The following is a 56163-nucleotide window of genomic DNA, read 5'->3' on the forward strand; positions in this document are numbered from 1 at the left end:
GATGATGCCAAACTATCCGAACGTGCTGACGCTCTTAAGCGTATCAAAGAAGAAATCAAATTCTATGAATTCAAGGCAACTGACTTTAAGGGATTGCTTAAGTCACGTGTGACACAGAAACAAGTTGACGAGTTCTTAGCCAAAAAAGCCACTGACGCAAAGAAAGCCGCCGCACCTAAGAAACCTGTGAAATAAGTTTTATCGAGTGTTTTATGAAAAAAGCTACTCGACTTTTTCTAAAGCAACGTCCTAATGCTGAGTATGTAATGGTGGAAGAAGTTAAGCTTGATGGAGCCTTACCCAACCACTGTTATCAAAACGCTGAAAAGCTTGCTAAAACAAATGAAGCAGACTTAATGATTGTTTCTGGTTGGATGGTAGGCGACTACTTCGGTGAACGTGGCACACCTATCATTCCACATTATTGGGTTTGTAATGAAAAGACGAATCGGTATTACGACTCAACACCTAAACCAGACAACAACACGCAAAACTTTGACTATGTTGAAGACTTTGATATCTTCAAATATGGAAGTAAAGATGCTTACTTACCACTTTCATTAAAGTTGCTTAGCAATGGAAAATGGCAAGCTAGAAACGAACTTGGCACAGGTTATATTGATTTAGATAAAGTTGACGTTGAACAACTTTACAAACTAAGATTTAATTCAAAAGATTAATCGCTTTACGTTTCATAGCGTCATTGACGTCTATATAGCATTGAGTTGTGGATAAGTTAGCGTGACGAGCAATGCTCTGTAGCACCCTAACGCTAACTCCTTTGTCAGCCAAATTGGTAATTCCTGTGCGTCTTGGACTGTGACTACTACCACCTGAAATGGCACAGTTACGGAATAAGTGGTGAAAGTGCTGGCATAAGGTATTGCTATTCCAACCCTCTTGTGGACGCTTTTGTGAATAGAAAAGCTTGTCCGTTATTTCTTTGTACGGCACAGCTCGAACGTAAGCCTGTAGTTCTTTGCGTAGCTTATCGCTGACAAAAACAGTACCGCCCTTACGCCCTTTTGTCTGTTCTGCTGTCAAGTAAATCTCAGTTTTAACCTTTCCCTCTGCGTCAAGTACGTCTGCGTAGCGTAGTGCCGCACATTCTTTTACACGTAGCATTGCGTACAGCATTGTCAAAAACATTGCCCTATTGCGTTCAGCGTGGGGACGTGTAGCAACGTAGTCCAGTACTCTTCGGATTTCTTGTTCTGTTAGCACTTTAGCCTGTTTAGACATTAGCGTTCTCCTTAATGTAAGCTTTTCAGTGCGTAAAGTGTATTTTCTTTGTTTCTCAATTCCTACCGTTTTTTTACCTAAGTGCGTCAATGTATTTTCTCCAATGATTTCAAAGACTTAAAGGTTCTTTGACTTAAAAACAAAGCTTTTAGTAATTAGCTTTGGTTTTGTATTTATTGGAATTTTTGGGTGATTGCGACTTTTTTAAGCAGACTTGCGTATAAGCCCTGTACGCTGTCGCAAGCTGTACCAGCTACCCAAGCTTAGCTCAGCTTCTTTTGTGCGTTTGTAGCTTGTTTAATTCAGTCTACATAGCTACTTTCTTTGTCTTGCTACTCTTAACTTCGCTTGTATTACACTGTCAGTCCTGCTTAGATGTAGACATTCTGAGTGTTTGACATTAAGCTGTAATGTTTGGGCAAAGCTTCGCCAATTAAAGCTAACAAGCTTTATTGGAAGTAGCAAGAGCCAAACGTGGGCAGTAATGCTATTAAGCTAAAGTCCAAAGCACGTTGTCCGTGTCTTTAGTACCTATCTCTTTTGTGATGTACTCAAACCATCCGCTGTCCGTAACATCAACCTTATGCTCAGCGTCTATGTGCTCAACATTAAGCTTGGCGTTCGTAACAAGCCTATCAAACTGATTAAACTTTACGTGACTTGGCAAACCGCCAATGGCAAAGTGAAGATGTAAATTCTTATTGCTACGCTCACCTTCAACCACTGGCAAATACTTAAGCGAGAGTCCAAACTTGTCAGCACCACGTTTACCAAAAACTTCTCTGTTAAGTTTCTGCGTAAAGCGTTTGGCAATACGTTCACAGTCAATACGTGTCAGCTTACGCTTGTATGTACCTCTGTCTGTAGTCTCAACAATAGTTTGCTTCAAAGTCAACGTCAAAGCTAACGGGAAATCCTTACTCATTCCGCTTAACCACGTGCGTGTCGCCGCCTTCTGCGTAGGCAAGGCAAGTGGGTTATAGGCTGTACGAATGCGAATATCTTGTAGTTTCATACCTTTATTTATGCGAAACCAAAGGAAAGAAAATATTTTCCCTTCGGTTGTCCTTAATAAAGTCTGAAGTTACATTAAAAGTTCACTTAACAAAAGGAGCTTTTATGTCTTTTATCGCCAAACTTAAGCTTGTAGCAAGCAAGCGTGAACGTAACCTTAGCCCAATTATGTTGCGTAGGCAGAAACTTGCTACGAAAATTGAAGAACAACTTGAACTTGCTCGTTGCCAAAAGAACGGTACTTTATACGCTCCTAAGCGTCTTAAGACTGTGACTAATGAAGCTGGAGAACGTGTTGTAGTTGAAACTACCAAACGTGTTAAAGAATGGTTTTGGACAACACCTACAAACAAAATCAACCTTAGTGTGCGTTACGGTAGCAAGACTTTGGAACTTGCTAAAGGTAAGAATGCTATTGAACTTGGCACACAAGACGAACTAATTGAAACCTTAGCCTTACTTCAGCAAGTTGTAATCGGAGGCGAATTGGACGAAGCAATCAACAACGCAAGCGATAAGCTACGAGCTGGCTTTGCCAAATGATTGATTAAGGACTGGCACACAAGTGTCAGTCCTTGTCTTCTATTCTCGCTAAATATAAGAATAGGAGACAGTTATGAGGATTAGTGAGATAACAGACGCACAAGGACAGTTGGAGCTACTACGCACAGTAATTGACAATACTTGGACAGCAATAGCACAGCAAGCAGAACAAGAGAAACGTGCGGAAGCTGAGCGTAAGGCACAGGTTAAGCTTAAACCACGTGGTAAGAAATCAAGTAAGGGTACAAGCATACGTATACCCACCCCTCCACCACCCCCTATCAAAAAGCCACAAGCCCCCTTAGCTAAACAGCCACCCTCTCCACTTAACAAGCCCAACCCTAACGCCTTAAACGCTGTAAAGCCTCTACCCCCTACCAACCCTCAGCTTAAACAACAGCCTACAAACACAGCAATCAACCCTAAGCTTGCTTCTACTCCACACCCTAATCCTATAGCCACTACCCCAATAAAACCGTCTAATGGCTTAAAAATGGGGTATTTTGGCAAGAATATAGGTGCTACAGAAAAAGAAGATGATGGGGATGACAGGCATAGCAAAAATGGTATTGCCACCCTTAAAAAAACAGCTTAACTCAACCTTCTTCGTTACCAGTCTTGTTGATACTGTTGAACAAGTTTGCTTGTGGGTAGCGTGGCAAATCTTTCTTCTTTTGTTCTCTTACGTTCTTAATGTATGCCATTGGCGTTTGATGCTTATGGATTTGAAAGAGTGAAATCAACTCTTTATGGGACAAGCCACTTTGCTTAGAAAGCTGTTCCCATCCAATACTACTGTCACAATTTTCCGCTATCCAAACGCATAACGCCTCTACCCTTTCAGTGTTAGAGGCTGTTAAGATTGTGCTGATTTTGGTAACACGACTCATTGTGTTGTGGTTTTCAACAATTAGAACCGCACTATTTTGGGGCATTGGCACTGATTCGTAATCAGTAAAAACCCTTGTTTCGCTTAAGAAATTCCATAAGTTACCCTTAAAAAATAGTTACGCAATTTCTTTGGGGTACTGAGAACCTAACCACTGGTGATTTAATCTAACCTAAAATTGGTTCTGTAGCTCTTAAAAAAATGGGCTACGAAAAATTGTAGTCAAGTACTTACACTTTTGGGGTGGTGATTTTTTACCTATACCCCCACCCTACCCTTACTTAGGAATCAGCATTCCATCCTTAACGTAGTAGCCAGCAAGTGCGTTACTCACCATCTTCTCTTCCGTTGTATGGTAATACGTCTTCTCAATCTGTGTAATGCTTGTGCCACACATCTCCGCAACAATAGCTGGCGGAAGATTACTGTTGACACGTTGCGTAATGAAGTAGTGACGCAGACTATACGGAACTAATCCACGCTTATCTTTGTTTGGAATCTTTGCTAAAACAATCAAATTATCAAAGTGAACTCCAATAGCTCTTGCCGTAACAGCAGTCTCGCCATTAGTGCTAAACATTAGTTCGTCTTGTACCAAAGCCATTAAGTCAGGCTCTAATATCTTGCCTGTGTGCCTTTGTCTTGTAAGTTCAATTAAGCCTTTCAAGTACACAGAATCCTTAACAACAAACTGACGTGTCTTCCTAACTTTGCTTGTCTCACCACGTACAGTAATCTTAAGCAAGTCAAATGGGTTTTTCCTTGCTACCTCGTGCTCCATATCCTCAACGTCACTCCACTTAAGCTGTAGCTGTTCGCCACGTCTTAAGCCTGTTATTAAACTGAACCCCAAGTAATAACCGCACACAGCTTTGACTAAGTTATTTGGCTCAGTCAAATCCTTTTCAGCTTCCTTAATGTACTTACTTAACTCAACAGTCCAACGTGCCACTTCGTCATCCGTGAAAGTATTACGTCTGTTTTCTTCAGCACCTTTGTCCACAGCTTTAAGCTTCTTAAAGTCAAAGCCGTCAATGTAAGTTTCTTTCTTTTTGTAAAGCCAAGCCATCATTGCGTTGACTGAACTTTGCTCATTTTCTACAGTTGTTTGACTTATTTTTATCGTTTCTTTTTTCTTAGTCTTAGTACGGCTGGCATAGTAATTTTCACAATCAGTACGTTCAAGCTCCTTAAGCTTTACGTCTTTACCAATAAACTTTAACCAATGGTTAAGATGTGTTGCGATTGTGTTGTATCTACCGCTGACGATATATCCGTTAGTAACATCTTTTTTACGATGTTCTAAATACATCTCAACACCCATACGTGTTGTGATTGAAAAGTACGTTTTTCCTTGTAGCTGTCCCGCCATAAGCTCGTGATAGTGGAGCTTGGCTTTATCTATAGCTGTGCTTCTGTTGCGTGTCTTTAAGCTAAATCGTGCGTACTTGTGTTCCTTAGCAAGCCACATACGCATTTGCCAATATTCGCCACGTTTGTAGACTAACGCTTCCTCAAATATGGGAACTTCGTCGTCATTAAATTCAGCTTTTTTGAGTGCCATTGGACTTTAGAGTAACTACGTTTTTGAGTAGTAGCAACGCTGTGCTACTTAACGTGTAACTGTAAAGTCTTTTCTCAATAAAATCAACAGACTTTTTGAGTTTGTGAAACAAGTGTGTAAGTTGAAAACCTATATAAATCAACAACTTAGCTAACAAAAGTCACTCCCACTCAATCGTCGCCGGTGGTTTTGAACTCACGTCGTAAGTCACCCGGTTGATGCCGCGCACCTCGTTGATGATGCGGCCCGACACTTTCTTGAGCAGCGAATAGGGCAGCTCGGCCCAGTCGGCGGTCATGAAGTCGCTGGTTTGCACCGCGCGCAGGGCCACCACATAGTCATACGTGCGGCCGTCGCCCATCACGCCCACGCTTTTCACGGGCAGGAACACGGCAAAGGCTTGGCTGGTCAGGTCGTACCAGGTCTTGCCGGTTTCATCGGTGAAGTTGCGCAGCTCTTCGATGAAGATAGCATCGGCCCGGCGCAGCAGGTCAGCGTATTCCTTTTTGACTTCGCCCAAGATGCGCACGCCAAGGCCTGGGCCTGGGAAGGGGTGGCGGTAGACCATTTCGCGCGGCAAGCCCAGGGCCACGCCGAGTTCGCGCACTTCGTCTTTGAACAGCTCGCGCAGTGGCTCCAGCAGTTTCAGGCCCAACTGCTCGGGTAAGCCGCCCACGTTGTGGTGGCTCTTGATGGTGACGGCTTTTTTGCTCTTGGCGCCGCCGCTTTCAATCACGTCGGGGTAGATGGTGCCTTGGGCCAGGAAGCTTGCACCTTTGTGGCCACCGTCGCCCGCCTTGAGCTTGGCCGCTTGTTGCTTGAACACATCGACGAACAGGCCGCCGATGATCTTGCGCTTGGCTTCTGGTTCGCTCACGCCCGCCAGCTTGCCCAGGAACAAATCGCTGGCATCGACACGGATGACTTTCGCGTGCAGCTTGCCAACGAACATCTCCATGACCATGTCGCCCTCGTTCAGGCGCAGCAGGCCGTGGTCCACAAACACACAGGTCAACTTGTCGCCGATGGCACGGTGGATCAAGGCTGCAGCCACCGATGAATCGACGCCACCCGACAAGCCAAGAATGACTTCTTCGTTACCCACTTGCTCGCGGATTTTGGCCACGGCTTCTTCGATGTAGTCGCCCATGATCCAGTCGGGGCGGGCCTGGCAAATGTCGAGCACAAAGCGGTTCAGCAGCGCCTGGCCCTGCACGGTGTGCGTGACTTCGGGGTGGAACTGCACCGCGTAAAAGCGGCGGGCCTCGTCGGCCATGCCCGCTATCGGGCAAGCCGAGGTCGAGGCCATGAGCTGGAAGCCGGCAGGCATGGCCGTGACCTTGTCGCCGTGGCTCATCCAGACCTTGAGCATGCCGTGGCCCTCGGGCGTGGCGAAGTCTTCAATGCCCTTCAGCAGTTCGGTGTGGCCGTGGGCGCGGACTTCGGCGTAGCCAAACTCGCGTGTGGTGCCCGCTTCTACCTTGCCGCCGAGTTGCTGAGCCATGGTCTGCATGCCGTAGCAAATGCCCAAGACCGGCACGCCCAGCTCAAACACCGCATCGGGCGCTTTGTCGTCCACCTCGTAAACGCTGGCGTGGCTGCCCGACAGAATCACACCCTTCAGGTTGCCGTCTTTGGCGTATTCACGCACCCAGTCGCTGCTCACATCACAAGGATGCACTTCGCAAAAAACATGCGCTTCGCGCACACGGCGGGCGATGAGCTGGGTGACTTGCGAGCCGAAGTCGAGGATCAGGATCTTGGAGTGCTGCATGGCAAGCGTCGTTCTTTGAAAAGTGAAAAGGCGTCTGGGGTGCAGACGCCTTGATGGTCAATTACAGATTTTATTCGGACCGGTAATTCGGCGCTTCTTTGGTGATCTGCACGTCGTGCACATGGCTTTCGCGGATGCCCGCAGCGGTGATCTCCACAAACTGCGAGTCGTTGTGCATGGCCTCAATGGTGGCGCAGCCGCAGTAACCCATGCTGGCGCGCAGGCCGCCGGCCATTTGGTAAATGATGGACACGACCGAGCCTTTGTAGGGCACGCGGCCTTCGATGCCTTCGGGCACCAGTTTGTCAGCGTTGGGGTTGCCGGTGCTGGACTCTTGAAAGTAGCGGTCAGCGCTGCCTTGCTGCATGGCGCCAATCGAGCCCATGCCGCGGTAGCTCTTGTAGCTGCGGCCTTGGAACAACACAATTTCGCCGGGCGCTTCTTCGGTGCCCGCGAACATGCCGCCCATCATCACCGTGCCTGCACCTGCGGCAATGGCCTTGGCGATGTCGCCGCTGTAACGGATTCCGCCGTCAGCGATCAGGGGAACGCCTGTGCCTTTTAGGGCTGTGGCCACGCTGTCCACCGCCATGATTTGCGGCACGCCAACACCCGCCACGATGCGGGTGGTGCAAATTGATCCGGGGCCAATGCCCACCTTGACTGCATCGGCACCGGCTTCGACCAAGGCCAAAGCGGCAGCGCCGGTGGCAATGTTCCCGCCAATCACTTCGATGTGCGGGTAGTTTTGTTTGACCCAGCGCACGCGATCGATCACACCTTTGCTGTGGCCGTGGGCAGTGTCGACCACGATCGCGTCCACACCGGCACGGGCCAACGCTTCCACGCGCTCCTCGGTGCCCTCGCCCACGCCCACGGCCGCGCCCACGCGCAACTTGCCAGCGCCGTCGCGTGCGGCATTGGGAAAGTTCAGCTGTTTGGTGATGTCTTTGACAGTGATCAGGCCCTTGAGTTCAAAGTCGTCGTTGATGACCAGCAGGCGCTCCAATTTGTGTTTGTTGAGCAGGTGCTTGGCTTGCTCGGGTGTGGTGCCTTCGGGCACGGTGATCAGGCGCTCACGCGGCGTCATGATCTCACTGACTTTTTGGTCGTAGCGGGTTTCAAAGCGCAGATCACGGCCCGTGACGATACCGACCACTTGGCGGCCGTCGCAAACCGGAAAGCCCGACACGCCCAGCTCGTCAGACAGGGCCATGACCTGGCGAACGGTGGTGTCAGGGGTGATGACCACCGGGTCGCGCAACACGCCCGATTCATAGCGCTTGACCTTGGCCACTTGCGCGGCTTGCTCTTGCGCGGTGAGGTTTTTGTGCACGATGCCGATGCCGCCTTCTTGGGCGATGGCAATGGCCAGGCGCGATTCGGTCACGGTGTCCATGGCAGCGGACACCAGGGGAAGGTTTAGGCGGATGTTGCGGGTGAATTGCGTCGCGAGAGAGGTGTCCTTGGGCAGGACTTGCGAGTAAGCAGGGACGAGGAGAACGTCGTCAAAAGTCAGGGCTTTACCGAGTAAGCGCATAAGCGAGGGCTCCAAAAAATGGATTGTACCCGTGCAGATCAAGGGATTTCATGCGCTCGATTGCGTGCTGATGACAGGGTCAACGGCGTGAAATGGTTCGAATCAGTTCCGCAACCAACGCCAGTCTCTTAGGAATTCGGTCAATCAACACAAATTCCTCATCGGATGAGTGGTAATTGCCTCCGGGCAGACCCAAAGATTCAATGACCGGCTTGCCGGACAGAGATGCCCATGCCGCATCGGTACCGCCGTATGTCCGAGGCAACAAACTCAAGCGCCCACCCAGATCAGCATAGATCGTCCGTGCCAACTCAGCCAGTTGTCGACCCTCGGCGGATGCGTTGTAAGCGGGAAAACCAAGCCCAGACTGAATGTTGACATGGGCTGTTGTGAATTTTTTGGCATTCAACAGATCACGTACACGTAACGCCAGCCTCTCATAAGCCTGTGCGTCAGGCACCCGCATGTCCGCAGAAGCAAAAACAGTGGGCGGGCTGTCCGAACTTTGAAAAGGCCCTTCTTTGAAGTCCACTTGAACTTTTGCACCGGCAAGCCAAGTTTTTTCAGCCGCACTGGCAATGGTTTTTAGAATCTCTGCCCGATCAGCCTGAGAGCCAATAGACAACTCCAAAACCAAATTTGACTCATTCGGAATGATGTTGGTCACAATGCCACCCTGCCAAGAACGCCAATGCCATGCCAAACCAGGCATTTGGGAAATCTTTGCCCCCACACGTTGAATGAGGTCAGCTGCTTCAGTCAATGCATTGATACCCAAATGTGGATTGACGCCCGCATGAGAAGCTTTACCCTGAACACGAAAAGTCGCCGTCATATGGGGCGAGGGCATGCGGTCAAGGCGCCGCGCATCTTCGGCTTTGGTAAGTGTCCAATTCATCCGCGTCTCTGGAACCTGCGCGGACACCTCGCGGGTGCGAAGCATCATGTCGGCCAGTTCTTCGATGGGGCGAGAGTCCTGACTCACACCCAATCCAGAGGATGCCATCCGTACCGAGAGCCCGGCCACGCCAGAAGTGCCCAAAACAATCATTTCTTCCACACCAGTGGGCTCGCCACTGAGCACGACATCATGCTCTTGCGCGCGTCGACGGATCAGATCGCGCGAGCCCAATGATCCACGCTCCTCGTCGCTGGTAAACAGCAACGTGATTTGTCCGAAATCCTTGAAATCACGCTGTTTGAGAAGTTTCATCGCATGCAGAAAAACGGCAATTCCCCCCTTGTCGTCCGCTATGCCTGGGGCAATGGCACGTGAACCTTCAATACGGAACGGCTTGGCCGAAGCCGTGCCGGGTGGATAAACTGTGTCCATGTGCGCGATCAACAGGAAATTTCGCTTGCCTTGACCTTTGAAAACCAAGGCCACGTTAGGCCCGACCACGTTGGCGAAAGGTGTGATTCGTTCTGTTTGAGCCCCTAATTGCTGTCCGAATTGCTCAATCCATTCCACCACTTTGAGCATGCCTTGTGCTTGTCCTGTCCCAGAGTCGTGGCTCGTCAGCTCTTTCAGACTGGCCAGGACGTGTGGCGATTCAAGTTCTGCCAGTCTCTGGAGCTCCGTGTCTTTGGGCACCTGATTTTGGCTCCAAACAGGAAAGCTCAAACCTATAAACAGGCAGCACGACCAAGGTAAAAGGGAGCGCAAAACAGATGAGAGTGAGGTCATGGGAGTCCCGAAAAAAACGTGACCGTGGTGAACTGTTCTGAGATTTTGTACGAACTTTGAAGACGTGTGAATAGAAAAATTATTCAAGCTTTTTGATAATGCAGCACCTTGAGCGACTTTTCCGGATCGATATCGGCAAATGCCGCGGGGTTGGCCAAACGCTCGACAAACTTCAGGTTGGGCGCAGCCTCGGCCACTTGGGTGTGCACAAACTGCGTGTCCAGCTCAGGCGCGTTCAGGCACAGCAGCACATGGCCTTGCGGCTCCAGCAAATCCGGCAAGCGGCGGATCAGTTTGATGTAGTCCTTGGTGGCGATGAAGCTGCCTTTTTGGTAACTGGGCGGATCGATCACGATCACGCCATAAGGACCCATCTTGCTGATCTTGCCCCAAGTCTTGAAAATGTCATGGCCAAGAAAGCGCGCTTTAGCAGGCAAGTCGTTCAGGCGGTGGTTTTGCTGCCCCACGGCCAGGGCGGCTTGGCTCATGTCCAGGTTCACGACTTGCGCGGCCCCGCCTTGCAAGGCCACCACCGAGAACGCGCAGGTGTAGGCAAACAGGTTGAGAATATTTTCGTGCAGAGCATGATTTTTCAGCCACTCGCGCCCGACAGCCATGTCGAGAAACAAGCCGTGGTTTTGACCGCGCATCAGATGCACGATGTAACGAGCGCCCTGCTCGGTCACCACATGCCGCTCGGGCACGCTGCCCGCCATCAGGCGCGTTTCGGCTTCACCCGAAACCCGGTTCTGGAACACCCAATTGAGCGGCATGCCCGGAGCCAAGGCTTTCCAGCGGGCTTCGAGAGCAATTTGGAATTGGGCCAGTTCTGCATCGTTCACCGGTTTGAAGCTGGTCAAGACCCAGACGGGTGCGAACCAGTCCAGCGACCATTGTTCACAGCCGGGGTACAGGCCGCCTCGTCCATGAAAAACACGCTGGACGTCTTCGCTCAGAGTGATCTGAGAGATCACGTTCAAAAGGGCTAGCATGGCGACTTTCAGTACCCAGCTGCTGAGCCGCTTTTGCGCTTGGCAAAAAGGCCCGTGCGGCCTTTGCCTTGGCGCTTGAAGCGCTGGCGGCGGGCGACTTTGGGGTCGACTTTGAGCGAGCGGTAAAGCTCGATGCGGTCACCCGCTTGAACGCCATGCGTCCACGCCACCTTGTGGCCCCAAATGCCAGGCTGTTGAAATTTGAGTGATGACAAGGACGCATCTGCGTCAGCGCCCTGACTTTGCAGCCACTGGGCCAGTCCCTGATCCAGCACCGCTTGAACGGTACTGCCCTCAGCCACTTGCAGACTTTGCTCTTGGACATGCCGAGGCCCCAGGCTCCAGCACAGCGTGACTTCAAACATTGGCTCAGCCATACACCGCTTCGGCGCGTTTGACAAAGGCATCGACCAAGCTGGCGGCGATCTTGTCAAACACCGGCCCCACCAAGGCGGCCAATGTTTTGCTGGAAAAGCCGTACTGCAAATCCAACTCGACCTTGCATGCGCGTTGCGAGCCATCGCCAACAGGGGTGAAGCGCCACATGCCGCTGAGCTTGGAAAACGGACCTTGAACCAAAGTCATGCCGACCGAGCGGCCTTCCTCGTGGTCATTGCGGGTGGTGAAGGTTTGCTGGATGCCGCCCAGGCTGATGCCCACTTCGGCCACCATGCCATGGGCGTCTTTTTCGAGCACGCGGGCTTTGTCGCACCAGGGCAAAAACTCAGGGTAATGGTCCACGTCGGTGACCAAGCGAAACATTTCCTCTGGCGAGTACCAGATGAGAACGGACTTGTGGATATTCTTCATACAATGGGCGATTGTAGTTTTCCATCATGGCACATTGCTTTTCAGCCGCTTGAATTTCCTTGATAACGGCCAGACCGTCTCTATCTGTCCCCCATGGCCACCACCCCAAAAAAAACCGCCGTACCCACCTTTGCCAAGATAGCCGAGAACAAAAAAGCGTCGTTTGACTATTTTATTGAAGAGCGCTACGAAGCAGGCATGGTGCTGGAAGGCTGGGAGGTCAAGGCCATTCGCGAAGGCAAGGTGCAGCTCACCGATGGTTATGTGGTCATTCGCAACGGCGAATTGTTCATCATCGGCTGCCTCATCAACCCGCTCAAAACGGCTTCGACCCACATCAATCCTGAAGCGGCGCGCACGCGCAAACTGCTGCTGAACAAAGAGGAGATCAAGCGGTTGATCGGCAAGATTGAACAAAAGGGCTACACCCTGGTGCCGATCAACCTGCACTGGAAATCAGGCAAGGTCAAATGCGACATTGCGCTGGCCAAGGGCAAGGCCGAGCACGACAAACGCGACACCATCAAGGACCGCGAAGGCAAGCGCGAAGTCGATCGGGCCATGAAGAGTCGTCATCGCGACCGCTGAGTCACTGATTCCAGAGGGCAGTTTGTAGGTCGGTGGCTTTAGCCCCGACACGGGGGCCGCTTACAACAGTCGGGGCTAAAGCCACCGACCTATAAGATCAGGCCAGATCGCGCAGCGGGTGATGGTCTGAAGGCCAGGGGCTCGCAAAGAACCGTGCAGCTTCCGATAAATCCACGTCTTCCACCCGTGCAGGCTTCCAGTTCGGCGTGTGGTCTTTGTCCACAGCCAAGGCGCGAATGCCTTCTACGGATTCGCTGTCGGCCACAGAGCGCAGGTGAAAGCAGTGGTGCACCATGTCGCGTTCCATGCGCAGATCATCAGCCAGGCTCAGTTGACGGGCGCGACGTATTTGTTCCAGCACCACATGCAGCATCAAGGGTGAACGGTGGCGCAAAACATGTGCGGTTTTCTGACTCCACTCATCGGTAGCCGCTTCCAGCTTGAGCAACATGTCAGACAAGGTGGGGAGACCAAAAACCTCATCGATTTGGGATTGTGGTGTCAGCTTTTCGGGCGTCATCGCACCCGCCTGGGCCAGAACCCATCGCTCCACCGATTCGGCGTTCTCAAAGGGGCTGCTGATCAAGGTCTGCCAGATGGGCTCCAGCATCCCGCTGGCCAGCGAGATGTCGGCCAGTTTGGCCGCGACCGCTTGGGGGCCGTTGAGCATCTGACCTGTTAAGCCAAGGTATTCGCCCAGACGACCTGGGCAGCGGCTCAGAAAATAGCCCCCACCCACATCCGGAAACAATCCAATGTGGGTTTCTGGCATGGCCATCTTGGTGCGCTCGGTCACCACACGCACGCTCGCGCCTTGGCTGATGCCCATGCCGCCACCCATGACGATGCCGTCCATGAAGGCGATGTAAGGTTTGGGGTAAGTGTGGATCAGGTGGTTCAGGCGGTACTCTTCGGTGAAAAAATCCCCCAATGACGCGTCGTCCGCTGTGGCCGCTTGGTGAAAAAAACGGATATCACCCCCAGCACAGAAGGCGCCAAATGGCCCTTCTTTGCCCGTGCCACGCACCACCACCGCCAGCACTTGGGGGTTGACTTGCCAATCGAGCAAGGCGCGAGACAAAGCACGCACCATGCCCAGCGACAGGGCGTTTAGAGCCTTGGGGCGGTTGAGGGTGATGCAGCCGATGCGGCCTTCGATCTGTGCGATGACTTCAGTCATTGTTGCCTCTCCAGCCTAACCATTGGTTCATGAGCAAAGCCCCCAGGACCAGGGAACCGCCTAACAATACGCTCATTTGCGGGGCTTCGTTGGCACCCCACCAAGCCAAGGCGATGCCAAACACGATTTCCAGCAGACACAACAATGACGCCTCAGGGGCTTTGAGCACCCGCACGCAAATCACCGACAACACACAGGGAATGGCCAATTGGAACAAACCCAAAATAGCGAGCAAGCCCACGTCGTGGGCCGATGCCTGAAAAGGCATGGCCAAGGGCAAGGTGAGCAACGTAGAGAAAACAGCCCCCAACATAACCGAGGGCACCAAGTCCAGACTGTGGCCATCGCTTTGGCTTTTTTGCGCCAAGGTCCACTGAACAGCGCCCGCAATGGGCACACACAAGGCCACCAGGGAGCCCACCAGAAAATTTGGGTCGCCCAAGCTCAACTGGGTGCCATACATCCAACCAATCCCGACCCCGGCCACCACAATGGCGACCCAAGTGCGCAAAGGCAATTGGTGCCGCAAAAACACGCGGGTGAACAAGGCGGTGAACAAGGGCCCCACGGCCATGGTGATCAACACATTGGCCACCGCGGTCAGCGTCAGCGCCACCATGAAGGCGGTGAACATGACGCTCCAGCAGACGCCAGACAGCCAGAAGTACCGGTTGCGCCACGGCATGCGAGACCACACCCCCCTGCCCTGCCACAAAGGCAGAATGACCAAGAGAGACACGACGGTGAAAAAGCTGCGCCAGAAGGTGACTTCAAAGCTGCGGGCTTCCTCCAAGTGTCGCGTTACCACCCCAGCAATAGACCACAGGGCGGTGCAGCCCACCATGGTCCAAACCGCCAAACCGTGTGTCATGCGCATGGCCTGGGTCCGATCACTTGTTGCGCTTGCGGTCGCTTTCTTTCAAGAAACGCTTGCGCAGACGCACGCTCTTGGGCGTGATTTCGACCAATTCGTCGTCCTCGATGAACTCGACACCGTATTCCAGGGTCAGGTCAATCGGGGGCGTGATCTTGATCGCGTCTTCTTTGCCGGACACGCGGAAGTTGGTCAGCTGCTTGGTGCGGGTGGCGTTGACCACCAGATCGTTGTCGCGGCTGTGGATGCCCACGATCATGCCTTCGTACACCGGATCGTTTGCCTTGACGAACATGCGGCCACGGTCGTCCAGCTTGCCCAGGGCGTAGGTGAAAATTTCACCGTCGTCCATGGAAATCAGCACACCGTTCTTGCGTCCACCAATGTCGCCCTTGTGGGCTTCGTAACTGTCAAAGATGTTGGAGATCAGGCCAGAACCACGTGTCAGGTTCAGAAATTCGTTGGTGAAACCGATCAGACCACGCGCTGGAATGCGGTATTCCAAACGGACACGGCCGCGGCCATCGGGGTCCATGTTCACCAGCTCGCCTTTGCGCTCACCCAAGGCTTGCATCACGCCACCTTGGTGGGTTTCTTCGATGTCGGCGGTGACCAGTTCGATGGGCTCATGGCGTTCGCCATTGACATCGCGGAATAAAACGCGGGGCTTGGACACGGCCAATTCGTAGCCTTCACGGCGCATGTTTTCCAGCAAGATGGTCAGGTGCAATTCACCGCGTCCCATGACTTCAAAGATGCCTTCTTCGTCGGTTTCTCTAACGCGCAGGGCCACGTTGTGTTGCAGCTCCTTTTGCAGGCGATCCCAGATCTGGCGGCTGGTCACGTACTTGCCTTCACGGCCGGCCAATGGCGAGGTGTTCACGCAGAAGTTCATGGTCAACGTGGGCTCGTCCACTTTCAGCATGGGCAAGGGTGCGGGATTGATCGGGTCGGTCACTGTGACGCCGATGTTCAGGTCGGCAATGCCATTGATCAGCACGATGTCGCCAGGACCGGCTGCGGTCACTTGCACGCGGTCCAGGCCATTGAAGGTCAGCACCTGGTTGACACGGCCTTTGATGGTCGAGCCGCCTTCGCCCTCCATGACCACCACGTCCATGTTGGGCTTGATGGTGCCTTGGCTGATGCGACCCACACCGATACGGCCCACGAAGGACGAAAAGTCGAGCGCGGAAATTTGCAATTGCAGAGGGGCTGCCGGATCGCCCTTATTGGGTTTGACGTGGTTGAGGACGGTGTTGAACAAGGCCGACATGTCTGGTCCCCACTGCTCACCGGGTGCGCCCTCCACCATCGATGTCCAACCGTTGATGCCGGAGGCATAGACCACCGGAAAGTCAAGCTGTTCGTCGTTGGCACCGAGCTTGTCGAACAAGTCAAAGGCGGCGTTCACCACTTTGTCAGGGTTGGCGCCGGGCTTGTCGACTTTGTTCACCACGACAATGGGTTTCAGGCCCAAAGCCAAAGCTTTCTTGGTCACAAAACGGGTTTGTGGCATGGGGCCCTCTTGCGCGTCAATCAACAGCACCACGCCGTCGACCATGGACAAGGCGCGTTCGACTTCGCCGCCGAAGTCCGCGTGTCCGGGGGTGTCCACGATGTTGATGTGCGTGCCTTCCCAACTCACGGCGCAGTTTTTGGCCAAAATCGTGATGCCGCGCTCACGTTCGATGGCGTTGTTGTCCATCACGGTGTCGACGATTTTTTCGTGGTCAGCGAAGGTGCCAGACTGACGCAGCAGTTGGTCCACCATGGTGGTTTTACCGTGGTCAACGTGGGCGATGATGGCGATATTGCGAATTTGCTTGGTCATGCTTTCTCTTCCTTTAAACCTGCTCGGCCAGCAACGGCTCAAATGCAGGTGAACTTTCTAAAATCTGTTGAATTTCCATCGGGCTCAACAATCGACCCGGAACCAATTCGCCGCCACTTACCATTGCTGTTCCCAGCAAGGCACGAGGATGTTCTCCATACACCGCGACTTGATCACAATCAACCCAAGGGCCGTGTCTGCGCACCCCACTCAAAAAACGGCCTGTGCTGTCGCTGTCCAGGCTCACCTCGGTGTAACCCGGCAACAAAACAGCCACGGGCAGCAAAGCGCCCAGGCGCTTGGCTTCATCCATCGCTTCCAGATCTTGCAGCGTCACGCACTGTGACGCGTCAAAAGGTCCCGTGATCACCCGGCGCAATGCGCTCAAGTGCCCACCACAACCCAGCGCCTCGGCGATGTCTTCGCCCAGCGTCCGGATGTAGGTGCCTTTGCTGCAACGCACACGCAACCGCAAAAAAGGCGCATCGCCTTGCAGCTGCATGTCCAGCAGATCCAGGTCATAAATCACCACATTGCGCGCTTCGCGTTCAACGGTTTCGCCCTGTCGGGCATATTCGTACAAGGCCTTGCCGTCCTTTTTCAAGGCACTGTGCATGGGGGGCACTTGGCTGATCGGGCCGATGAACCGGTCCAAAACTTCGACCACCATACCAGCCGTACATGACACTTCTCGCACCGCGATCACATCGCCTTCGGCATCCGCCGTGCTCGTCTTCAGCCCCAAGCGCACGGTGGTCTCGTAGGTCTTGTCCGCGTCCAAATGCTGTTGACTGAACTTGGTCGCGGCGCCAAAGCACAAGGGCAAGACACCTGTCGCCAAGGGGTCCAGGGTGCCGGTATGTCCCGCTTTTTCAGCCCGCAACAACCATTTGGCTTTTTGTAAAGCCTGGTTGCTGGAAAGACCCAGCGGTTTGTCGAGCAGCAACACCCCGTGCACAGGGCGCCGCTGCACCCTGGTGCGTGGCGCGTTCATGCTCAGTCCTCTTGGGCGCGTGATGACACGGCCTTGGCGATCAAGGCATTCATGTCGGAGGCACGTTCGGTGGTGCGGTCAAACAAAAAGTGCAATGTCGGCACGGTATGGATGTGCAGCCGCTTGAACAAGCCGTTGCGCAAAAAACCTGCTGCAGCATTCAATCCTTCGCTGGCTTCTTCGGGGTTACCGGTCAAAACACTGAAAAAGACTTTGGCATGCGCGTAATCGGGCGTGACCTCAATCGCATTGATCGTGACCATGCCCACACGCGGATCTTTCAGCTCGCGTGCAATCAACTCGGCCAGATCCCGCTGGATCTGGTCAGCCACGCGGAAACCGCGATTGGGAACGGACGATGGCTTTCTGCGCACCATTTACAGCGTTCTCGCAATTTCCTTGACGTCGAAGAATTCAAGGTAATCGCCTTCTTTGATGTCGTTGTAGTTCTTGAGCTTGATACCGCACTCGAAGCCTTCTTTGACTTCGCGCACGTCGTCCTTGAGGCGCTTGAGCGAATCGAGTTCACCCGTGTAGATGACCACGTTGTCGCGCAGCAAACGGAACTTGGCACTGCGGGTGACTTGGCCCGAAGTGACCATACAACCTGCAACCGTACCGATCTTGGAAGCCACGAACACGGTCCTAATTTCGGCCATGCCCATGATCTCTTCGCGCTGCTCGGGTGCCAACATGCCCGACATCGCGGCTTTGAGCTCATCCACAGCGTCATAAATGATGTTGTAGTAATGCAGGTCAACGCCGTTGCCTTCGGCCAACTTGCGCGCGCCAGCATCGGCACGCACGTTGAAACCGATCACGATGGCCTTGGAGGCGATCGCCAGGTTGATGTCCGACTCGCTGATACCGCCCACGCCGGCGTAAACCAGCTGGACTTTGACTTCTTCGTTGGACAATTTGAGCAAGGACGCGCCCAAGGCTTCTTGCGAGCCCTGCACGTCGGCCTTGATGATGATGGGCAGCATTTTGATTTCGCCAGCCGACATGTCGGTGAACATGTTTTCGAGCTTGGCGGCTTGCATTTTGGCCAGCTTGGTATTGCGGAATTTACCAGCGCGGTAAGTGGCAATTTCACGGGCACGTCGCTCGTCGCCCATGACCATGAACTCGTCACCGGCTTGCGGGACTTCGGTCAAGCCTTGAATCTCGACCGGAATCGATGGACCTGCGGACTTGATGGCTACACCATTTTCGTCAAGCATGGCGCGCACGCGGCCAAAGGTCTGACCCGCCAACACCACGTCGCCCGTATTCAAAGTGCCAGATTGCACCAAGATGGTCGCCACAGGACCTCGTCCCTTGTCCAGGCGAGCTTCGATCACCAAGCCCTTGGCAGCGGCTTTCACAGGGGCCTTGAGCTCCAAAATTTCAGCTTGAAGCAGGACTTGTTCCAACAGAGCGTCGATGCCCATGCCGGTCTTGGCCGAGACGGAGACGAACGGCGATTCGCCACCGAACTCTTCGGGAACGACTTCCTCTGAAATCAGTTCTGCACGCACACGTTCGATGTTCGAGTCGGGCTTGTCCATCTTGTTGATGGCCACCACGATGGGCACACCTGCTGCCTTGGCATGCTTGATCGCCTCTTTGGTCTGGGGCATCACACCGTCGTCACCCGCCACCACCAAAATGACGATGTCGGTGGCTTGCGCACCACGGGCTCGCATGGCCGTGAAGGCCTCGTGACCGGGCGTGTCCAGAAAAGAGATCATGCCGCGAGGCGTTTCGACGTGGTAAGCGCCAATGTGCTGAGTGATGCCGCCGGCTTCACCCGAAGCCACCTTGGCGCGGCGGATGAAGTCAAGCAACGACGTTTTGCCGTGGTCAACGTGGCCCATCACCGTCACCACAGGGGCGCGCGACAACAATTCGGATTGCTGATCCAACACTTCATCGTCGGTAAAGGCTTCTGGATCGTCCAGCGCAGCGACGACAGCTTTGTGTCCCATTTCTTCCACCACAATCATGGCGGTGTCTTGGTCCAACGGCTGGTTCATGGTGGCCATCTGGCCCAGTTTCATCAAGTGCTTAATGACCTCAGAGGCCTTGATGGCCATCTTGTGGGCCAACTCTGACACGGTGATGGTCTCCGGGACGTGCACTTCCAGCACGCGCACCTCGGCTGTTGCCTGTTGGCTGTGACCGTCATCACGGTCGCGTTCGTTGCCACGCCGGCCTCGTGGGCCGGTACGCCAGTTATTGCGGCCCACACCGCCACTGGTGTCGCCACGCGTGGGAATGGCTTTCTTCTTGGCCGGATCGCCCGCCCAGCTGGAAGACAGCTTCGCCGACTTGACTTCCTTGTTGGCGACAGGAACTGCAGGCGCCGCAGTTTGCGCAGCCGCTGCGCGCGCACCAGGCGCAGGAGTTCCTGCTGGCTTGTGCAAAGTCCCCTTGACCGCCGCTTTAGGCTCGACCTTGGGCTCTTCTTTTTTGGCGACCAGCACTTTCTTGGGGGCATTCATCATGGTCCGAATGGCTTCGGCTTCGGCCAGGGCCTTGCGTCGGCGTGAATCCAGATCCATTGCACGCGCAGTGTCTTCATCGGCCTTGGCCTTGGACTCTGCAGCGGCTTTTTGTGCCATAGCTTCACGCGCTGCCTTCGCGGCGTCGGCTTTGGCGGTCGCCAGTTGAGCGGCTTGTTCGGCTGCAGCAGCCTTGACATCGGCAGCAGATTGGACGGGCTCAGATGCTGCGGGCGCAGCAGGCTTGGCCTGAGAAGCCGCATTGATGCTGGCCGCTTCGGCCCGCGCCAATTGCTCGCGCGCTTCGCGACTCAGAAGTGGCTTGACCGCAGCAGGCTCTTCAGCAGGGGCCACGGCAGCAGATTGAGACTGGGCCAGAGCTTGTTCTTCCTGAGCCGCCAACTCGGCGCGCTGCGCAGCTTCCTGTGCCTCGCGCTGACGGCGCTTTTCCGCCAACTCCTCTTCCTGTTGAAGGATCAGCTCGGCCTGACGCCGCGCTTGTTCTTCAAGGCGGGCCAAATCGGCATGGTCCAGTTGGGGCTCCACGATCTCTTCTGCGGAGGCCACAGGCTCGTCATCGCGTTTGATCAGAGTGCGTTTTTTACGCACTTCGACTTGGATGGTACGGGCCTTGCCCGAGGCATCGGCTTGCTTGATCTCACTGGTGGATTTTTTAACCAGCGTGATCTTCTTGCGGTCGACGGACACGGTTCCGTGGCTCGCTTGCAGGTAGCTGAGCAATTTTTGCTTGTCGGCATCGGTCAAAGCATCGCCTTCAGAGGCTTTGGTCACCCCGGCAGATCGCAATTGATCGAGCAAGACATCGGCAGATTTTTTGAGTTCATTGGCGAACTCGGCAACAGTGGTACTGGACATAATTTTGTTCAAGCCTCCATCAGACTTCAGGCCTGGCCTGCGAACCAATGTTCGCGGGCTTTCATGATCAGGGCGGTGGCCTCTTCAACGTTTTGACCGGTGATGTCGGTCAACTCGTCAGTGGCCAGATCAGCCAGGTCGTCACGGGTTTGGACACCCGCCTCAACCAGCTTGGAAATCAGCTCAGGGGTCAAGCCTGGCAGGTCGCGCAGGTCTTGAGAAACGTCTTCAACGCTCTCCTCACGCGCAATTTCAAGGGTCAGCAAAGCGTCTTTGGCACGGGTGCGCAGCTCGTTGATGGTGTCTTCGTCGAAGCTTTCGATTTCCAGCATTTCCTGGATGGGCACATAAGCCACTTCTTCGAGGCTGGTGAAACCTTCGCCGATCAGGATGTCGGCGATCTCCTGGTCCACATCGAGCTTTTCCATGAACAACTGGCGGATGCCGGTGGTTTCTTCGGCTTGCTTTTGGGCCGACTCGGCTGCGTCCATGATGTTGATCTTCCAACCGGTCAGGTCAGAAGCCAAACGCACGTTTTGTCCGCCACGGCCAATGGCAATCGCCAGGTTTTCTTCGTCCACCACCACGTCCATGGCGTGCTTTTCTTCATCCACTACGATGGATTGCACATTGGCCGGCGCCAAAGCACCGATCACGAACTGGGCAGGATCTTCGCTCCACAACACGATGTCCACACGCTCGCCAGCCAACTCATTGGTGACGGCGTTGACACGCGTGCCGCGCACACCCACGCAGGTGCCAATCGGGTCAACACGTTTGTCATGCGAGAGCACGGCAATCTTGGCGCGCGAGCCGGGGTCACGGGCGCAAGTTTTGATCTCGAGCAGGCCTTGCTCGATTTCTGGGACTTCCTGGCGGAACAACTCGATCATGAACTCGGGGGCAGAACGCGACAACAAAATCGGGGCACCGCGCAAAGTCAGGTCAACTTCCATGATCATGGCGCGAACGCGGTCACCGCTGCGCAGGTTTTCTTTAGGGATCATCTCGCTGCGCCTCAAGCGGCCCTCGATGCGGCCGGATTCGCAGATGATGTCGCCCTTGTCCATGCGTTTGACGGTACCGACAAAGATTTTTTCGCCCCGCGACATGAAGTCGTTGAGCAGCATTTCGCGCTCGGCATCGCGGATCTTTTGCAAAATGACCTGCTTGGCGGCCATGGCGCCAATGCGTCCGATCGGCACCGACTCAATCGACTCTTCGATGTACTCGTCGACTTCGATGTCCGAGATTTGCTCTTTGGCTTCAAACAGCAGAATTTCTTGCTCGGGGAATTGCAAACCGGCCTCATCGGGCACCACGTGCCAGCGGCGAAAACTCTCGTAGTTGCCGTTGTCGCGGTCTACCGCTACACGGATGTCCACTTCGCCTTGGTAAAGCTTCTTGGTGGCTTGCGCCAAAGCGGCCTCCACGGCACCAAATACCACGTCGCGCTCAACGTTCTTTTCACGAGAGATGGCTTCGACCAACATCAACATTTCGCGATTCATGACTTGACTCTCCTGTTCCACAGGGCCCATGTGCAGGGCCCGAAAGTTTGCTCAAAAAATGGGGCGCCCGTCAGGCTTCCTGCTTGGGCTTTCGCCCTTTGAAGTCCACCACGGGTGCGAGGCGCGCATCGCGCAATTCATCCAGCGTGAACCCCAGTGCATGCACAGGCAAAGGAATCCGCTTTTTACTGACCTTTTGTCCGGGCTTGACCGCAGGCGCATCGCTCCAGACGATTTGCCAGCCTTGACCGGTGGCGTCACGCTCGAGCGTGCCGCGAAATTTTTTGCGGGTCGGGTTAACCAAGCCCGCAGCGCTCCCGCCCATCGGCGCTTTGAGCGTGATGTCAATCAATTCACCTAAAAACCGCACAAAGTCCTGTTCACGGCTCAATGGACGGTCAATGCCGGGAGAGGACACCTCCAGCCGGTTGTAGGTCACACCGTCGACTTCCAGGGCAAACTGAAGTTGCCGGTTGACTTTTTCGCAATCTTCCACGTTGATGAACAGCTCAGAACCTGGCTGCCAGGGCCAGTCGATGGTGATGCGCAACAAACCACCCGCTGTGCGGTCAATCTCAACCAGGTCGTAGCCCAGGCCGGTTACGGTTTCTTGAACAATTTGCTTCAATGCCACAGAGCTTCTGAATGTCAACGTTTAAAAAGAAACAACCAAAAAAAACGGGCGGTGAAAACCCGCCCGTTTGGTCGTGAAGCCAATATTCTAGCCGAAAAAACGCGCTAAGTGTGTGATTTTCAAGGAAAACGATGCGTCCGAAATCGACTTGCCGTTCACGCCGTCTGAGGAAACGCTTGCAACAAGCTGCGGGTGTAGGGGTGGTGCGGATCGCTCAGCACCTGCTCGGCCAAACCCTGCTCGACCACTTGCCCTGACTTGAGCACCATGACCTGGTGGGCCATGGCCCGAAGCACATCCACATCGTGGGTAATTAACAAGTAAGCCATGCCTCGTTTTTTTTGCAGCGTTTTAAGCAATTCGAGGATCTGTTTTTGAACCGTCACGTCGAGCGCGCTGGTCGGTTCGTCCAGCACCAACAGCGCGGGCTCGACAACCAAGGCTCTGGCCAGGGCGATGCGTTGGCGCTGACCACCCGAGAAAGCATGCGGGTAGCGGTTGAGCACATCGGCAAATCCTTCGCCCTCCAAACCCACCTCGGCCAATGCTGCGCGAACGCGTTGCTCCGTTTGTTCTGATGTCCAGTGCGGGTGGTGTAAGCGCAGGCCCTCGGCGACAATTTCACCCACCGTCATGCGGGGCGACAAACTACCATAAGGGTCCTGGAAAACCACCTGCACCCGCCTGCGCAAGGCCTTGTCCCGAGCGGGGCTGTCCTGCCAAGTTTGCCCTGCAAACGACAATTCGCCCGAAAAAGGGATCAAACCCAAAACCGCCTGCGCGAGGCTCGATTTGCCCGAACCCGACTCGCCCATCACGCCCAAGGTGCTGCCGGGCAAAAGCGAAAAATCCGCGCCGTGCAGTGCGGTGAAGTGGTGTTTTTGAAACCAGGCTTTGAAGCCGGGCACCGCCTTCGGATAGCGCACCTGCAGTTGCTGTGCTTGCAAAATGAGTGGCGTCTCCAAGGAGGGCATGTCCGCAAGGCCCCCACGGCTGGGGCGGCTGGAGAGCAATCTTTGGGTGTAGGGGTGCTGAGGCTGCTCAAAGACCTCATGCAAAGTCCCCTGCTCCACCAAGAGTCCTTTTTCCATCACCGCCACCCGGTGGGCAAAGTGGCGCACCAAAGTCAGATCGTGCGTGATCAACAAAATGGCCATGCCGGTTTTTTGCTGCAAATCGGCCAGCAGCTCCAGCATTTGCAATCGCAAACTGGCGTCCAGCGCGGTGGTAGGTTCGTCGGCCAGCAGCAGCCTGGGCTCGGACGCGAGGGCCATGGCCATCATGGCGCGTTGGCGTTGGCCGCCCGACAACTGGTGCGGGTATGCCCCAAACCGACGCTCAGGGTCATCGATCCCGGTTTCGGACAACAAATGCACGGACCGCGCATCGGCGTCGCGCCGGGACAAGAGCTTTTTGATCTGCAGCACTTCCGAGATCTGCGCGCCTACCGTCATCAAGGGGTTGAGTGCCGTCATGGGTTCCTGAAAAATCATGGCGATCTCATCGCCACGGATGCGTTGCATCTCAGCAGGCGTTTGCTTCAGCAAGTCCTGGCCATGCCACAGTACCTGGCCAGAGAGCTGCGCCGATTCCAGCAAACGCAGCACAGACAGCGCCGTCACCGACTTGCCCGAGCCCGACTCACCCACCAAGGCCACGCGCTCACCCGCCTGGATGCTCAGGTTCACGCCATGCACCACGTTCTGGCCACCAAAGGCAATGCGAAGGTCTTTGAGTTCCAGCAAAGCTTGGGGCGTGCTCATGCGTCTACCTTTCGCGGATCGAGCGCATCGCGCAAGGCATCGCCCATGAAGGTCAAGAGCAGCAAAGTCACCACCAGCACCACAAAGGTGGACATCGATATCCACCAGGCGTCGATGTTGTTTTTGCCTTGGGCCAGCAACTCACCCAAAGACGGCGTGCCCGGTGGCACGCCCAGGCCCAGAAAATCGAGCGAGGTCAAAGCCAAAATGGCTCCGCTCATGCGAAACGGCAAGAAGGTCACCACCGGGGTCATGCTGTTGGGCAGCACATGCCGCCACATGATTTGCCAATGCCCCAGCCCCAGCGCCCGGGCCGATTTGACGTAATCGAGTTGCCGGTTGCGCAAAAACTCGGCCCGCACGTAATCGGACAAACCCATCCAGCCAAACAGGCTGAGCAGCACCAGCAAAAGACCCACACTGGGCTCGAACACGGCCGAGAAAATGATCAGCAAATAGAGCTCAGGCATGGCGCTCCAGATTTCGATGAAGCGCTGAAAGACCAAATCGGTCTTGCCCACAAAAAACCCCTGCACCGCGCCAGTCAACACGCCCAGCAGCACGCCGAACAGCGTCAGTGCCAAAGCAAAGAGTACCGAGACCCGAAAGCCGTACAGCAAACGCGCCAGCACATCACGCCCCCGGTCATCGGTGCCCAGCCAGTTGCGGGCTGTTGGCGGCGCGGGGTTGGGCAAGGGGGCAAAGTAGTCGAGCGTGCTGTGGTGGTAAGGGTTGGGCGCTTGCAGGGCCCAGTTGCTGCCCTTGTGCAGTTGTTGCTGGATGAAGGGATCCAGATAATCCGCCGGCGTCTCGAAATCACCCCCAAACACTTGTTCAGGCAAGGTCTGGACCACCGGGAAATACCACTGACCCTCAAACCGCACGACCAAGGGTTTGTCGTTGGATAAAAATTCGGCTCCCAAGCTCAGAATGAACAGGGTCATAAAAATGATCAGGCTGCCAAAGCCGAGGCGGTTGCGCCTGAAACGCTGCCACGCCCGCGCCGAGGGCGACGTCTGATGCGGGAAGGCCGTGGTGGTGGTGGCTGAGGTCATTTGTCAAACTTCACACGCGGGTCCACCCACAGGTAACACAGGTCACTGATCAGCTTGGTCACCAGTCCGATCAGGGTGAACAAATACAAGGTGCCCAACACCACCGGGTAGTCCCGCCGGATTACCGCCTCGTAACTCAACAGGCCCAGCCCATCGAGAGAGAACAAGGTTTCGATCAACAAAGACCCGGTGAAAAACGCGCCGATGAAAGCCGCCGGGAACCCCGTGACCAGCGGAATCAAGGCGTTGCGCATGACATGGCGGTACAGCACCCGGTTTTCGCTGAGGCCCTTGGCGCGGGCGGTCAGCACATACTGTTTGCGGATTTCTTCCAGAAATGCGTTCTTGGTCAGCATGGTGATGACCGCAAAAGACCCCAACACGCTGGCCGTGACCGGCAAGGCGATGTGCCACAAATAATCAACCACCTTGGCACCCCAGCTCAGCTGTTCCCAGTTCGACGAGGTCAAGCCTCGCAGCGGAAACCATTGCAACTGACCGCCAAAGATCACCAACAGGGCCACACCCAGCACAAAACCTGGGATGGCATAGCCCACCAGCACCAGCATACTGCTGAGTGTGTCAAAGCGTGTGCCCGCCCGCACCGCCTTGGCGATGCCCAATGGCACCGACACCAAATAACTCAGAAAAAACGTCCACAAACCCAGGCTGATCGACACGGGCAGCTTTTCCTTGATCAGGCTCCAGACGTCTTTGGGGTAGAAAAAGCTTTTGCCCAGATCGAACTGTGCAAACTGCTTGAGCATCATCCAGAACCGCTCGGCAGGTGGCTTGTCAAAACCGTAGAGCGTTTTGATTTCTGCAATGCGTGCGGCATCGACGCCCTGCCTGCCCCGGTAACCGCTGCCTTGGGCTGCTGCGCCCTCCCCACCCGTGTCACGGCCTTGCAGCTGGGCCACCATTTGCTCAACCGGGCCGCCGGGCACAAACTGGACCACCACAAAAGTCATCAACAACACCCCGAACAAGGTCGGGACCATCAGCAGCAAGCGTTTGAAAATGTAGGCCAGCATGGGTCAAGGTGCCTTGGGGGCGGTTTGGGCCGCAGGTGCGGTCGAGGCATTGGGCGACCACCACACGGTGGTGACCAGCTTTTCAGGCTGGTAAAAACGGGGCAAATCGGCTGGGCGCGCAAACGCCTTGGCCCGCCAGGACACCCGGTGCACGGCACCATACCAGTGCGGCACCACATAGTGACCATGGCGCAGCACTCGGTCCAGCGCACGCAGGCTGGTCACCAGTTCCGGCCGTGACGTGGCACTCACCACCTTGTCCAGCAGCGCGTCCACAGCCGGGTCTTTCAGGCCGATCACATTGCCCGAGCCTTCCACTTCCGCCGATCGGCTGCCGTAGCGCTCGAGCAACTCGGTGCCGGGCGCTTCGCTGCCCACGGTGCGGTTGCTGATGATGTCAAAGTCGAACACGTCCATGCGTTTTTGCAAGAGCGCAAAGTCGATCACCTTGTACTGAACCTGAATGCCCAGTTTTTCAAGGTTCTTGGCAAAGGGTGTGACCACGCGGCCCATCGAGCCTGAATTGTCTAAAAATTCGATGCTCAGGGCTTGCCCCTTGGCGTTGCGCAATGCGCCGTCGCGGTAGGTCCATCCGGCGTCTTTGAGCAAATCACGGGCCTGGCGCATATGGTCGCGCAAGGTATGGCCCGACGCCGGGTCCAGTGCAGTTTGAGGTGGTTGGGGCACATCTTGATCGAATACAGCGGCGGGCAGCTTGGCCCGCAGGGGCGCAAGCAAAACCAACTCGTCGGGGCCCGGACGGCCCTTGGCTTCGAAGTCGCTGGCCACAAAATAGCCACGCACCCGGCTGTAGGCGTTGTAGAACAGTTGGCGATTCAGCCACTCAAAGTCCATGGCCAGCGCAATGGCCTGACGCACCCGCACGTCCTGGAACTTGTCGCGGCGCGTGTTGAACAAAAAGCCTTGAAAGTCACCTGCATTGCCATGCGGCAATTCGGCCTTGATCAGCTCACCACGCTCAAACGCCCGCCCGGTGAAAGCTCTGGCCCACTCCCGCGCAATGAAAGATTGCATGTAATCGAACTCGCCCGCTTTGAAAGCTTCGAGTTGCGCGGTGCTGTCTTTGTAAATCTTATAGGTAATGCGGTCGAAATTGAACTGCCCCTTGCGCACGTTCAGGTCTTTGGCCCAATAGTGCGGGTCACGCACATAGGTGACGTCCTTGCCAAACTGCACCGGCCCGACGCGGTAGGGCCCCGACGCTATCGGCATGTCCATGACCATCTGGTCCAGCGGTTTGTGAGTTGCCTCAGGCCCCTCACCTTGTAAACCCCACTTGGCACTGAACACGGGCAAGCTGCCCACGATCAAAGGCAACTCGCTGTTGGGGCGCACAAAATCGAATCGGATGCTCCGCTCGGCCAAGACGGTCGCGCCCTTGACCTCGCCGAAATAAGTACGGTATTGGGGCGCTGCCTGCTTGCTGGTCAGTCGCTCAAAGGAGTGGCGAACATCGGCCGCCAGCACGGGGTCACCATTGTGGAATCGGGCTTGCGGGTGGATCTGGAAAGTGACCGACATCCGGTCTTTGGCCACCGAGACAGCCGAGGCCAACAAGCCATAGGCCGTGGTCGGCTCGTCCATGTTGCCCACCAACAGGGTGTCGAACATCATGCTCAACATGGAGGGTGGTGCGCTGCCCTTCAAGGTGAAGGGGTTGTACTTGTCGAAGTTGGACTGGCGGGTCGGCGGCACCAGCACGATCTCGCCCCCTTTGGGTGCGGTTGGGTTGGCGTACGAGAAATGGGCAAAACTTGCAGGGTAGCGGATGTCGCCAAATTGCGCGTAAGCGTGTGCAGCCCAAGCGTTGCCCGCTGTTGCAAGCCCGAGGGCCAAGCAGCAGGGTGTCCAGAAACGGGCCATGGGTCTTCGCATGCGACAATTCTGCACACATTTTCCAGGAGTTGAAGAGATGACGATAAAAACAGGTTTTTTGACAGGCAAAAAGCTCTTGATCACCGGTGTGCTGTCGAACCGTTCGATTGCTTACGGCATCGCCAAGGCCTGCCACGCACAAGGCGCTGAACTGGCATTCAGTTACGTGGGTGAGCGCTTCAAGGACCGCATCACCGACTTCGCAGCCGATTTCGACTCCAAGCTGATTTTTGATTGCGACGTGGGCAGCGACGAGCAGATTGAAAAACTCTTCTCTGACCTGTCGGCCACTTGGCCCAAGTTTGACGGTTTTGTGCACGCCATCGGCTACGCCCCGCGTGAAGCCATTGCTGGCGACTTTCTGGACGGTTTGTCGCGCGAAGGCTTCAAGATCGCGCACGACATCAGCGCCTACAGCTTCCCGGCCATGGCCAAGGCGGCCCTGCCCTATTTGAATGACAAATCGGCTGTGCTGACCCTGACTTACCTGGGCGCGATCCGCACCGTGCCCAACTACAACACCATGGGCTTGGCCAAAGCCAGTCTGGAAGCGTCGGTGCGCTACCTTGCCGAATCGCTGGGCAGCCAAAACCGTGGCCTGCGCGCCAACGGCATTTCGGCCGGCCCCATCAAGACGCTGGCGGCCAGCGGCATCAAGGGCTTTGGCAAGATTTTGTCGGTGGTGGCCGAAACCTCGCCCATTCGCCGCAACGTGACCATTGAGGATGTGGGCCATGTGGCGGCGTTCATGTTGAGCGACTTGGCAGCTGGCGTGACGGCTGAGATCACGTATGTCGACGGTGGTTTCAGCCAGGTGGTCGGTGGCATTGCGGAGCCAGCGGCTGTGGCTTGATGGGTTGTTTGTCGGCGCACCGCTGCGGGTGATCAACATCGGTTTTTAACTGGCTCATGCTCCGAATTTGAAAAAGCGGCGAAAGCCGCTTTTTCAATTCCCCCCGAAGAGGGCCTCAACTCACCCGCCACACACGGTTCTCAAGTCTTTACACAATCCGCAAAATACCGTTTTTTGCCATCGTCGTCTTTGATCTCGACCAGACCATGGATGTCGGTCTCGAAACCCGGGCACTTCTCGTTGAACTCGCGGGCGAACTTGAGGTAATCCACGATCTTCTTGTTGAAGACCTCGCCAGGGATCAAGAGGGGAATGCCCGGTGGGTAAGGCGTGACCAGACCGACAGTGACACGGCCTTCCAAGTGGTCAACTTCCACCCGTTCTGTCTTGCGCTGAGCAATGTGGGCATAGGCATCTGAAGGGCGCATGGCCGGGGCCAGGTCCGACAAATACATATCGGTCGTCAAGATGGCGATGTCGTACTTGGCGTACATCTCGTGTACGTGCTGACACAAATCACGCAAGCCCATGCGCTCATAGCGCGGGTGCTTTTGGCAGAACTCCGGCATGATTTTCCACATCGGTTGGTTCTTGGCGTATTCGTCTTTGAACTGCTGCAAAGCCGTGAGCAGCGAATTCCAGCGGCCCTTGGTGATGCCGATGGTGAACATGATGAAGAAGCTGTACAGGCCCGTCTTCTCCACCACCACGCCATGCTCGGTCAAGAATTTGCTGACGATGGACGCTGGAATGCCAGTCTTGTCAAATTTGCCGTCCAAATCCAAACCCGGTGTCACGATGGTCGACTTGATCGGGTCCAACATGTTGAAGCCGTCGGCCAGTTGCTTACCAAAGCCGTGCCACTTGCTCGATTTCTTGCGTGGATCGTTGTGCAAGATCCAGTCGTCGGCACGGCCAATGCCTTCGTCGGCATATTTTTCTGGGCCCCAGACCTTGAACCACCAGTCTTTGCCGTACTCGGCGTCGATCTTGCGCATGGCGCGGCGGAAATCCAGCGCTTCGGCAATGCTTTCTTCCACCAACGCGGTGCCGCCGGGTGGCTCCATCATGGCGGCGGCCACATCGCAGCTGGCAATGATGCTGTACTGCGGACTGGTCGAGGTGTGCATCAGGTACGCCTCGTTGAACAAGGGCCTGTCCAGCTTGGTGTTTTGCGCATCCTGCACCAGCACGTGGCTGGCCTGGCTGATGCCGGCCAGCAATTTGTGGATGGACTGCGTGGCGTACACCATCGACTCTTTCGGGCGTGCGCGCTTTTTGCCCATGGCGTGATACGGGCCGTAAAAGGGGTGGAAAGCCGCGTGCGGCAACCAAGCCTCGTCGAAATGCAGGTTCTCCACATAACCGTCCAGCATGTCTTTGATGGTCTCGGTGTTGTAGAGCACGCCGTCATAAGTGGACTGCGTGAGGGTCATCACGCGGGGCTTGACCTTTTTGGGGTCCACGCCCTTGAGCAAAGGGTTGGCCTTGATTTTGGCCATGATGGCCGCTGGCTCGAACTCGCTTTTGGGAATGGGGCCGATGATGCCGTAATGGTTGCGCGTGGGCTTCATGAACACCGGAATGGCCCCGGTCATGATGATCGCGTGCAGGATGGACTTGTGGCAATTGCGGTCCACCACCACCACATCACCGGGGGCCACCGTGTGGTGCCAAACGATTTTGTTGGAGGTGCTGGTGCCGTTGGTCACAAAGAAGCAATGGTCGGCGTTGAAAATGCGCGCAGCGTTGCGCTCGCTCTCGCCAATGGCGCCGTTGTGGTCCAGTAATTGACCCAGTTCTTCGACCGCATTGCACACGTCGGCACGCAACATGTTCTCGCCATAAAACTGGTGGTACATCTGGCCTACGGGGCTCTTGAGGAAAGCCACGCCACCCGAGTGCCCTGGGCAGTGCCATGAATACGAGCCGTCTTCGGCGTAGTCGAGCAGTGCCTTGAAGAACGGCGGCTGCACACCTTCCAGGTAGCTCTTGGCTTCGCGAATGATGTGACGCGCCACGAACTCAGGCGTGTCTTCAAACATGTGAATGAAGCCGTGCAGCTCACGCAGGATGTCATTGGGAAGATGGCGAGAGGTCTTGGTCTCGCCATAAATGTAGATGGGCACATCGGCATTCTTGCGTCGCACCTCGTCAATGAAGGCGCGCAAGTTGATCACGGCCGGGTCCAAGTCGGGGCCGGGCGTGAACTCTTCGTCGTCGATGGACAGGATGAAAGCACTGGCGCGGCTTTGCTGCTGGGCAAACTGCGACAAGTCACCGTAGCTCGTCACGCCCAAGACCTCCAAGCCCTCGCTCACGATGGCGTCTGCCAAAGCACGAATGCCCAAACCCGATGTGTTTTCGGAGCGGTAATCTTCGTCAATGATGACGATGGGGAAACGAAATTTCATGGGTTGATGGGGCTGTGCGCCAAAGAAAGGCCAAAGGGATTTGAAACTGTGGCGAAGTTTAAGGACAAAAAGACCCTGCTGAACGACACAGATCAGAAATTGGCAAAAAACTCACCGCGACGGCATGCCTTGGCCCCCTGCACAAGAATTGCTGGGGGCCTGCGAAAAGCAGTTTTTCCACTGGTACAATCGCCCACTTCGGAGCGGTGGATGAGTGGTTTAAGTCGCACGCCTGGAAAGCGTGTGTGGGTTAATAGCCCACCGCGGGTTCGAATCCCGCCTGCTCCGCCAGAAACCAAGTAAAAACGCGCCTTCGGGCGCGTTTTGTTTTTTCTAGCCCACCATTCACCCGACATGGCTGATCTTTAGACGATCAAGGTGGGTGCTGGCGCCCATGGCCTGCAGCCACATCCAGCGGTTAGTGGTTAAGCCCAACTGCACCAGACAAAGAGGCCGCGGCCAGCCATTTGATGGGTGAAGATTTTTAAGAATTGGAGTCATCCATGGCATTCGCGGCACGTTCGGTCCTGTTGGTATTTGCATTTCTTGTGGGTTGCCAAACCATTCCTTTTGACGTGGGGTTTTTCCAGCCGCCAATCACTGTTTCGCACGCACCTGCGAGGCCAATCACCCAATACAGCCTGTACAACAACACCACTTTGGTCAAGTTGGGTGAGATGAAGGCACAGGTTCCATCGTTTGATGGCAAGGGGCTGCTCTTGGCAAGTTGGACGCCTCATCCCAAAGGTGCCACAGGCCGCCCCACATTTGTGGTGGTGCATGGCGGTCATGGACTGGTGCCCACCAACTTCGCCAGTGCACTTTGGTTGCGCGACACATTCCATGCGAATGTTCTGGTGCTCGACAGTTACTGGAGCCGAGGTCAAAATGAAAATTGGGCCACCAGAACGCGTTTTGGCGCCAACATGCGGGCCCTTGACGTCATTGCAGCAGGCCAGTGGCTGCGCGACGTGAACAAAGTGGACACGGGGCAAATGTTTGTCATGGGCGACAGCCAAGGGGGCTGGACTGTTCTCAGGGCCTTCACAGATGACCCGTTCCTCAGTGGCCACATGAAGGGCTTGTACCGCGGGGGCATCGCGGCTTATCCAGGCTGCTTTTCGCATGGCACACCCACAGCCCCTGCTCTGTCCCCCTACACAGCCCCTGTGATCATTTTCACGGGGGGCAAGGACACGGCGACACCGATCTCAGAGTGTCCGAAGCGGGTGCTGGCGTCAGCCGCCCAATGGCATCATTATCCCGACCAGACGCATGGCTGGGACGCGGCGAACAGAGGGGCGGCCGGTACCCCCGTCGATGGCGAGTGTGGCAAAGCCATGAATGTGTACAACCCATTTGCGGTTTGTCGCAGCCATGCGACCACCGATGACATGCGACGCCACATCCAATCGTTCGTTGAAAATTTGATCGCAAAGCCCAGCAGGTGAATTCGGCCGCGGTCACCAGGCCCGCCCACCCGGACCAAGTCGCGCACGGTCGAAACACCCGAAGCGCCAGCACAGCCAGCCCCACACACCGTTGACCCGCCATTTTGAACAGGGGCTGCACTCTGCTCAGGCCCCGGCATGTGCGCCGTCTGAACAAAAAAAGCCTGCACATGTGCAGGCTTTTTTTCGTCTGTGGTTTGAAAGGGGTCTTCAGTCCAACACTTTAAAACAGGCCCCCAAAAATGGAGGTCAACACATCAGCGAACCACAGCGATCTGTGAACGCTCGCCACCTTTGTAGGTGTACAAGGTCAAAGCGCCGTTTTTGATGTCGCCCTTTTCGTCAAAGGCGATGTCACCGGTCACGCCTTTGTAAGTGATGCTCTTCAAAGCAGGCAAGTACTTGGCGGGGTCGGCAGAACCTGCGTTGACCATGGCCGTGGCCATGACCTTGACGGCGTCATAGACGTAAGGGGCATAGACCTGCACGTCGGCGTTGTACTTGGCTTTGAAGTCTGCACGGAACTTGTCCATGCCGACTTTTTGCTCACCTTCGACACCACCGGCTTCAGCGCAGATCACGCCTTCGTCTTTCATGGCGTCACCGGCCAACTTGGCCAATTCGGCTGTGCAGATGCCGTCACCGCCCATGAACTTGGCATTGATGCCCAAGGACTTCATCTGGCGCAGCATCGGGCCAGCCACAGCGTCCATACCGCCAAAGAACACGATATCGGGCTTTTTGGCCTTCAGGGTGGTCAAGATGGCGTTGAAGTCAGAGGCTTTGTCGGTGGTGAACTCGTGGCCCACTACCGAGCCTCCAGCCGCAGCCACAGCTTTCTTGAACTCTTCAGCCACGCCCTGGCCGTAGGCAGTGCGGTCGTCGATGACGGCGATGCTCTTGCCCTTGAGGGTCTCCACAGCGTATTTGCCAAGCGTGCCGCCCAAGTGCACGTCGTCAGCCACCACGCGGAAAGCGCCCGCGTAACCTTGACGGGTGTACTTGGGGTTGGTGGCCGAAGGCGAGATTTGGGGAATGCCAGCGCCGTTGTACAGCTGCGAAGCGGGAATGGTGGTGCCCGAGTTCAGGTGGCCGATCACGCCGTTGACTTTGGCGTCGACCAATTTCTGGGCTGCTGCAGTGCCTTGTTTGGGATCGGCTGCGTCGTCTTCAGCCAGCAACTCGAATTTGGCAGTTTTGTCACCAATCTTCAGACCCGCAGCGTTCAGCTCTTCGATGGCCATGCGGGCACCGTTTTCATTGTCCTTGCCCAGGTGGGCAATGGCGCCGCTGACAGGACCCACGTGACCGATTTTGACGACCATCTCGGTGGATACGACTTCTTTTTTGCCGCATGCGGCCAACACCATTGCCGCAACGGCAACCGACACCACGCTCAAAGCACGTGAACCAGTAAATTTCATAGAAACTCCGAAAATAAATTTGCTTCAATCAAGCAAGCCTTAAAGATACTTCAAAAACGCCCTTTTGTGACTCCGGGAAAACCAAAACCTGCGTAACAGAAACATCATGGCTCAACATCCTGGAAGGTGCGCGCGCGCTGGTCCCAAACACTTTGCAAGGTTCTTTGCACCCAATCCGCCGTCAAACGCTCAATTTCTGGACGAAGATTTTCAAGCAAATCCGATGACAAGGCCATCAACGCCTCTTTTTCGGCGGACCGCGCATCCAGCGCCACAAGCACTGCCTGCGGCACTTGGGCCAACGCCATGTCTTGAGTCAAAGTCGGTATCTCATCCGGAAAGACAGGCGGGCTCGAAGAAGGTGTTTCAGTGGGTGTCATGTGCCGGCCACCTTGGACAAATCGTGTTGTAAAAGTTCGTAACCGCGGCTTTTGTAATGCTTCCAACGCAACCGGGCTTGGTCGCGACCGTGCTCGTCGTTGGCAACAATCTCAATCAGGCGGGCAAAGCGCTCGAAGCCCAAAGGCACCTCATCGCCCAGGTTCATCAGCACCTCATCGAAGCCCCAGGCGTGTGGGTCCGGTCCAAGTGCCACTGGCGAAGCCCGCTGCACATCAAGGGCATCTTGGGCGGTGCAATGCGCCAGAAATGACACATCCTGAAAGCGCCACAGCTCGGCGTCGAGTTGCTTGAGCGTTTCGGTGGCACCCACCACCGCGATGCGCAAATGATGTACTCGCGCCTTGCGCACCAAGCGGCAAGCGTGCAGCAGCCGTTCGCCGGTATTGAAGTGAAACTCAATGCGGGTCATGGGAACCAGGGGCTGGGTGCCAGCTCGAAGCTCAAGCCTTGCCCGCAGTGCGCGACTTGGCTTTGCCCTTCACGCCCGACTTGACCGCGGCTTTGGATTTGCCATGGGATTTCACCGCTGGTGTCTCTTGAGCAAGGGTCAACAGGTACTGCAAAAGCAAGCCCACAGGGCGTCCTGTGGCGCCCTTGGCCGCGCCGCTGCGCCAAGCGGTGCCCGCGATGTCCAGGTGCGCCCAGGCAAAGCTCTTGGTAAAGCGCTGCAAAAACTTGGCCGCCGTGACCGAACCCGCGGCCCGACCGGCCACATTGGCCACATCGGCAAAGCGCGACTTCAGGCCTTCGGCGTAGTCGTCATCCAAAGGCATGCGCCAGCAGGTGTCGCCCGAGGCCTCGCCCGCGTGCTGAAGTTGCAGGGCTAACACGTCGTCGCTTGAAAACAGGCCCGTACGCACCGCGCCCAGCGCGATCACGCAGGCGCCCGTCAGGGTGGCGATGTCAATCACGGCTTGTGGTTTGAAGCGCTCGGCATAGGTCAGCGCATCACACAGCACCAGACGCCCTTCGGCATCCGTGTTCAAAATTTCTATGGTCTGCCCGCTCATGCTGGTCACCACATCGCCCGGCTTCACGGCCAGACCATCGGGCATGTTTTCGGTGGCCGGAATCAGACCGACCACATTGACGCGGGGCTTGAGCTCGCCCAGCGCCTTGAACACACCCAGCACACTGGCCGCGCCGCCCATGTCGTACTTCATTTCGTCCATCTCGGCCGCAGGCTTCATGGAAATACCACCCGAGTCAAAGGTGATGCCCTTGCCCACCAGCACCACCGGGGCCTGCGTGGCCGCCGCGCCGTTGTAGCGCAGGACGATGAAGCGCAAAGGCTCGGCCGCGCCCTGGGCTACGGCCATGAACGCGCCCATGCCCAGCTTGGCCACTTCTTTGGGGCCCAGCACCTCGCATTTGAAAGCGCGGCCCGAGGCAATGCTTTTGGCCGTTTCGGCCAAATGTGTGGGCGTGGCATGGTTGGCCGGGCGATTGGCCCATTCCTTGGCCAATTCGACCCCGGCCACCAGGGCCTGGGCCTGCACCACCGCCTGGCGCAGTTCAACCCTGTCGTGCGTGGCACTGACCTGCACCTGTTTGAGCGTGCGGGCCTTGGGCTTGCTCAAGGTCGTGGTATAGCTGTAACTGGCATCGGCCAGACTGCTGAGCGCCATTTGCAGGCCTTGAACAGACGCCTCACCCACCACGTGCAAGCCCAAACGTTTGATCTTGCCCGCCTTGAGCACCCCCCAAGCCGCCTGCATGGCGCTGCGAATTTGCCCGGGCTGGTGGTCTGCGCTGCAGGCCACCACCACGTGCCGGGCGGCCAGGCCGGGCTGGCTGTACAAACTCAGTACGGCACCGGCCTTGAGTTCAAAATCACCGTAGGCAATGGCCTGGGCTACCAAGCGGGAGACTGGCTCTACCGCCTGGGTATCGGGCTGCACCTGGCTAGGCCAAAGCACCACCAGCGCGTCCACCGAAGCGGTCATGGCATGAGACAGAGAGAGCTTTTGAAATTCGAAGTTCATAATTCGGGTTTTCCTGTTTTGCCAATGTTATTCCATTCCTCATTACGCAAAGACCTTGCCCGCAATTTTGGTGCCACGCTGGTCATTTTGGTGACCATCGTGATGACCATCATCCTGATTCGCACCCTGGGTCAGGCCAGCCGGGGCAGCGTGAACCCCTCCGAGGTGATGCTGGTCATGGGGTTCAGCGTGCTGGGTCACATGACCACCATCATCACCTTGAGCCTGTTTATTGCATGCGTGGCCTCTTTGTCGCGCATGTATGGCGACAGTGAAATGGTCATCTGGTTTTCCAGCGGGCAGGGCTTGGGCCAGTTTGTCCAGCCCCTGTTCCGCTTCGCTTGGCCCACCTTGCTGGTGATTGCCCTGCTGGCCTTGTTTGTTTGGCCTTGGAGTCACCAACAGATCCAGGACCTGCGCCAACGCTTTGAAAAACGCAACGACGTCGAGCGCATCGCGCCTGGCCAGTTTCAGGAGTCCGCAGGCGGCAACCGGGTCTTTTTCATCGACAAGGACAGCCCGGGTGAACGGACGGGCAACAACGTGTTTGTTTCCAGCCGTGACGACCAGTTCGAAAGCGTGACCACGGCCTCACGCGGGCGGGTCGAATTTGTCGGCAACGACCGGTTTTTGTTTCTTGAAAACGGCCAGCAATGGCTCACCGTCCTCGCCACGGGTGAAACTCGGCTAACCCAGTTTGAGCGTTACCAACTGCTGATTGATGCCAACTCCGTGCCCCTCAATTCGGTGCGCAACAGCCGCCAAAGCACCACTTGGCAACTGATGGAACAAACCACGCCCGCCAACCGTGCCGAATTGGCCTGGCGCTTTGGTCTGCTGTTCACAGCCATCAATTTGATCCTGCTGGCACTGGCGCTGTCTGCGGTCAACCCCCGGGTTGGCCGCAGCTACCACCTGGGTTTGGCGCTGTTTGTGTTTGTGGCGTACTACAACCTGCTCACCGTGGGACAAAACTGGATCGGCGTGGGGCGCATCGGTGCTTTGCCCTTCATGCTGATGCTGCACGGTGGCGTCTTGGCACTGGCCTTGGTGTGGCTGAGTCTGCGCCACATGAACTGGAGCTGGCGGCACCTCCTGCCATCCGTGAACCGCCCCCTGGAGGCCTCTGCATGAAAACTGTGCGCCATCTGCTGTACGGCGAAATCATCCGCGCTGTGGTCTTTGTGGCCTTGGGCTTTTTGGCCCTGTTTTTGTTTTTTGACCTGGTCGACGAGCTGCAGGCCATCGCTCGGCATGCAGCACAGGGCTACCAGTTGCAGCACGCCCTGCTGTTCATCGCTCTCAAGACGCCTGACCACATTTACGAATTGCTGCCGATCTCGGTGCTGATTGGCAGCATCTTTGTCATGGCGCGGCTGGCCCAAAGTTCCGAATTCACCATTTTGCGCACAGGGGGTCTGGAGCCCTGGATGGCGCTGTCCTCGCTGCTCAAGCTGGGGCTGGTGTTTGTGGCCCTCACCTTCTTTTTTGGTGACTACGCCGCGCCCTGGGCCGAGCGACGGGCACAGCAATTCAAGGCCCCATTTCTGGGCCAACTGACGACAGGTCAAACCGGGGCCTGGTTGCGCGAGAAGCAGGCAGGCCAGCAATACGCGGTCAATGTGCGCCGATTTGACGGCATAAGCCAGATGCAAGACGTGCGCATCCATGCCTTCAATGAAAAAGGCCAGCTTTTGAGCATCACCACAGCCCTTCAAGCTCAAATTCAACCAGGCCAGTGGCAGTTGAGCGAAGTGGAAGAAAAATCGATCCTCATGCCCAACACCGCCAACCCTACGCCATTCAGTGTCACCAAGCTGGCCAGCAAAGTCTGGCCTACCGACATCAGCAGCGACATGGTGGCGGCCGCTTTGCTCAGCCCAGACCGCATGAGCACCTGGGAGTTGTTCAGTTACATGCGCCACCTGTCGGCCAACAACCAAAACGCCCAGCGCTACGAAATCGAGTTTTGGCGCAAAGTGTTTTACCCCTTGAGTTGCCTGGTCATGCTGGCGCTGGCGCTGCCCTTTGCCTATTTGCATTTCCGCTCGGGGCAAATCGCCGGACATGTTTTTGCAGGCGTGCTCGCAGGCATCAGCTTTTCGCTGCTCAACAGCGTTTTCAGCCACGTCGGCAACCTGAACAACTGGCAGCCCCTGTTGACTTCGGCCGCACCCGCGCTCATTTACAGCGCCGTCTCACTGGCGGCATTTTGGTGGATGGTTTTAAGACGATGACATGCCCCATGACACCGCCCGGCGGCGTGATTTTGTTCGCCCATGGCTCGCGTGACCCGCTTTGGCGCCTGCCCATTGACGCTGTGGCCGAGCGTATGCGGGTCCAACAGCCTGGCTTGCCTGTGGCCGTCGCCTTTTTGGAGCTGACTGAGCCGGACTTGCCTCAGACCGTGGAAGTGCTGATGAAACAAGGCGTGGCCCGTGTGCGCATCGTGCCCATGTTTTTGGGCGTGGGCCGACACGCCCGCGAAGACCTGCCCGAGCTGGTGCAAGACCTGACCGAAGCCTACCCTCAAATGTCGTTTGAACTCTTGCCCGCCATCGGTCAACACCCTGCCATGACGGCACTCATGGCCGAGATCGCGGCCGGATCGGTTTAATCAGACATTTAAAGCATAATGCAGGCCAGCCATATAACCATAATCATATGAACCTGCACCAATTTCGCTTCGTCCAGGAAGCCGCCCGCCGAAACCTCAACCTGACTGAAACGGCCAAAGCCCTGCACACCTCGCAGCCTGGGGTGTCCAAGGCCATCATCGAGTTGGAAGAAGAGCTCGGCATCGACATCTTTGCCCGTCATGGCAAACGGCTCAAACGCATCACCGAACCCGGCCTGCACGTGCTGCAAAGCATCGAGCTGATCCTGCGCGAAGTGGGCAACTTGCGCAAAATCGGCGAACAATACAACGCCCAGGACAGCGGTACTTTGTCGATAGCCACCACCCACACGCAAGCCCGCTATGTGCTGCCCGTGCCTGTGGCCAAACTGCGCGACAAATACCCCAAGGTCAACATCAGCCTGCATCAGGGCGCACCCGACCAAGTGGCCAAAATGCTGCTGGACGACACGGCCGAGATCGGCATCGCCACGGAATCCTTGTCGGCCTACGATGACCTGGTGACCCTGCCCTGCTACGAGTGGCAACACGTGCTGGTGCTGCCGTTAGGCCATCCCCTGGCCAGCAAAAGCCACCTCTCGCTCGAAGACATCGCCAGCCAACCCCTCATCACTTACCACCCTTCATTCACCGGGCGAAGCCGCATTGACCAAGCCTTTGCGGCCAAAAAAATCACGCCCCGCATCGCCCTCGAAGCCATCGACTCCGACGTCATCAAAACCTATGTGCGGCTGGGGTTGGGCATCGGCATCGTGGCCGAAATGGCCGTGCAGGACGACCCGGTCAAAGACCTGGCCGTGCGCCCCCTGGGCCAGTTGCTGGGCATGAACGTGGCCCGCGTGGCCTTCAAGCGCGGGGCCTACTTGCGTCAGTTTGTGTACCAATTTGCCGAACTGCTGAGTGACCGCCTCACCGCACCGCTGATTGCCAAAGCCATGACGGGCCACGTCAACGATTACGAACTCTGAACGCTAATGCCATTCTCATACTCATGACCGCCAACAGCCCCGCCCTCATCTCCAAGGCGCCCCAGATGGGCACCACCATCTTCACCGTCATGTCCGCCTTGGCGGCCGAGAAAAAAGCCGTCAACCTCGGCCAGGGTTTTCCGGACTTTCCGTGCGACCCCCGACTCACCGACATGGTGGGAGACGCCATGCGTGAAGGCCATAACCAATACCCACCCATGCCCGGCGTGGCCCCACTGCGCGAGGCCGTGGCCGCCAAAATCGAAGCCCTGTATGGCCGCCGCTACAACCCCACCAGCGAGATCACCGTCACCGCCGGTGCCACCCAAGCCATCCTCGCCATCATCTTGGCCATCGTGCACCCTGGCGACGAAGTCATCGTGCTCGAACCCTGCTATGACAGCTACGTGCCCAACATCGCGCTGGCAGGTGGTCGCGTGGTGCGCGTGCCCCTGACCCCCGGCAGCTTTCGGCCCGACTTCGACCGCATCCGCGCGGCCATCGGACCACGCACCCGCGCCATCCTGATCAACACCCCGCACAACCCCAGCGGCATGGTCTGGACCCGCGAAGAAATGCTGATCCTGCAAGACATTCTGGCCCCCACCCACGTGGTGCTGATCAGCGATGAGGTCTATGAACACATGGTCTACGCCCCCTTGCAGCATTGGAGCGCAGCGCACTTCGACGGCCTGGCCGCACGCGCCTTCATCGTCTCCAGTTTCGGCAAAACTTACCATGTGACGGGTTGGAAAGTCGGCACTGTGGCCGCCCCGGCCGACTACACCGCCGAGCTGCGCAAAGTGCACCAGTTCATGGTGTTCACCGTCAACACCCCCATGCAACACGCCCTGGCCCGCTACATGGCAGACCCAGCACCCTACCTGGAATTGCCCGCTTTTTACCAACGCAAGCGCGACTTGTTTCGCCAAGGCCTGGCGCAAACCCACTTCAAGCTCTTGCCCGGTGAAGGCACCTACTTCCAGTGCGCCGACATCTCGGATCTGCAAGTACCTGAAAAAAACCTGAGTGAAGCCGAATTTTGCCAATGGCTCACTGCTGAGATCGGCGTGGCCGCGATCCCCCTGTCGGCCTTTTATGGCAATGGTTTCGACCAAAAAGTCATCCGCTTTTGCTTTGCCAAAACCGACGAAACCTTGCACGCAGCGCTGCACAAACTCAAAGGGCTTTGAGTGTCAGAGCACAAACCCAAGCTGCAGCCCTTCCAACTTCTCCGGCGCAGCCTCGCCACCGCTGGCCTCGCGCTTGCGGCCGCCTGCTCGGTCTCCGCACCACAAGCCCTCGCGCCCGTACAACCCGACAAAATTGTGCTCAGCCAACCCGTCCCATCCAGCCCGACCCGCTTTGACTTGCCCACAGGCCAAAGCCTGGCCGGTAGGTTCTGGGTCAGCCCTCAGTCCAAACACATCGTGCTGGCGGTGCATGGCTTCAACGATTACAGCAAAGCCTTTGAGCCACTCGCCCAGCACCTGGTGGCCGAACTGCAGGTCACGGTCTACGCCTACGACCAACGCGGCTTTGGTGCCAACCCCCAGCCAGGCATCTGGCCCGGAGCAGACACGCTACTGGCCGACCTGCGCCACATTGCCACCCAACTGCGTGAGCGCCACCCCGGCCTGCCGCTCACGGTGGTGGGTGAGAGCATGGGCGGCGCGTTGGTGCTGGTGGCCGCCAGCGAAGCGCCCGGCCTTGCGGCTGACCAACTCATTCTCAAAGCCCCCGCTGTTTGGGGTGCGAACAGCATGCCATGGTACCAACGCCTGAGCCTGTACACCATGAATCTGGTCGCACCCGAGATGAGTTTCACCGGCCGGGGCTTGCCCTCGCTGGGCATCCGCCCCACCGACGACCCCGAAGTCTCACGCGACTTGAGCCGCGACCCGCTGTTTATCAAAGCCACCCGCGTGGGCAGCCTGGCCGGGGTGACCGAACTCATGGGCCGCGCCCAAACCCAAACCACCCTGCCACCCCAACGCAGCCTGGTGCTGTATGGCCTGCGCGACCGCATCATCCCGCCGCAACCTGTGTGCGATTGGCTCACGCACCTGAACACCGCAGTGCCACAGACGGACAAGACGGATGTCGTCGTTTACCCCGAAGGCTGGCACCTGCTGACGCGCCAATTGCGCACGCGCGAACCGCTGCAAGACATGGCCCGCTGGATTCAAAACACCCCCTTGACCCATCGGCAAAGCACGGCCCAAGCCCAGCAAGTGGTTTGCAAGGGACTTTGAACACCCCAGCTCAGCGCAAAGTGCACCAAGCTGAAGGCTGCGGCATGCCTGCCCAGTCGTTCAGGTGGCCAAAAACCGGATCAGTTCTTGGGCCACTTGTTCAGGGTCTTCACGTTGCGGGAAATGCCCACAAGCGGGCAGCACCTTGCGCTCATAACGGTTCAGAAATAGCGGTGCTTGCCCTTCAGAGGTTGACGCGGGGTTCACACCATCCACGCCGCCATGCAACATCAAAGTCGGCACATCCAGTGGCAAGACCCGTCTCAATGCTTCTTCTTCGGCGGCATAACGCGGATCGCCCGGGGCATGCCCCCAGCGGTGCTGGTAGGAGTGAAGCGTCACCTCTGGCCAGTCTTTGTTGGCAAACACCTCGGCCGTAGCCTCGAATTCCTGATCTTCATACCAACCGGTGGGCGACCAGGTGTCCCACATGATTTTGGCAAAAGCCGGCCCCCTTTCGCGCACCTCACTTTGGCCTCTGGGCGTGGCCATGAACCAGTGGTACCAATAGTTGCGCACCTGCATCAGGGACAGATTTTGCGAGGGCAAATTGGTGCCATAGGCCACTGACATCATGACCAGGTGACTGGCCACACCCGGCTGCAAAGCGCAAGCGCTGGCGGCCGCACGGGCCCCCCAGTCATGGCCCACCAAAGCCGGTTGCGCCAGGTCCAGCCGCTCGATCAAATCGAGCACATCACGACCCAAGGCGGAAATCTGCCCACTGCGCGGCGTCTCAGCATGCAAAAACCGTGTGGGCGAAAACCCCCGTAAGGCCGGCACCACCACACGCCATCCTTGCACTGCCAGCACAGGCGCCACACCCGACCAAGTGCGCACACTGTCGGGCCAACCGTGCAACAAAATCACCGTGCGCTGCCCGCTCGGGTTCCACTCTTGGTAGCCAATGCGCAAAACATCGGTGTCCACAAACTTCACAGCAGAGGGCATCTGTCACTCCTTATCTCTCACGCCTTGCATGAACACGCACTCACAAGCCTGGCGCACCAGCCGACATGAAACCGCCATCGACGGGCAAAGCCACCCCCGTGGTGTAGCTGGCCTCATCCGACACAAGGTACATCACCGCCGCCGCAATCTCGGTGGTCAGGCCATACCGCGCCATGGGAATGGCCTTGGCGTATTCGCCGCGGAACTGTTCTGAGTGCAACTCGCGCGTCATGGGCGTGTCTACGGGGCCAGGGCATACCGCATTGGCGGTGATGCCATGCTCGGCCAACTCCACCGCCATTTGCCGGGTCAAAGCCACTACCGCCCCTTTGGAGGTGCCATAGGCCGTGCGCCCCTTGCCCACAGCCCGCAAACCCGCCACCGACGCGATGTTCACGATGCGCCCCCAACGCTGAGGCACCATCAACCGAGCGGCGTGTTGCGCGCACAACAAAGTCCCCGTCACATTCACTGCCATTGTGGCCAGGAAGTTGTCTAAAGGAAAATCCAGGAAGGGGAAAACCTTGGCGATACCCGCACTGTTGACCAGCACATCACAGCGCCCATCCTGCACACCCACCGCCGCAAACACCTGCGCCACCGAAGCTGGATCGGCCACATCCAGCAACACGGCTTGGGTTTGCCACCCTTGCTGTTGCAGCGCTGCCGCCCAAGCCTGTGCACTTTGCACATCTTTATCAGCCACCCACACCTTGAATCCCTTGGCAGCCAAAGCCTGGCCTACCTGAGCGCCAATGCCTTTGGCCCCACCGGTCACCAGAGCAACGCGCCCATTTGAAGCTGACAACGTCATACGCAACCTCTATTCATTGGCCCAAAAGACACCCACTCGACCGCTGCACCCGCGTTCAAGCCTCGCGCCCCCTCAAGGCCTGGACAAAAAAATCAGCCGACCCCATTTGACCGCCTTTCAAGGCAACCTCGAGTTGGCACAAATGGGGCTTGTCGGACAAGAGCTTGCACAAAGGGGCACCCGGCGCCAAGCGGGCATGCACCTGCAAGGCCTGCGGGCCCAGCCGCTGCATGATGGCGCTCGATGTGTCGCCGCCCGACAGCAGCAAACGTGGCACCTCCACGGTTTGCAACACCCGCTTTGTCAACTCACCCAGACACTCGCCCACCAAGCGCCCGCCTTGCAGCGCAGCTTGCGCCTGCGACAGCCCTGAGGCCATCAAATGCTTGCGCAATTGACCGATGCGCGCATCCCCCGTGCCGCGTGCCGTGTGCACCACCACGCTGCACCCGCTGTGCCAAGCCGTCACGATCGCCTGGGCCATGTCCGCCAAGGCCTGCTCGCGGTGCGTGAGCCATGCACACACATCCAAAGCCACCTCGGCAAATCCCGCCTGCACGGCCATGTCGACTTGCTGCGCGCTCAAGGCCGAAGCACTGGCCGACACCACCAACACCTGGGAAACGGCCGCAAACCGGTCAAAAGACGAGGCCTGCGCAGGCCATGGCATGGAGGCACCTTCACGCCACCATTGCGTCAAGGCGTACTCCAGCCCCGAAGAGCCCACCGCAAACATCGGCCCCGGACTCGAAGCCGACAAACGCGCCAAATGCCGACCGGTGGCCGTCAGGTGTTCCGGCCGGGTGCCATCGAACAGCAATGCTTCGCAAGACGATGCCAACAAAGCATCCACCTCGGCATCTTGCTGCGCTTCAGACCGCTCAAAGACGGGCAGCGTGACAGTCGCCACCGTTTGGCGCGTTTGCATGTACAAATGCCTGGTCAGGTCCGACTCGGTCATGGGCGTCACAGGGTGCACATGCATGATGGGATGGCGGTCGATCCGATGCACCTGGCCATCCGTTGCCGACCGCGCAAACAAGTGACCAAAAGCGCAATAACGGCCCAGGGCCGGGTTGGCCGCCACCACCGGAATCACCCCGGAGCCAAAGGCCTGACGTGCCAAATCCATCACATGCCCAATGCTGCCCACATCGGGATGGCTGTCAAAAGTCGAGCACACCTTGTAATGCACCAAGGGCACCGGCAACTGGGCCAAAGCGGCCAAAACAGGCGGCAACTGCTCGTCCATTTCTTCAGGGCTCATGGCGCGGCTGTGACCGGCAACACCCACGGCATCAAACGGCCCCAACGCCTCGAGCAAGGCCGCACTGGGCACCTGCAAAAACAAGGCACAGCGAAGCCCCGCAAAGCTCAGCACCTCCAGCGCATCGGTCGAGCCAGTGAAATCGTCGCCATAAAAGGCCAGCCGCATGGCGTTTGTGGGTGTGGGTGTGGGTGTGGGTTCAGTCATGGGTCAGCTCACCCAAAATGCGACAAGGCCCGGGCCAACTCGCTGTGATGGGCGGCGGCTTGCTGCAGGTCCACGCCCGCCACGGCTGCCTCCCAGGCCTGGCGCATGCTTTGCACCCCGGCGGCGGTGCCGTCTGGGTGACCAATGATGCCCCCGCCAGCCAAATGCATCAGGTCGCAAGAGGCCAGCTGCCGGTAAATTTCCGGGGCCAAACCGGCCCACTGTCCAGAAGAAAATACAGGCATCAATGGTTGCAAGCCCGCAAACGGACGCAAGCAATCCTGCGCATTGGCAAAAACCGACGCATCGGGTTCCCAAAATTTACTGCTGGGACCATTCACATGCAAATGGTCCACCCCCGCCAGCCGCCACAACTTTTGGAAGGCCGCAAAAGAAAAACCCAAGCCGGGGTGGCGCGTCAAGGCCCCCCAACCATTGCGGTGGCCATGAATGGGCAAAGCGGTGTTCTTGCGCAAATGCTCCACCCCGGCAAAGCCCATCCAATTGACGCTGACCATGACACACGTGCCACCGGCAGCCGCCACTGCCTCGCTTTGGCGCAGCATGTCATCGATCGAGCCCGAGACATTGAAGGCATACATCGGCATGCGCCCCAAGCGATCGGCATGCCGATGCAGCACCGGCATCACCGCCGCCAGCCGCGCAGCAAACGGCTCGTAGGGCGGATTGGCCATCAATTCATCGTCCTTGATGAAATCAATCCCCGCAGCGCACAGCGAATCCACCAGCTGCGCCGTTTGCTCGGCACTTAAACCAATGCTGGGCTTGACAATCGTGCCCACCAAGGGACGCCCGTGCACGCCCGCCAGCTGGCGAGTGCCCTCGATGCCAAACGCAGGCCCCTGAAACTCGGCGGCATAAGAGGGTGATAAATCCAGATCGAGCAAGCGCAATGCCGTGACCTCACCGAGCTCAAACAAATTGCCCGCCACCGTGGCCAACAGCGAAGGCAAATTGGCCCCGACGTTGTCCACTGGAAACGCAATCTCGATTTCGGCCCGTTCAAAAGGCCCATCCAGCCCCTGGCGCTGCAGCAAAGCACTGTGCAGCGTGGGTTGCGCGCTGGCAGGACTGGGCAGCACACGGGTGACCCGGGCTCGCGAGCGCTCTTTCAATTGCGCGGTTTCCCCTGGCAAGGTGACAAAGGTACCACTCGACTGCTCTCCGGCAATGATTTCGGCCACTCTGTCAGAGGGCACCGTGCTTTCAACGAAATAACGGGCAGTGAATTCGGAACGCGCACCAGGCTGGCTCATGGATCAAGTCTGCTAGAAGGGAAGAAGCCAGCATCGTATGACGCCTGATGGGCCACCACAAGGCAGAACCGTTCAGAAAAACGCCATCGTGCGCACTTCGATGCTTTCGCGCTTCAAGGCATCGGGCGCCGTATCTGGGTGCTCAAAAGCCGAATGCCCCATGAACCGACAACGCCCATCGGTGGCCGAGTCATAGGTTTTGAGCATCAAAGCGTGGTGCGCCTCCATAAATGGAAAGAACATCCAGCGGTGCTTGGGCGAATGCCGCATCACATAAATTTCGCCCGTTCTGTCCAGGTACTTGAGCTCCATGCGCAACATGTCGCCTTCGTCGTGTGTCGAGGCATCGCACATGGCCAAGGGCAACTCCTCAACCCGTTGGTAAAGTGGCTTCCAAACGTTGTAAAAAGCCACCCGGCCTTGCAAAAGCTGCGGGGCATCATCTGGCAAGATGTCGTGCACCCTTTGCGGCCCACTTTTGACCGTGTAATCGCTGTGGACCAACAAAACGGCAGGCCTTTGGACCTCGGTTTGCTGCTTCAGATCGGCGGGCAAACGCTGCCGTATGGTGTGGTCAAAAACTTCCACCCGTTTGGCCCCTGTGTGGGCCTTCACAAAATCCACCACCTGCTGATAGAACACCTGCTTGACCTGCGATTCATTGGCAAAGTCCTTGAAGGAGGGGTCAAAGTCATGCAACTCAAAGCCCTCCTTGTCCAGACGAATGTCATGTCGCAAAGGCCATGCATCGTGAATGGCCATTTCGTGCACGTCCGTCCCCGGCGGATTGATCTTCACACTCGGGTCCGGCTCATAAAAATAATAATCCGGCGGTTGGCCGTTGTCCTCTGAGTAATTCAAACTCGCGCGGACGGCGTGCAAATCGGTCATGGCTGAAGTCAATTCGTTTTTTGGGTGGTGAAGCCTTCGTAGACCATGGTGTTTTGCCAGCAAGGCAGTGCCTCGACATCTTGCAGCAACCAGCGTGTCAGATTTTTGTGGGGGCCCAAAGGCAATTTTTGCCAACCATGCAAATGCAAGGGGGCAGCCAAGGCGATGTCCGCGATGGTGACTTGGTCACCACACACCCAGCGGCTCGATGCCAGGCGATTGTCCAGAATACCCGCCAGCTTGTGGAACTGAGCTTCCTGCGCCGCCAGGACTGCCGGATCAGCTGCGCCGCCCAGCAATGGCTTAACGCAGTTTTCCACCAGAAAAACATAACAGCTTGGAAACCAGCTGGAAGACTCCCACAGCAACCAACGGTTGATGTCGGCACGGGTTTTCAAATCCTGGGGATAGGACGATGCATGGCCAGTTTTGTCTGCCGCGTACTGCAAGATGGCGTTGGACTCCCAGAGCTCCAAATCGCCGTCTACCATGGCAGGCAAAGACGCGTTGGGGTTCAGACTCACAAAGGGTTCCAGTTTTTGTTCCCCCTTGAAGTAGTCAACGTGCACCAACTCATAGGGGGCACCCATCAGCTGCAATCCAGCCAGCACTTTTTTACAGTTGACGGTAATCGGGTCTGCGTGAATTTTCATGTTGTCTCCGTGGTTTGTGTGGTTTCATGAACAAAAGCCAAGCCAGTTTAAAAATTGACCCGAGTCAAAACAACTGCTGTAATGCAAACCGATTGTTTATGAACCACGAACAATGAGCACACCCGAGCGGCAGCAACGCCCCATCTCCACCGACATGCTGGCAGCCTTCCTAAAAGTGGCGGAATGTCGCAGCGTCAGTCAGGCCGCCGTTTCCTTGGATGTGGCCAAAAGCCTGATCAGCAAACGCATCGCTCAACTGGAAGAGCGCCTGGAAACCACACTGTTCAGCAGAAGCACCCGCAAGGTCGCGCTGACGCCAGCCGGAGAAACCTATGTGGACTATGCAAAAAGGGCGCTGGCCGAAGTGTCCGATGGCATGGAACGCGTGCGCTCGCTGCGAACAGAGCTGAGCGGCAATTTGCGGTTGACCGCACCGGTGTCCTGGGGTCAGTGGGTTTTGGCCAAGCACCTGCCCGAATTTCTCAAGCTGCACCCCCATCTGGAGATCGACCTCATGCTGACCGACCGCATGATGGACATGGCCGCCGAGCGCATCGACGTTGCCCTGCGTTGGTCAAGCCACTCGCAGCACGAGCGCCACGGCACACCCCTGACCGAAATCAAATGGTTTTTGACCGCTGCCCCCGCCTACATCGCCCAACACGGCCTGCCCTCTGAACCCACCGAACTGAAAGATCACGCGTGTGTGTATTACCGTCGCGACAACACCGATGACCACTGGACCTTGCAGCACAACCTGGCCGCCAACCCGAGCGGGCCCCGCCAGGCGGAAGTCAAAGTGAGCGGGCGGTACCGAGTCGACAACCCGGAAGCCGTGCTGGAAGCTGCCTTGGCTGGCATGGGGATCGCCCTGTTGCCCGACTACCTGTGCGTCCCGGCCATCGAACAAGGCAGCTTGGTCAAAGTGCTGACCCCCTGGACCCCGAAAACCAAGTTCGGCACCCACATCGTTGCACTGTGCCCACCTGAGCGAAAAAAGATCTCTCGCAATCAGGCCTTGATCGATTTCCTGCAACGCAGCATGTCCCAAGACAGTTGATGCAATCGTCAATTTAAATCTGACGACCGATTCAGCCCAATCAGGTGACATATTGGCGTTTTTTCAGTCCGTGACCCCACCCAGACTCTTGAGTACGCCCAGCCACAAGGCGTCGCGCAGTTGGTAGGGTCGTGCATCTTGACGGCCGCTGGGCTGGTCATTGACCGAGGTCTGAACCATCACAATGCCCGATTTGGGTTGCACCATGATGTGCTGACCATGGATACCTTGCAACGCAAATGTCCGCTCTTTGTAAGGCGCAATCCAGGTTTGGTAGCCGTAACCCATGCCCGGCGTCGCGTTGCGCGGCCGAAATGCCGCCGGTTGGCGTGCCGCATCTGTGGCGTCAAGCAGGTAATCGCGGGGAATGATCTGCACACCGCCCCTGAGGCCATCGTTGGCCAGCAGCACACCAAAGCGCGCGTAGTCCCGCAGCGTGGCATTGAAGCTTCCGCCCGTGCCCTCGCCTTGGTCAGCCCCTGCCAGCAGCCAACGCGCCTGTGCCTCTGCACCCATGGGTTGCCACAGCCATTCTTGAGTCATCTGGGTGATGCTCATGCCCGCGGCGCGGCTCAAAACCCTGCCCAAAACTTCTGTTTCGATGGTGGCGTATTTGAAGCGCAGGCCCTGCTCTGCTTCGCGGGTGGTCTTGGTGTTGAGGTATTCCACAATTTTCTCGGGCCGCATGTGGTTTTCAGGCAAATACAAGACACGGCCCCAAAGCCAGATGTCGTCGTCGGGCGTCCAGGTGTAAAGCTCTCGGAAAGGCACGCCAGAGGACATGCGCAGCAAGTTGCGGATGGTGGTTTGGCCGTAAGCAGAAGGCGCAATTTCAGGCCAGTAGTCGGCCGCTTTGTCGTCCAGTGAGCGAATCAGGCCTTTGCTGTGCGCCATGCCCACCAGCATCGCCGTGAAAGTTTTGGCCATGGAAAAGGAGCGAAACCGCATGTCGGGTTGCCGGCCATATTGATAGCGCTCGGCCACCACTCGGCCGTCTTTGATCACCATTAGGCCGGTGGTTTTGGTGTCGGCCATGAAGTCGTCCAAGGTTTTGCTGAACAGCCCCCAGCGGTAGCTGATGGCGGGCGCATCGGGCCAGCGCGGCAAGGGCATGGGGTCGCCAGACGGACTCACGACAGAGCTGGGTGCGATTTTTTCATTGGCAGACCAAGTGCCCACCCGGCACTCAGGCCGGGTCACGGCTTGGGCACAGACCGGGTAGCCTTGTTTCATGCCCAAACGCTCGGCATCCGGACCGTCCGGTCGCGTGAATGAGGTCTCGGCCCCGGCGCACAAATGCATGGCGAGCCAGCCAACCAGGAGCACAGACATAGCCCATTTTGAAGGTGCAAAATTCATAAATTATCCAAATAGCTTGTTGTTATCAAATGAGACATTTCAAGAAAAGCTTATCAGACGCTTGGATGCCGCCAGCAGACATTGGCCTCCAGACAAGCCCCCATGCACCCCCCCCTGCACAGGCGCTAAACTGTTTTGGCCGCATGAACTAGCCACCCACACCCGCCGAGGAGCCCATGAGCGAACTTGAACAATTTATGGCCAGCCGCGATGCTTTGCTGACCCACCGCACCGACTACGAGGCCGCCGTGGCGGCGTTTCGTTGGCCGGTTTTGACGCATTTCAATTGGGGGCTGGACTACTTTGACAGCATCGCACAGGACAACCCCGCCCCAGCTTTGCACATTGTGGAGGCCTCGGGAGAGCAGTTTCGCCTGAGCTATGCCGAGTTGTCGCAGCGCTCCAACCAAGTGGCCAACTGGTTGGTGACCCTGGGTGCGCGCAAGGGCGACCGGATTTTGCTGATGATGGGCAACGAAGTGCCCCTGTGGGAGACCATGCTGGCCGCGATCAAGCTGGGCGTGGTGCTGATCCCCGCCACCACGCTGTTGTCGGGCGATGATTTGCAAGACCGCCTGGAACGCGGGCAGGTCAAGTGCATCATCACCAATGCGGTGGGCATGGCCAAGGTGCTGGAGTTGCCCAGCGCCGTGACGAACGGGCTGAGCTTGGTGAGCGTGTCGGGCGACGCGGGCTTGCCTGCAGGTTGGCACGATTTCGCGCAGTCGCACCAGGCCAGCACCGCCTTCACCCCACCCGAGCCGACCCGGGTGACCGATCCATTGCTCGAGTACTTCACCTCGGGCACCACGGCCAAACCCAAGCTGGTGCAACACACCCAGCAAAGTTACCCGGTGGGGCATTTGTCCACCTTGTATTGGCTGGGCCTGCAAAAAGGCGATGTGCACTGGACCATCAGCTCACCGGGCTGGGCCAAGCACGCCTGGAGTTGTTTTTTTGCTCCGCTCAACGCGCAGGCCTGCGTGTTCATTTACAACTACGCGCGCTTCAACGGGCCAGACATTCTGGGCACCCTGGTGCAACACCGGGTCAACACCCTGTGCGCGCCGCCCACGGTGTGGCGCATGCTGATTCAAGAGGACCTGAAAGCCTGGCCCGTGCAGTTGCGCGAGCTGATTTCAGCGGGCGAGCCACTCAACCCCGAGGTCATCGATCAGGTGCGAGCCGCTTGGCAAATCACCATCCGCGACGGTTATGGCCAGACCGAGACCACCGCCCAGATTGGCAACCCACCGGGTGCGCCGCTCAAGGCGGGTTCGATGGGGCGGCCTTTGCCCGGCTACCGAATGGTGCTGCTGAACGCCGATGGCAAACCCGCCAACGAGGGCGAAATTTGCATCGACTTGGCGCACCGCCCCACCGCGTTGATGAACGGCTATGCCGACGACGCGGACAAAACCGCCGAGGCCATGCGCGCAGGGTACTACCACACGGGCGACGTGGGCCAACGAGACGAGCAGGGTTACATCACTTATGTCGGACGGGCCGACGATGTGTTCAAGTCCTCGGGCTACCGCATCAGCCCCTTTGAGCTGGAGAGTGCGTTGATCGAACACCCGGCCGTGGCCGAGGCGGCGGTGGTGCCCGCGCCCGACCCTTTGCGCGGCTTGGTGCCCAAGGCCTATGTGATTTTGGCCCCAGGACACGCGCCGGATGCGGCTACGGCGGGGGCAATTTTCAAGTTCATGCGGGAGCGGGTTTCGGGCTACAAATTGGTACGCCGCATCGAGTTCAGCGACCTGCCAAAGACCATTTCGGGCAAGATCCGCCGCGTGGATTTGCGCGCCCAAGAAAATGCGCGTGCAGCCCAAGGCGGCCGCCACGCGGACGAATTCCGAGAAGAAAACCCATGAGGCCCGCATGAAGAAATGGATGCTCGCATGGCTGTTGGCCGCCCTGCTGCTGCCCACGGCGTTTGCCCAGCGCCTTTACGACGGCAGCGGTCGGCAGATTGGACGGGTGGATGCCGAGCGCTTTTACAACGCTTCGGGTCAGCAAATGGGTCGCATCGACGGCGAGCGCGTCTATGACGCATCAGGGCGGCAGTTGGGGCGCATCGATGGCAGCCGGGTGTACAGCGCCTCGGGCAGCCAGATGGGCCGCATTGACGGTGACCGCCTGTACAGCGCTTCGGGCTCGGCCATGGGACGCATCGATGGGGACAGGCTCTACGACGGCTCTGGCCGCCAGATTGGGCGCGCCGATGGGCTGCGGCGCATGCAAATGATCGTGTTTTTTTATTTCTTCATGTGAGAATGACATGACCGTTCGAGAAATCCTCAAGATGGGCGACGCCCGACTGCTGCGCGTGGCCGAGCCGGTGCAAACCTTTGACACGCCCGAGTTGCACGCCTTGATTGCCGACTTGCACGACACCATGGTGGCCGTGAACGGCGCAGGCCTGGCCGCTCCGCAAATTGGCGTGAACTTGCAACTGGTGATTTTTGGGAGCACGGCCATGAACCCACGCTACCCAGGCCGTCCGCTGGTCCCGCGCACGGTGCTGCTCAACCCGGTGATCACGCCGCTGGGGGCCGAGGAAGAGGACGATTGGGAGGGTTGCCTGTCGGTGCCCGGCTTGCGCGGTGTGGTGCCGCGCTTGTCGCGCATCCGCTACACCGGCTTCGATGAAAAAGGCACGGCCATCGACCGCACGGTGGACGGGTTTCATGCCCGCGTGGTGCAACACGAGTGTGACCACCTGATCGGCAAACTCTACCCCATGCGGGTGCGCGACTTCAGCCGATTTGGTTTCACCGAGGTGCTTTTTCCAGAAATCAGCGCGGCCGAGGACGATTGAGCCAACGCTCTAAGCCTGACATCCAAAAAAGCCGGTGGCCTGACGACCCAACTCATCGAGGCTGGCGCAGGGGATTGAGCAGGTCGCTCAAACCGTTGTGGTCGATCTCCTGCATGAGCTGCAGCAGTTGACCGATTTCACCCTTGGGGAAGCCCTCACGCGCAAACCAGTTGAGGTAGTTGCCGGGCAAATCGGCAATCAACATGCCTTTGTGTTTGCCATAGGGCATGGGTGTGTTGACCAGTTTCATCAGGTCTTCGGGTTTCATGCACGAGCCTTTCAGTCTTGTCCGCTCAGACTTCGCCCCACAACCATTGACGCACTCGCGCATGGAAAGCTTCGGGTTTGGACACCATGACCCAGTGGCCACAGGGCAAGCCCTGCACTGCACTGCCAGGCTTGGCCGCGACTTTTTCCAGCCATTGGGCCGAATGAAACATGAAGGGCTTGCGCTCGCCGTAGACAAACAGCAGCGGCATGGGCAACTGGACTGGCGCCGCATGCTGGAGGCCACCCGCCGTGCCGAACCATCGCATGGCATAGGGGTAGTTCATCTTGTGGGTGATGCGGCCAGCGTCGCAGGGGCAGCGCAGCCAGCGGGCCATGGCGCGGGTCATGCGGGTGCCCAAGTTGCCGCCCAGCGTCCAGGCCAAGGCCAGCCACACTTGGTAGCCCATGACGGACAGTTTTTCCTTCAAACCCCATTCGCGCAGCAGGGCACCCGAGTTGTGGTCCCCCACATCCACCGCCACCACACGGGCCACGCGTTCGGGGTGGCGCATGGCCAATTCGTAGCCAAAAATGCAACCCCAATCGTGCAACATCAAGGTCACGGGCTGGTCGGGGCTGATGCGGTCCACGATCTGACGCAAGAGCTGACACATGTCGTCCAAACTGGTCGCGGCAGGGCCAGTTTCAAAGCCAGGCAGTGTCAGGCGGGCGCAGGTGGCGCGGTCTTGCAATGCGGCCACGGTGCCGTCCCACAAAGCACGGGTATCGGGCCAGCCGTGCAGCATCAGGATGACTTCGTCGCCCTGCCCTTGCAGCCAAACTTCGGATCCGTTGACGGTGATGCACCGCTCCTGCTTGTCCATGGTTTACAAAGCCTTGGCCAGGCGCGCAACGCCTTCAAGGATCTTGTCTTCGCCCACGGTGGCAAAGCTCAGGCGGAAGGTGGCGTGGTCGGAGTGGGCGCAAAAGAACGGTGTGCCCGGCACAAAGGCCACGCCCTGTTCGATGGCGCGTTTGGCAAACACATTGCCGTCGGCCACTTTGCCGCCTGCACCTGTGAGGCGCGCCCACACGAACAAACCGCCTTGGGGTTGCACAAACTCGACCGCATCGCCCAATTCGCGGCGCAAAGCATCGCCCATGGTTTGGGCGCGCTTGGCATACACAGCGCGCACTTTGTCCAGCGTGGCGGGCATGCGCCCAGCCAACAGGTACTGCGCCGCTGTGGCTTGGGCAAAGGTGCTGGTGTGCGCATCGCTGAATTGTTTGCACATGGTGGCGCGAGACAGCAACTCGGCCGGTGCCACCATCCAGCCCACGCGCAAGCCGGGCGACAACACTTTGGACAGCGAGCCGCAATGCACCAGCAGCTCGCGGCTACCCGGCACAGAAGCGCTCATGGCCAACAAACTGGGTGGTGGGGCTTCGCCAAAATACAAATCGCCATACGGGTCGTCTTCGA

At 57.2% G+C, this 56163-nt stretch carries 54 protein-coding genes and 1 tRNA gene (1 of these 55 only partly in view); 18 read left to right on the top strand and 37 right to left on the bottom strand.

The features are described from left to right. A partial coding sequence (locus Q0O99_RS13030) for a hypothetical protein (protein WP_293752217.1) occupies positions 1-195 on the top strand: 195 nt, incomplete at its 5' end. A gap of 17 nt (positions 196-212) precedes the next feature. Continuing rightward, the gene (locus tag Q0O99_RS13035) at positions 213-680 is read left to right on the top strand and encodes a hypothetical protein (protein ID WP_293752219.1); all 468 of its coding nucleotides are present in this window, start codon (positions 213-215) and stop codon (positions 678-680) included. On the opposite strand, the gene Q0O99_RS13040 is transcribed toward Q0O99_RS13035, so the two are convergent. Together Q0O99_RS13040 and Q0O99_RS13045 are read right to left on the bottom strand one after the other, a co-directional pair. Beyond that, positions 664-1332, bottom strand: coding sequence for a tyrosine-type recombinase/integrase (locus tag Q0O99_RS13040; protein ID WP_367185249.1), 669 nt, complete (start codon positions 1330-1332; stop codon positions 664-666). The two genes, Q0O99_RS13035 and Q0O99_RS13040, sit on opposite strands and share 17 nt — an antisense overlap. Before the next feature lie 400 nt (positions 1333-1732). Then, positions 1733-2257 carry a hypothetical protein gene (locus Q0O99_RS13045; protein ID WP_293752221.1) on the bottom strand — a complete coding sequence of 175 codons (525 nt, stop codon included), beginning with the start codon at positions 2255-2257 and terminating at the stop codon, positions 1733-1735. A gap of 104 nt (positions 2258-2361) precedes the next feature. Here Q0O99_RS13045 and Q0O99_RS13050 point away from each other — a divergent pair, with 104 nt between their 5' ends. Both Q0O99_RS13050 and Q0O99_RS13055 read left to right on the top strand, forming a co-directional pair. Beyond that, complete coding sequence (locus Q0O99_RS13050; protein WP_293752223.1) at positions 2362-2799, top strand: DUF6641 family protein; 438 nt, start codon at positions 2362-2364, stop codon at positions 2797-2799. Positions 2800-2872: 73 nt separating this feature from the next. Beyond that, positions 2873-3394: a hypothetical protein gene (locus Q0O99_RS13055; protein WP_293752225.1), complete on the top strand. Its 522-nt coding sequence runs from the start codon at positions 2873-2875 to the stop codon at positions 3392-3394. A gap of 1 nt (position 3395) precedes the next feature. Here Q0O99_RS13055 and Q0O99_RS13060 read toward each other — a convergent pair whose 3' ends face one another. The 8 genes from Q0O99_RS13060 to Q0O99_RS13095 form a co-directional block, all read right to left on the bottom strand. Next, entirely contained in the window at positions 3396-3734 is a 339-nt protein-coding gene (locus tag Q0O99_RS13060) for a hypothetical protein (RefSeq protein ID WP_293752227.1), read from the bottom strand. A 231-nt stretch (positions 3735-3965) separates the two neighbouring features. Continuing rightward, entirely contained in the window at positions 3966-5252 is a 1287-nt protein-coding gene (locus Q0O99_RS13065) for a tyrosine-type recombinase/integrase (protein ID WP_293752229.1), read from the bottom strand. Positions 5253-5412: 160 nt separating this feature from the next. Continuing rightward, positions 5413-7026, bottom strand: coding sequence for a glutamine-hydrolyzing GMP synthase (gene guaA, locus Q0O99_RS13070; protein ID WP_293752231.1), 1614 nt, complete (start codon positions 7024-7026; stop codon positions 5413-5415). A gap of 70 nt (positions 7027-7096) precedes the next feature. Further along, the gene (guaB, locus tag Q0O99_RS13075; RefSeq protein WP_293752233.1) at positions 7097-8566 is read right to left on the bottom strand and encodes an IMP dehydrogenase; all 1470 of its coding nucleotides are present in this window, start codon (positions 8564-8566) and stop codon (positions 7097-7099) included. A gap of 79 nt (positions 8567-8645) precedes the next feature. Next, the gene (locus tag Q0O99_RS13080) at positions 8646-10253 is read right to left on the bottom strand and encodes a M20/M25/M40 family metallo-hydrolase (protein WP_293752235.1); all 1608 of its coding nucleotides are present in this window, start codon (positions 10251-10253) and stop codon (positions 8646-8648) included. An 83-nt stretch (positions 10254-10336) separates the two neighbouring features. Further along, positions 10337-11245, bottom strand: a complete 909-nt coding sequence (locus Q0O99_RS13085) for a class I SAM-dependent methyltransferase (protein WP_293752237.1) — start codon at positions 11243-11245, stop codon at positions 10337-10339. Positions 11246-11253: 8 nt separating this feature from the next. Next, a complete protein-coding gene (locus Q0O99_RS13090) occupies positions 11254-11622 on the bottom strand; it encodes an RnfH family protein (RefSeq protein ID WP_293752239.1) in 369 nt (122 codons plus the stop codon). Further along, positions 11615-12055, bottom strand: a complete 441-nt coding sequence (locus tag Q0O99_RS13095; protein ID WP_293752241.1) for a type II toxin-antitoxin system RatA family toxin — start codon at positions 12053-12055, stop codon at positions 11615-11617. The genes Q0O99_RS13090 and Q0O99_RS13095 overlap by 8 nt, the downstream gene beginning before the upstream one ends. A gap of 93 nt (positions 12056-12148) precedes the next feature. Between Q0O99_RS13095 and smpB the strand changes: the two genes are divergently transcribed. Then, complete coding sequence (smpB, locus tag Q0O99_RS13100; RefSeq protein ID WP_293752243.1) at positions 12149-12643, top strand: SsrA-binding protein SmpB; 495 nt, start codon at positions 12149-12151, stop codon at positions 12641-12643. Positions 12644-12740: 97 nt separating this feature from the next. Here smpB and Q0O99_RS13105 read toward each other — a convergent pair whose 3' ends face one another. From Q0O99_RS13105 to Q0O99_RS13160, 12 genes are all read right to left on the bottom strand, one after another. Then, complete coding sequence (locus Q0O99_RS13105; protein WP_293752245.1) at positions 12741-13823, bottom strand: enoyl-CoA hydratase/isomerase family protein; 1083 nt, start codon at positions 13821-13823, stop codon at positions 12741-12743. Further along, the gene (locus tag Q0O99_RS13110) at positions 13816-14700 is read right to left on the bottom strand and encodes a DMT family transporter (protein ID WP_293752247.1); all 885 of its coding nucleotides are present in this window, start codon (positions 14698-14700) and stop codon (positions 13816-13818) included. Before Q0O99_RS13110 ends, Q0O99_RS13105 begins: the two co-directional genes overlap by 8 nt. Before the next feature lie 13 nt (positions 14701-14713). After that, a complete protein-coding gene (gene typA, locus Q0O99_RS13115; protein ID WP_293752249.1) occupies positions 14714-16531 on the bottom strand; it encodes a translational GTPase TypA in 1818 nt (605 codons plus the stop codon). A 13-nt stretch (positions 16532-16544) separates the two neighbouring features. Beyond that, on the bottom strand, positions 16545-17525 hold the full coding sequence (gene truB / locus Q0O99_RS13120) for a tRNA pseudouridine(55) synthase TruB (RefSeq protein ID WP_293752251.1): 981 nt from the start codon (positions 17523-17525) through the stop codon (positions 16545-16547). Between the two features lie 2 nt (positions 17526-17527). Beyond that, positions 17528-17902 carry a 30S ribosome-binding factor RbfA gene (gene rbfA / locus Q0O99_RS13125; protein WP_293752253.1) on the bottom strand — a complete coding sequence of 125 codons (375 nt, stop codon included), beginning with the start codon at positions 17900-17902 and terminating at the stop codon, positions 17528-17530. Continuing rightward, a complete protein-coding gene (gene infB, locus Q0O99_RS13130; protein WP_293752255.1) occupies positions 17903-20887 on the bottom strand; it encodes a translation initiation factor IF-2 in 2985 nt (994 codons plus the stop codon). Between the two features lie 26 nt (positions 20888-20913). After that, complete coding sequence (gene nusA, locus Q0O99_RS13135; RefSeq protein WP_293752257.1) at positions 20914-22398, bottom strand: transcription termination factor NusA; 1485 nt, start codon at positions 22396-22398, stop codon at positions 20914-20916. 70 nt (positions 22399-22468) lie between these two features. Further along, positions 22469-23032 carry a ribosome maturation factor RimP gene (gene rimP / locus Q0O99_RS13140; protein WP_293752259.1) on the bottom strand — a complete coding sequence of 188 codons (564 nt, stop codon included), beginning with the start codon at positions 23030-23032 and terminating at the stop codon, positions 22469-22471. 155 nt (positions 23033-23187) lie between these two features. Further along, positions 23188-24795 (bottom strand): ABC transporter ATP-binding protein, encoded by a 1608-nt coding sequence (locus tag Q0O99_RS13145; RefSeq protein ID WP_293752261.1) that lies wholly within the window; start codon positions 24793-24795, stop codon positions 23188-23190. Beyond that, positions 24792-25850, bottom strand: coding sequence for an ABC transporter permease (locus Q0O99_RS13150; RefSeq protein ID WP_293752263.1), 1059 nt, complete (start codon positions 25848-25850; stop codon positions 24792-24794). Before Q0O99_RS13150 ends, Q0O99_RS13145 begins: the two co-directional genes overlap by 4 nt. Then, on the bottom strand, positions 25847-26884 hold the full coding sequence (locus Q0O99_RS13155) for a microcin C ABC transporter permease YejB (protein WP_293752265.1): 1038 nt from the start codon (positions 26882-26884) through the stop codon (positions 25847-25849). The genes Q0O99_RS13150 and Q0O99_RS13155 overlap by 4 nt, the downstream gene beginning before the upstream one ends. Before the next feature lie 3 nt (positions 26885-26887). After that, entirely contained in the window at positions 26888-28780 is a 1893-nt protein-coding gene (locus Q0O99_RS13160; RefSeq protein WP_293752267.1) for an extracellular solute-binding protein, read from the bottom strand. Between the two features lie 37 nt (positions 28781-28817). Between Q0O99_RS13160 and fabI the strand changes: the two genes are divergently transcribed. Further along, positions 28818-29633: an enoyl-ACP reductase FabI gene (gene fabI, locus Q0O99_RS13165; RefSeq protein ID WP_293752269.1), complete on the top strand. Its 816-nt coding sequence runs from the start codon at positions 28818-28820 to the stop codon at positions 29631-29633. Positions 29634-29773: 140 nt separating this feature from the next. Here the strand turns inward: fabI and Q0O99_RS13170 are convergent, their stop codons facing one another. Continuing rightward, positions 29774-32047, bottom strand: a complete 2274-nt coding sequence (locus Q0O99_RS13170) for an arginine/lysine/ornithine decarboxylase (protein ID WP_293752271.1) — start codon at positions 32045-32047, stop codon at positions 29774-29776. 200 nt (positions 32048-32247) lie between these two features. Between Q0O99_RS13170 and Q0O99_RS13175 the strand changes: the two genes are divergently transcribed. Both Q0O99_RS13175 and Q0O99_RS13180 read left to right on the top strand, forming a co-directional pair. Beyond that, positions 32248-32338 (top strand) — tRNA-Ser (locus tag Q0O99_RS13175). A 212-nt stretch (positions 32339-32550) separates the two neighbouring features. Continuing rightward, entirely contained in the window at positions 32551-33498 is a 948-nt protein-coding gene (locus Q0O99_RS13180) for a dienelactone hydrolase (RefSeq protein WP_293752273.1), read from the top strand. Between the two features lie 257 nt (positions 33499-33755). Here Q0O99_RS13180 and Q0O99_RS13185 read toward each other — a convergent pair whose 3' ends face one another. The 4 genes from Q0O99_RS13185 to Q0O99_RS13200 all read right to left on the bottom strand — a co-directional run bounded on the left by Q0O99_RS13185 (position 33756) and on the right by Q0O99_RS13200 (position 37309). Next, positions 33756-34922 carry a branched-chain amino acid ABC transporter substrate-binding protein gene (locus Q0O99_RS13185; protein WP_293752275.1) on the bottom strand — a complete coding sequence of 389 codons (1167 nt, stop codon included), beginning with the start codon at positions 34920-34922 and terminating at the stop codon, positions 33756-33758. 104 nt (positions 34923-35026) lie between these two features. After that, positions 35027-35302, bottom strand: coding sequence for a hypothetical protein (locus Q0O99_RS13190; RefSeq protein ID WP_293752277.1), 276 nt, complete (start codon positions 35300-35302; stop codon positions 35027-35029). After that, positions 35299-35733 (bottom strand): DNA polymerase III subunit chi, encoded by a 435-nt coding sequence (locus Q0O99_RS13195; protein WP_293752279.1) that lies wholly within the window; start codon positions 35731-35733, stop codon positions 35299-35301. Before Q0O99_RS13195 ends, Q0O99_RS13190 begins: the two co-directional genes overlap by 4 nt. 31 nt (positions 35734-35764) lie before the next feature. Then, on the bottom strand, positions 35765-37309 hold the full coding sequence (locus Q0O99_RS13200; RefSeq protein ID WP_293752281.1) for a leucyl aminopeptidase: 1545 nt from the start codon (positions 37307-37309) through the stop codon (positions 35765-35767). A gap of 24 nt (positions 37310-37333) precedes the next feature. Here Q0O99_RS13200 and lptF point away from each other — a divergent pair, with 24 nt between their 5' ends. The 6 genes from lptF to Q0O99_RS13230 are packed head-to-tail and all read left to right on the top strand — an operon-like array spanning position 37334 to position 43170. Continuing rightward, positions 37334-38443: an LPS export ABC transporter permease LptF gene (lptF, locus tag Q0O99_RS13205; protein ID WP_293752283.1), complete on the top strand. Its 1110-nt coding sequence runs from the start codon at positions 37334-37336 to the stop codon at positions 38441-38443. Further along, on the top strand, positions 38440-39546 hold the full coding sequence (lptG, locus tag Q0O99_RS13210; protein WP_293752285.1) for an LPS export ABC transporter permease LptG: 1107 nt from the start codon (positions 38440-38442) through the stop codon (positions 39544-39546). The genes lptF and lptG overlap by 4 nt, the downstream gene beginning before the upstream one ends. Before the next feature lie 8 nt (positions 39547-39554). Continuing rightward, the gene (locus tag Q0O99_RS13215) at positions 39555-39926 is read left to right on the top strand and encodes a CbiX/SirB N-terminal domain-containing protein (RefSeq protein ID WP_293752287.1); all 372 of its coding nucleotides are present in this window, start codon (positions 39555-39557) and stop codon (positions 39924-39926) included. A gap of 47 nt (positions 39927-39973) precedes the next feature. Beyond that, on the top strand, positions 39974-40915 hold the full coding sequence (locus Q0O99_RS13220; protein ID WP_293752289.1) for a CysB family HTH-type transcriptional regulator: 942 nt from the start codon (positions 39974-39976) through the stop codon (positions 40913-40915). A gap of 23 nt (positions 40916-40938) precedes the next feature. Continuing rightward, positions 40939-42108 (top strand): pyridoxal phosphate-dependent aminotransferase, encoded by a 1170-nt coding sequence (locus tag Q0O99_RS13225; protein WP_293752291.1) that lies wholly within the window; start codon positions 40939-40941, stop codon positions 42106-42108. Further along, the gene (locus tag Q0O99_RS13230; protein ID WP_293752293.1) at positions 42109-43170 is read left to right on the top strand and encodes an alpha/beta fold hydrolase; all 1062 of its coding nucleotides are present in this window, start codon (positions 42109-42111) and stop codon (positions 43168-43170) included. A gap of 60 nt (positions 43171-43230) precedes the next feature. On the opposite strand, the gene Q0O99_RS13235 is transcribed toward Q0O99_RS13230, so the two are convergent. The 6 genes from Q0O99_RS13235 to Q0O99_RS13260 form a co-directional block, all read right to left on the bottom strand. Next, positions 43231-44121, bottom strand: coding sequence for an alpha/beta hydrolase (locus tag Q0O99_RS13235; RefSeq protein WP_293752295.1), 891 nt, complete (start codon positions 44119-44121; stop codon positions 43231-43233). Between the two features lie 40 nt (positions 44122-44161). Next, positions 44162-44935, bottom strand: a complete 774-nt coding sequence (locus Q0O99_RS13240; RefSeq protein ID WP_293752297.1) for an SDR family NAD(P)-dependent oxidoreductase — start codon at positions 44933-44935, stop codon at positions 44162-44164. A gap of 55 nt (positions 44936-44990) precedes the next feature. Next, positions 44991-46409 carry a four-carbon acid sugar kinase family protein gene (locus Q0O99_RS13245; protein WP_293752299.1) on the bottom strand — a complete coding sequence of 473 codons (1419 nt, stop codon included), beginning with the start codon at positions 46407-46409 and terminating at the stop codon, positions 44991-44993. 8 nt (positions 46410-46417) lie between these two features. Further along, complete coding sequence (locus Q0O99_RS13250) at positions 46418-47686, bottom strand: ribulose-bisphosphate carboxylase large subunit family protein (RefSeq protein WP_293752301.1); 1269 nt, start codon at positions 47684-47686, stop codon at positions 46418-46420. Positions 47687-47758: 72 nt separating this feature from the next. Next, positions 47759-48577, bottom strand: a complete 819-nt coding sequence (locus Q0O99_RS13255; protein ID WP_293752303.1) for a CmcJ/NvfI family oxidoreductase — start codon at positions 48575-48577, stop codon at positions 47759-47761. 8 nt (positions 48578-48585) lie between these two features. Continuing rightward, positions 48586-49230 carry a glutathione S-transferase family protein gene (locus Q0O99_RS13260; RefSeq protein WP_293752305.1) on the bottom strand — a complete coding sequence of 215 codons (645 nt, stop codon included), beginning with the start codon at positions 49228-49230 and terminating at the stop codon, positions 48586-48588. A gap of 112 nt (positions 49231-49342) precedes the next feature. On the opposite strand from Q0O99_RS13260, the gene Q0O99_RS13265 reads away from it, so the two are divergent. Continuing rightward, entirely contained in the window at positions 49343-50290 is a 948-nt protein-coding gene (locus Q0O99_RS13265; protein ID WP_293752307.1) for a LysR family transcriptional regulator, read from the top strand. A gap of 63 nt (positions 50291-50353) precedes the next feature. On the opposite strand, the gene Q0O99_RS13270 is transcribed toward Q0O99_RS13265, so the two are convergent. Next, positions 50354-51622: a serine hydrolase gene (locus Q0O99_RS13270; protein WP_293752309.1), complete on the bottom strand. Its 1269-nt coding sequence runs from the start codon at positions 51620-51622 to the stop codon at positions 50354-50356. A gap of 203 nt (positions 51623-51825) precedes the next feature. Here Q0O99_RS13270 and Q0O99_RS13275 point away from each other — a divergent pair, with 203 nt between their 5' ends. From Q0O99_RS13275 to def, 3 genes are read left to right on the top strand one after another with little or no spacing between them, the layout of a single operon-like run. Continuing rightward, positions 51826-53523, top strand: coding sequence for an AMP-binding protein (locus tag Q0O99_RS13275; protein ID WP_293752311.1), 1698 nt, complete (start codon positions 51826-51828; stop codon positions 53521-53523). A 7-nt stretch (positions 53524-53530) separates the two neighbouring features. After that, positions 53531-53923, top strand: coding sequence for a 5-fold beta-flower protein (locus tag Q0O99_RS13280; protein ID WP_293752313.1), 393 nt, complete (start codon positions 53531-53533; stop codon positions 53921-53923). 7 nt (positions 53924-53930) lie between these two features. After that, positions 53931-54470, top strand: coding sequence for a peptide deformylase (def, locus tag Q0O99_RS13285; RefSeq protein ID WP_293752315.1), 540 nt, complete (start codon positions 53931-53933; stop codon positions 54468-54470). A 52-nt stretch (positions 54471-54522) separates the two neighbouring features. Here def and Q0O99_RS13290 read toward each other — a convergent pair whose 3' ends face one another. The 3 genes in view from Q0O99_RS13290 to Q0O99_RS13300 are tightly spaced (at most 25 nt apart) and all read right to left on the bottom strand, a layout consistent with a single transcriptional unit that may run on beyond the window. Next, positions 54523-54738 (bottom strand): DUF3820 family protein, encoded by a 216-nt coding sequence (locus Q0O99_RS13290; protein ID WP_293752317.1) that lies wholly within the window; start codon positions 54736-54738, stop codon positions 54523-54525. Positions 54739-54763: 25 nt separating this feature from the next. Next, the gene (locus Q0O99_RS13295) at positions 54764-55564 is read right to left on the bottom strand and encodes an alpha/beta hydrolase (protein WP_293752319.1); all 801 of its coding nucleotides are present in this window, start codon (positions 55562-55564) and stop codon (positions 54764-54766) included. Positions 55565-55567: 3 nt separating this feature from the next. After that, on the bottom strand, positions 55568-56163 hold the final stretch of the coding sequence (locus Q0O99_RS13300) for a PLP-dependent aminotransferase family protein (protein ID WP_293752321.1). 601 nt of this gene lie beyond the right edge of the window; only the last 596 of its 1197 coding nucleotides appear in the window; its start codon lies beyond the right edge, outside the window; its stop codon occupies positions 55568-55570.

This window comes from Limnohabitans sp. Rim8, assembly GCF_945901735.1.
Lineage (GTDB): Bacteria > Pseudomonadota > Gammaproteobacteria > Burkholderiales > Burkholderiaceae_C > Limnohabitans_A.

Excerpts from the sequence above, each read along its gene's own strand:
- Q0O99_RS13035 (WP_293752219.1), top strand. The coding sequence starts at position 213 with ATGAAAAAAGCTACTCGACTTTTTCTAAAGCAACGTCCTAATGCTGAG.
- Q0O99_RS13045 (WP_293752221.1), bottom strand. The coding sequence starts at position 2,257 with ATGAAACTACAAGATATTCGCATTCGTACAGCCTATAACCCACTTGCC.
- Q0O99_RS13050 (WP_293752223.1), top strand. The coding sequence starts at position 2,362 with ATGTCTTTTATCGCCAAACTTAAGCTTGTAGCAAGCAAGCGTGAACGT.
- Q0O99_RS13055 (WP_293752225.1), top strand. The coding sequence starts at position 2,873 with ATGAGGATTAGTGAGATAACAGACGCACAAGGACAGTTGGAGCTACTA.
- Q0O99_RS13060 (WP_293752227.1), bottom strand. The coding sequence starts at position 3,734 with ATGCCCCAAAATAGTGCGGTTCTAATTGTTGAAAACCACAACACAATG.
- Q0O99_RS13065 (WP_293752229.1), bottom strand. The coding sequence starts at position 5,252 with ATGGCACTCAAAAAAGCTGAATTTAATGACGACGAAGTTCCCATATTT.
- guaA (WP_293752231.1), bottom strand. The coding sequence starts at position 7,026 with ATGCAGCACTCCAAGATCCTGATCCTCGACTTCGGCTCGCAAGTCACC.
- guaB (WP_293752233.1), bottom strand. The coding sequence starts at position 8,566 with ATGCGCTTACTCGGTAAAGCCCTGACTTTTGACGACGTTCTCCTCGTC.
- Q0O99_RS13080 (WP_293752235.1), bottom strand. The coding sequence starts at position 10,253 with ATGACCTCACTCTCATCTGTTTTGCGCTCCCTTTTACCTTGGTCGTGC.
- Q0O99_RS13085 (WP_293752237.1), bottom strand. The coding sequence starts at position 11,245 with ATGCTAGCCCTTTTGAACGTGATCTCTCAGATCACTCTGAGCGAAGAC.
- Q0O99_RS13090 (WP_293752239.1), bottom strand. The coding sequence starts at position 11,622 with ATGGCTGAGCCAATGTTTGAAGTCACGCTGTGCTGGAGCCTGGGGCCT.
- Q0O99_RS13095 (WP_293752241.1), bottom strand. The coding sequence starts at position 12,055 with ATGAAGAATATCCACAAGTCCGTTCTCATCTGGTACTCGCCAGAGGAA.
- smpB (WP_293752243.1), top strand. The coding sequence starts at position 12,149 with ATGGCCACCACCCCAAAAAAAACCGCCGTACCCACCTTTGCCAAGATA.
- Q0O99_RS13105 (WP_293752245.1), bottom strand. The coding sequence starts at position 13,823 with ATGACTGAAGTCATCGCACAGATCGAAGGCCGCATCGGCTGCATCACC.
- Q0O99_RS13110 (WP_293752247.1), bottom strand. The coding sequence starts at position 14,700 with ATGCGCATGACACACGGTTTGGCGGTTTGGACCATGGTGGGCTGCACC.
- typA (WP_293752249.1), bottom strand. The coding sequence starts at position 16,531 with ATGACCAAGCAAATTCGCAATATCGCCATCATCGCCCACGTTGACCAC.
- truB (WP_293752251.1), bottom strand. The coding sequence starts at position 17,525 with ATGAACGCGCCACGCACCAGGGTGCAGCGGCGCCCTGTGCACGGGGTG.
- rbfA (WP_293752253.1), bottom strand. The coding sequence starts at position 17,902 with ATGGTGCGCAGAAAGCCATCGTCCGTTCCCAATCGCGGTTTCCGCGTG.
- infB (WP_293752255.1), bottom strand. The coding sequence starts at position 20,887 with ATGTCCAGTACCACTGTTGCCGAGTTCGCCAATGAACTCAAAAAATCT.
- nusA (WP_293752257.1), bottom strand. The coding sequence starts at position 22,398 with ATGAATCGCGAAATGTTGATGTTGGTCGAAGCCATCTCTCGTGAAAAG.
- Q0O99_RS13145 (WP_293752261.1), bottom strand. The coding sequence starts at position 24,795 with ATGAGCACGCCCCAAGCTTTGCTGGAACTCAAAGACCTTCGCATTGCC.
- Q0O99_RS13150 (WP_293752263.1), bottom strand. The coding sequence starts at position 25,850 with ATGACCTCAGCCACCACCACCACGGCCTTCCCGCATCAGACGTCGCCC.
- Q0O99_RS13155 (WP_293752265.1), bottom strand. The coding sequence starts at position 26,884 with ATGCTGGCCTACATTTTCAAACGCTTGCTGCTGATGGTCCCGACCTTG.
- Q0O99_RS13160 (WP_293752267.1), bottom strand. The coding sequence starts at position 28,780 with ATGCGAAGACCCATGGCCCGTTTCTGGACACCCTGCTGCTTGGCCCTC.
- fabI (WP_293752269.1), top strand. The coding sequence starts at position 28,818 with ATGACGATAAAAACAGGTTTTTTGACAGGCAAAAAGCTCTTGATCACC.
- Q0O99_RS13170 (WP_293752271.1), bottom strand. The coding sequence starts at position 32,047 with ATGAAATTTCGTTTCCCCATCGTCATCATTGACGAAGATTACCGCTCC.
- Q0O99_RS13180 (WP_293752273.1), top strand. The coding sequence starts at position 32,551 with ATGGCATTCGCGGCACGTTCGGTCCTGTTGGTATTTGCATTTCTTGTG.
- Q0O99_RS13185 (WP_293752275.1), bottom strand. The coding sequence starts at position 34,922 with ATGAAATTTACTGGTTCACGTGCTTTGAGCGTGGTGTCGGTTGCCGTT.
- Q0O99_RS13190 (WP_293752277.1), bottom strand. The coding sequence starts at position 35,302 with ATGACACCCACTGAAACACCTTCTTCGAGCCCGCCTGTCTTTCCGGAT.
- Q0O99_RS13195 (WP_293752279.1), bottom strand. The coding sequence starts at position 35,733 with ATGACCCGCATTGAGTTTCACTTCAATACCGGCGAACGGCTGCTGCAC.
- Q0O99_RS13200 (WP_293752281.1), bottom strand. The coding sequence starts at position 37,309 with ATGAACTTCGAATTTCAAAAGCTCTCTCTGTCTCATGCCATGACCGCT.
- lptF (WP_293752283.1), top strand. The coding sequence starts at position 37,334 with ATGTTATTCCATTCCTCATTACGCAAAGACCTTGCCCGCAATTTTGGT.
- lptG (WP_293752285.1), top strand. The coding sequence starts at position 38,440 with ATGAAAACTGTGCGCCATCTGCTGTACGGCGAAATCATCCGCGCTGTG.
- Q0O99_RS13215 (WP_293752287.1), top strand. The coding sequence starts at position 39,555 with ATGACACCGCCCGGCGGCGTGATTTTGTTCGCCCATGGCTCGCGTGAC.
- Q0O99_RS13220 (WP_293752289.1), top strand. The coding sequence starts at position 39,974 with ATGAACCTGCACCAATTTCGCTTCGTCCAGGAAGCCGCCCGCCGAAAC.
- Q0O99_RS13225 (WP_293752291.1), top strand. The coding sequence starts at position 40,939 with ATGACCGCCAACAGCCCCGCCCTCATCTCCAAGGCGCCCCAGATGGGC.
- Q0O99_RS13235 (WP_293752295.1), bottom strand. The coding sequence starts at position 44,121 with ATGCCCTCTGCTGTGAAGTTTGTGGACACCGATGTTTTGCGCATTGGC.
- Q0O99_RS13240 (WP_293752297.1), bottom strand. The coding sequence starts at position 44,935 with ATGACGTTGTCAGCTTCAAATGGGCGCGTTGCTCTGGTGACCGGTGGG.
- Q0O99_RS13245 (WP_293752299.1), bottom strand. The coding sequence starts at position 46,409 with ATGACTGAACCCACACCCACACCCACACCCACAAACGCCATGCGGCTG.
- Q0O99_RS13250 (WP_293752301.1), bottom strand. The coding sequence starts at position 47,686 with ATGAGCCAGCCTGGTGCGCGTTCCGAATTCACTGCCCGTTATTTCGTT.
- Q0O99_RS13255 (WP_293752303.1), bottom strand. The coding sequence starts at position 48,577 with ATGACCGATTTGCACGCCGTCCGCGCGAGTTTGAATTACTCAGAGGAC.
- Q0O99_RS13260 (WP_293752305.1), bottom strand. The coding sequence starts at position 49,230 with ATGAAAATTCACGCAGACCCGATTACCGTCAACTGTAAAAAAGTGCTG.
- Q0O99_RS13265 (WP_293752307.1), top strand. The coding sequence starts at position 49,343 with ATGAGCACACCCGAGCGGCAGCAACGCCCCATCTCCACCGACATGCTG.
- Q0O99_RS13270 (WP_293752309.1), bottom strand. The coding sequence starts at position 51,622 with ATGTCTGTGCTCCTGGTTGGCTGGCTCGCCATGCATTTGTGCGCCGGG.
- Q0O99_RS13275 (WP_293752311.1), top strand. The coding sequence starts at position 51,826 with ATGAGCGAACTTGAACAATTTATGGCCAGCCGCGATGCTTTGCTGACC.
- Q0O99_RS13280 (WP_293752313.1), top strand. The coding sequence starts at position 53,531 with ATGAAGAAATGGATGCTCGCATGGCTGTTGGCCGCCCTGCTGCTGCCC.
- def (WP_293752315.1), top strand. The coding sequence starts at position 53,931 with ATGACCGTTCGAGAAATCCTCAAGATGGGCGACGCCCGACTGCTGCGC.
- Q0O99_RS13290 (WP_293752317.1), bottom strand. The coding sequence starts at position 54,738 with ATGAAACCCGAAGACCTGATGAAACTGGTCAACACACCCATGCCCTAT.
- Q0O99_RS13295 (WP_293752319.1), bottom strand. The coding sequence starts at position 55,564 with ATGGACAAGCAGGAGCGGTGCATCACCGTCAACGGATCCGAAGTTTGG.